At 55.9% G+C, this 57671-nt stretch carries 59 protein-coding genes (1 of these 59 running past the window's edge); 31 read left to right on the top strand and 28 right to left on the bottom strand.

The genetic code is table 11. The annotated features are described in order from the left end of the window. Positions 1 to 146 carry the 3' end of a biotin transporter BioY gene (locus VGK23_04215; GenBank protein HEY3419737.1) on the top strand. The gene continues 445 nt to the left of window position 1, outside the view, so 146 of the gene's 591 nt are visible here — the last part of the coding sequence; its start codon lies off the left edge, out of view; its stop codon occupies positions 144 to 146. 29 nt (positions 147 to 175) lie between these two features. Continuing rightward, positions 176 to 379, top strand: coding sequence for a DUF2116 family Zn-ribbon domain-containing protein (locus VGK23_04210; protein HEY3419736.1), 204 nt, complete (start codon positions 176 to 178; stop codon positions 377 to 379). A gap of 1 nt (position 380) precedes the next feature. On the opposite strand, the gene folP is transcribed toward VGK23_04210, so the two are convergent. From folP to larA, 3 genes are read right to left on the bottom strand one after another with little or no spacing between them, the layout of a single operon-like run. Further along, positions 381 to 1553, bottom strand: a complete 1173-nt coding sequence (folP, locus tag VGK23_04205; protein HEY3419735.1) for a dihydropteroate synthase — start codon at positions 1551 to 1553, stop codon at positions 381 to 383. Position 1554: 1 nt separating this feature from the next. Then, positions 1555 to 2664 (bottom strand): (Fe-S)-binding protein, encoded by a 1110-nt coding sequence (locus VGK23_04200; GenBank protein ID HEY3419734.1) that lies wholly within the window; start codon positions 2662 to 2664, stop codon positions 1555 to 1557. After that, on the bottom strand, positions 2661 to 3908 hold the full coding sequence (gene larA / locus VGK23_04195; GenBank protein HEY3419733.1) for a nickel-dependent lactate racemase: 1248 nt from the start codon (positions 3906 to 3908) through the stop codon (positions 2661 to 2663). The genes VGK23_04200 and larA overlap by 4 nt, the downstream gene beginning before the upstream one ends. Before the next feature lie 102 nt (positions 3909 to 4010). Between larA and thiL the strand changes: the two genes are divergently transcribed. The 3 genes from thiL to VGK23_04180 are packed head-to-tail and all read left to right on the top strand — an operon-like array spanning position 4011 to position 6663. Next, positions 4011 to 4973 (top strand): thiamine-phosphate kinase, encoded by a 963-nt coding sequence (gene thiL / locus VGK23_04190; protein HEY3419732.1) that lies wholly within the window; start codon positions 4011 to 4013, stop codon positions 4971 to 4973. Positions 4974 to 4978: 5 nt separating this feature from the next. Beyond that, positions 4979 to 5977, top strand: coding sequence for an AmmeMemoRadiSam system radical SAM enzyme (gene amrS / locus VGK23_04185; GenBank protein HEY3419731.1), 999 nt, complete (start codon positions 4979 to 4981; stop codon positions 5975 to 5977). A gap of 29 nt (positions 5978 to 6006) precedes the next feature. Further along, positions 6007 to 6663, top strand: a complete 657-nt coding sequence (locus VGK23_04180; GenBank protein HEY3419730.1) for a hypothetical protein — start codon at positions 6007 to 6009, stop codon at positions 6661 to 6663. Here VGK23_04180 and VGK23_04175 read toward each other — a convergent pair. Further along, entirely contained in the window at positions 6638 to 7525 is an 888-nt protein-coding gene (locus VGK23_04175) for an A24 family peptidase C-terminal domain-containing protein (protein HEY3419729.1), read from the bottom strand. The two genes, VGK23_04180 and VGK23_04175, sit on opposite strands and share 26 nt — an antisense overlap. A 144-nt stretch (positions 7526 to 7669) precedes the next feature. Here VGK23_04175 and VGK23_04170 point away from each other — a divergent pair, with 144 nt between their 5' ends. The 12 genes from VGK23_04170 (at position 7670) to VGK23_04115 (ending at position 19221) form a co-directional block, all read left to right on the top strand. After that, positions 7670 to 9238 carry a mechanosensitive ion channel family protein gene (locus tag VGK23_04170; protein ID HEY3419728.1) on the top strand — a complete coding sequence of 523 codons (1569 nt, stop codon included), beginning with the start codon at positions 7670 to 7672 and terminating at the stop codon, positions 9236 to 9238. Between the two features lie 93 nt (positions 9239 to 9331). Then, complete coding sequence (locus tag VGK23_04165; GenBank protein ID HEY3419727.1) at positions 9332 to 9835, top strand: nitroreductase family protein; 504 nt, start codon at positions 9332 to 9334, stop codon at positions 9833 to 9835. Positions 9836 to 10004: 169 nt separating this feature from the next. Beyond that, complete coding sequence (locus tag VGK23_04160) at positions 10005 to 11012, top strand: endonuclease V (protein ID HEY3419726.1); 1008 nt, start codon at positions 10005 to 10007, stop codon at positions 11010 to 11012. After that, entirely contained in the window at positions 11012 to 11902 is an 891-nt protein-coding gene (locus tag VGK23_04155) for a 2-dehydropantoate 2-reductase (protein ID HEY3419725.1), read from the top strand. The genes VGK23_04160 and VGK23_04155 overlap by 1 nt, the downstream gene beginning before the upstream one ends. A gap of 49 nt (positions 11903 to 11951) precedes the next feature. Further along, positions 11952 to 12407 (top strand): DUF5788 family protein, encoded by a 456-nt coding sequence (locus tag VGK23_04150; GenBank protein ID HEY3419724.1) that lies wholly within the window; start codon positions 11952 to 11954, stop codon positions 12405 to 12407. 94 nt (positions 12408 to 12501) lie between these two features. Then, positions 12502 to 12951, top strand: a complete 450-nt coding sequence (locus tag VGK23_04145) for an Lrp/AsnC family transcriptional regulator (protein HEY3419723.1) — start codon at positions 12502 to 12504, stop codon at positions 12949 to 12951. 2 nt (positions 12952 to 12953) lie between these two features. Further along, entirely contained in the window at positions 12954 to 13826 is an 873-nt protein-coding gene (gene dapA, locus VGK23_04140; protein HEY3419722.1) for a 4-hydroxy-tetrahydrodipicolinate synthase, read from the top strand. 4 nt (positions 13827 to 13830) lie between these two features. Continuing rightward, a complete protein-coding gene (dapB, locus tag VGK23_04135) occupies positions 13831 to 14616 on the top strand; it encodes a 4-hydroxy-tetrahydrodipicolinate reductase (GenBank protein ID HEY3419721.1) in 786 nt (261 codons plus the stop codon). Next, positions 14613 to 15965, top strand: a complete 1353-nt coding sequence (locus VGK23_04130; GenBank protein ID HEY3419720.1) for an aspartate kinase — start codon at positions 14613 to 14615, stop codon at positions 15963 to 15965. Before dapB ends, VGK23_04130 begins: the two co-directional genes overlap by 4 nt. Before the next feature lie 5 nt (positions 15966 to 15970). Continuing rightward, a complete protein-coding gene (gene lysA / locus VGK23_04125; protein HEY3419719.1) occupies positions 15971 to 17230 on the top strand; it encodes a diaminopimelate decarboxylase in 1260 nt (419 codons plus the stop codon). After that, entirely contained in the window at positions 17227 to 18054 is an 828-nt protein-coding gene (gene dapF, locus VGK23_04120; protein HEY3419718.1) for a diaminopimelate epimerase, read from the top strand. The genes lysA and dapF overlap by 4 nt, the downstream gene beginning before the upstream one ends. 9 nt (positions 18055 to 18063) lie before the next feature. Beyond that, entirely contained in the window at positions 18064 to 19221 is a 1158-nt protein-coding gene (locus tag VGK23_04115) for an aminotransferase class I/II-fold pyridoxal phosphate-dependent enzyme (GenBank protein HEY3419717.1), read from the top strand. A 143-nt stretch (positions 19222 to 19364) separates the two neighbouring features. Here the strand turns inward: VGK23_04115 and VGK23_04110 are convergent, their stop codons facing one another. Next, entirely contained in the window at positions 19365 to 20609 is a 1245-nt protein-coding gene (locus tag VGK23_04110; GenBank protein ID HEY3419716.1) for a phosphoglycerate kinase, read from the bottom strand. 366 nt (positions 20610 to 20975) lie between these two features. Between VGK23_04110 and VGK23_04105 the strand changes: the two genes are divergently transcribed. Beyond that, positions 20976 to 22016, top strand: a complete 1041-nt coding sequence (locus VGK23_04105) for a PAS domain-containing sensor histidine kinase (GenBank protein HEY3419715.1) — start codon at positions 20976 to 20978, stop codon at positions 22014 to 22016. 11 nt (positions 22017 to 22027) lie between these two features. Here the strand turns inward: VGK23_04105 and VGK23_04100 are convergent, their stop codons facing one another. The 6 genes from VGK23_04100 to VGK23_04075 form a co-directional block, all read right to left on the bottom strand. Continuing rightward, positions 22028 to 23044 (bottom strand): type II glyceraldehyde-3-phosphate dehydrogenase, encoded by a 1017-nt coding sequence (locus tag VGK23_04100; GenBank protein ID HEY3419714.1) that lies wholly within the window; start codon positions 23042 to 23044, stop codon positions 22028 to 22030. Positions 23045 to 23100: 56 nt separating this feature from the next. Further along, positions 23101 to 23325 carry a hypothetical protein gene (locus VGK23_04095; protein ID HEY3419713.1) on the bottom strand — a complete coding sequence of 75 codons (225 nt, stop codon included), beginning with the start codon at positions 23323 to 23325 and terminating at the stop codon, positions 23101 to 23103. Between the two features lie 301 nt (positions 23326 to 23626). Continuing rightward, entirely contained in the window at positions 23627 to 23890 is a 264-nt protein-coding gene (locus tag VGK23_04090) for a DUF5654 family protein (protein HEY3419712.1), read from the bottom strand. A 167-nt stretch (positions 23891 to 24057) separates the two neighbouring features. Continuing rightward, on the bottom strand, positions 24058 to 25536 hold the full coding sequence (locus VGK23_04085; protein ID HEY3419711.1) for an acyl-CoA reductase: 1479 nt from the start codon (positions 25534 to 25536) through the stop codon (positions 24058 to 24060). Between the two features lie 166 nt (positions 25537 to 25702). Next, on the bottom strand, positions 25703 to 26977 hold the full coding sequence (locus VGK23_04080) for a hypothetical protein (GenBank protein HEY3419710.1): 1275 nt from the start codon (positions 26975 to 26977) through the stop codon (positions 25703 to 25705). Next, entirely contained in the window at positions 26961 to 27554 is a 594-nt protein-coding gene (locus VGK23_04075) for a GrpB family protein (protein HEY3419709.1), read from the bottom strand. Before VGK23_04075 ends, VGK23_04080 begins: the two co-directional genes overlap by 17 nt. A 269-nt stretch (positions 27555 to 27823) precedes the next feature. On the opposite strand from VGK23_04075, the gene ilvB (VGK23_04070) reads away from it, so the two are divergent. From ilvB (VGK23_04070) to VGK23_04050, 5 genes are all read left to right on the top strand, one after another. Then, positions 27824 to 29554 (top strand): biosynthetic-type acetolactate synthase large subunit, encoded by a 1731-nt coding sequence (gene ilvB / locus VGK23_04070; GenBank protein HEY3419708.1) that lies wholly within the window; start codon positions 27824 to 27826, stop codon positions 29552 to 29554. 226 nt (positions 29555 to 29780) lie between these two features. Further along, positions 29781 to 31508: a biosynthetic-type acetolactate synthase large subunit gene (gene ilvB / locus VGK23_04065; protein ID HEY3419707.1), complete on the top strand. Its 1728-nt coding sequence runs from the start codon at positions 29781 to 29783 to the stop codon at positions 31506 to 31508. Between the two features lie 74 nt (positions 31509 to 31582). After that, positions 31583 to 32725 (top strand): ketol-acid reductoisomerase, encoded by a 1143-nt coding sequence (gene ilvC, locus VGK23_04060; protein HEY3419706.1) that lies wholly within the window; start codon positions 31583 to 31585, stop codon positions 32723 to 32725. Between the two features lie 130 nt (positions 32726 to 32855). Then, the gene (locus tag VGK23_04055) at positions 32856 to 33011 is read left to right on the top strand and encodes a hypothetical protein (protein HEY3419705.1); all 156 of its coding nucleotides are present in this window, start codon (positions 32856 to 32858) and stop codon (positions 33009 to 33011) included. A 9-nt stretch (positions 33012 to 33020) separates the two neighbouring features. Continuing rightward, the gene (locus VGK23_04050; protein HEY3419704.1) at positions 33021 to 33389 is read left to right on the top strand and encodes a cyclophilin-like fold protein; all 369 of its coding nucleotides are present in this window, start codon (positions 33021 to 33023) and stop codon (positions 33387 to 33389) included. A gap of 142 nt (positions 33390 to 33531) precedes the next feature. On the opposite strand, the gene VGK23_04045 is transcribed toward VGK23_04050, so the two are convergent. From VGK23_04045 to nadX, 8 genes are all read right to left on the bottom strand, one after another. Beyond that, on the bottom strand, positions 33532 to 34260 hold the full coding sequence (locus tag VGK23_04045) for an ABC transporter ATP-binding protein (GenBank protein ID HEY3419703.1): 729 nt from the start codon (positions 34258 to 34260) through the stop codon (positions 33532 to 33534). After that, a complete protein-coding gene (locus VGK23_04040) occupies positions 34253 to 35650 on the bottom strand; it encodes an FtsX-like permease family protein (protein ID HEY3419702.1) in 1398 nt (465 codons plus the stop codon). The genes VGK23_04045 and VGK23_04040 overlap by 8 nt, the downstream gene beginning before the upstream one ends. 74 nt (positions 35651 to 35724) lie before the next feature. Beyond that, positions 35725 to 36957 carry a M48 family metalloprotease gene (locus tag VGK23_04035; GenBank protein ID HEY3419701.1) on the bottom strand — a complete coding sequence of 411 codons (1233 nt, stop codon included), beginning with the start codon at positions 36955 to 36957 and terminating at the stop codon, positions 35725 to 35727. Between the two features lie 62 nt (positions 36958 to 37019). Then, a complete protein-coding gene (locus tag VGK23_04030) occupies positions 37020 to 37421 on the bottom strand; it encodes a BlaI/MecI/CopY family transcriptional regulator (protein HEY3419700.1) in 402 nt (133 codons plus the stop codon). Between the two features lie 60 nt (positions 37422 to 37481). Further along, positions 37482 to 38843 carry a TldD/PmbA family protein gene (locus VGK23_04025; protein ID HEY3419699.1) on the bottom strand — a complete coding sequence of 454 codons (1362 nt, stop codon included), beginning with the start codon at positions 38841 to 38843 and terminating at the stop codon, positions 37482 to 37484. After that, positions 38844 to 40220 carry a TldD/PmbA family protein gene (locus VGK23_04020; protein ID HEY3419698.1) on the bottom strand — a complete coding sequence of 459 codons (1377 nt, stop codon included), beginning with the start codon at positions 40218 to 40220 and terminating at the stop codon, positions 38844 to 38846. Beyond that, entirely contained in the window at positions 40221 to 41309 is a 1089-nt protein-coding gene (locus VGK23_04015; protein ID HEY3419697.1) for an aminopeptidase P family protein, read from the bottom strand. It lies immediately after the preceding gene. A gap of 58 nt (positions 41310 to 41367) precedes the next feature. Continuing rightward, the gene (gene nadX, locus VGK23_04010) at positions 41368 to 42186 is read right to left on the bottom strand and encodes an aspartate dehydrogenase (GenBank protein HEY3419696.1); all 819 of its coding nucleotides are present in this window, start codon (positions 42184 to 42186) and stop codon (positions 41368 to 41370) included. A 182-nt stretch (positions 42187 to 42368) separates the two neighbouring features. Here nadX and VGK23_04005 point away from each other — a divergent pair, with 182 nt between their 5' ends. Together VGK23_04005 and mvaD are read left to right on the top strand one after the other, a co-directional pair. Next, on the top strand, positions 42369 to 42773 hold the full coding sequence (locus tag VGK23_04005; protein HEY3419695.1) for an archease: 405 nt from the start codon (positions 42369 to 42371) through the stop codon (positions 42771 to 42773). 1 nt (position 42774) lies between these two features. After that, positions 42775 to 43743 carry a diphosphomevalonate decarboxylase gene (mvaD, locus tag VGK23_04000; GenBank protein ID HEY3419694.1) on the top strand — a complete coding sequence of 323 codons (969 nt, stop codon included), beginning with the start codon at positions 42775 to 42777 and terminating at the stop codon, positions 43741 to 43743. Here the strand turns inward: mvaD and VGK23_03995 are convergent, their stop codons facing one another. Then, positions 43744 to 44259 (bottom strand): GNAT family N-acetyltransferase, encoded by a 516-nt coding sequence (locus tag VGK23_03995; protein ID HEY3419693.1) that lies wholly within the window; start codon positions 44257 to 44259, stop codon positions 43744 to 43746. A 66-nt stretch (positions 44260 to 44325) separates the two neighbouring features. Here VGK23_03995 and VGK23_03990 point away from each other — a divergent pair, with 66 nt between their 5' ends. The 5 genes from VGK23_03990 (at position 44326) to VGK23_03970 (ending at position 49362) form a co-directional block, all read left to right on the top strand. After that, positions 44326 to 45291, top strand: a complete 966-nt coding sequence (locus VGK23_03990; protein HEY3419692.1) for a PfkB family carbohydrate kinase — start codon at positions 44326 to 44328, stop codon at positions 45289 to 45291. 74 nt (positions 45292 to 45365) lie between these two features. Continuing rightward, a complete protein-coding gene (locus VGK23_03985) occupies positions 45366 to 46487 on the top strand; it encodes a hypothetical protein (GenBank protein ID HEY3419691.1) in 1122 nt (373 codons plus the stop codon). 144 nt (positions 46488 to 46631) lie between these two features. Beyond that, positions 46632 to 48638 carry a hydantoinase/oxoprolinase family protein gene (locus tag VGK23_03980; GenBank protein ID HEY3419690.1) on the top strand — a complete coding sequence of 669 codons (2007 nt, stop codon included), beginning with the start codon at positions 46632 to 46634 and terminating at the stop codon, positions 48636 to 48638. Further along, a complete protein-coding gene (locus tag VGK23_03975) occupies positions 48635 to 48982 on the top strand; it encodes a putative zinc-binding protein (protein HEY3419689.1) in 348 nt (115 codons plus the stop codon). The genes VGK23_03980 and VGK23_03975 overlap by 4 nt, the downstream gene beginning before the upstream one ends. Then, positions 48979 to 49362 carry a putative zinc-binding protein gene (locus VGK23_03970; GenBank protein HEY3419688.1) on the top strand — a complete coding sequence of 128 codons (384 nt, stop codon included), beginning with the start codon at positions 48979 to 48981 and terminating at the stop codon, positions 49360 to 49362. The genes VGK23_03975 and VGK23_03970 overlap by 4 nt, the downstream gene beginning before the upstream one ends. 49 nt (positions 49363 to 49411) lie before the next feature. On the opposite strand, the gene VGK23_03965 is transcribed toward VGK23_03970, so the two are convergent. The 8 genes from VGK23_03965 to VGK23_03930 form a co-directional block, all read right to left on the bottom strand. Then, entirely contained in the window at positions 49412 to 50809 is a 1398-nt protein-coding gene (locus tag VGK23_03965) for a hypothetical protein (GenBank protein HEY3419687.1), read from the bottom strand. 326 nt (positions 50810 to 51135) lie between these two features. After that, the gene (locus tag VGK23_03960; GenBank protein HEY3419686.1) at positions 51136 to 51309 is read right to left on the bottom strand and encodes a hypothetical protein; all 174 of its coding nucleotides are present in this window, start codon (positions 51307 to 51309) and stop codon (positions 51136 to 51138) included. 135 nt (positions 51310 to 51444) lie between these two features. Continuing rightward, complete coding sequence (locus tag VGK23_03955) at positions 51445 to 52728, bottom strand: PQQ-binding-like beta-propeller repeat protein (GenBank protein ID HEY3419685.1); 1284 nt, start codon at positions 52726 to 52728, stop codon at positions 51445 to 51447. A gap of 293 nt (positions 52729 to 53021) precedes the next feature. After that, on the bottom strand, positions 53022 to 53336 hold the full coding sequence (locus VGK23_03950; protein ID HEY3419684.1) for a hypothetical protein: 315 nt from the start codon (positions 53334 to 53336) through the stop codon (positions 53022 to 53024). A 5-nt stretch (positions 53337 to 53341) separates the two neighbouring features. Continuing rightward, the gene (locus VGK23_03945; GenBank protein ID HEY3419683.1) at positions 53342 to 53803 is read right to left on the bottom strand and encodes a hypothetical protein; all 462 of its coding nucleotides are present in this window, start codon (positions 53801 to 53803) and stop codon (positions 53342 to 53344) included. Positions 53804 to 53814: 11 nt separating this feature from the next. Beyond that, a complete protein-coding gene (locus VGK23_03940) occupies positions 53815 to 54483 on the bottom strand; it encodes a molybdopterin-guanine dinucleotide biosynthesis protein MobB (protein HEY3419682.1) in 669 nt (222 codons plus the stop codon). Positions 54484 to 54590: 107 nt separating this feature from the next. Next, complete coding sequence (locus VGK23_03935; GenBank protein ID HEY3419681.1) at positions 54591 to 55703, bottom strand: uroporphyrinogen decarboxylase family protein; 1113 nt, start codon at positions 55701 to 55703, stop codon at positions 54591 to 54593. A 1-nt stretch (position 55704) separates the two neighbouring features. Next, positions 55705 to 56343: a corrinoid protein gene (locus VGK23_03930; GenBank protein HEY3419680.1), complete on the bottom strand. Its 639-nt coding sequence runs from the start codon at positions 56341 to 56343 to the stop codon at positions 55705 to 55707. A 338-nt stretch (positions 56344 to 56681) separates the two neighbouring features. On the opposite strand from VGK23_03930, the gene VGK23_03925 reads away from it, so the two are divergent. Further along, on the top strand, positions 56682 to 57671 hold a 990-nt coding region (locus VGK23_03925; GenBank protein ID HEY3419679.1), incomplete at its 3' end, for an FAD-dependent oxidoreductase.

Here is a 57671-nt window from a genome sequence, read left to right as displayed (position 1 = left end):
TAGGGTCGCTCCAGATCGGCCTGATCATGCATACGGACCTGCTGACCGCTTTCGCTTTGGGATTCCTCCCGTTCGTGGTCATTGACGCATTGAAGGTAGTGGTGGCTTCGTCCGTCGCCTCGGTGCTCATTCCCAGCAAACATTAAGTCCCCGGTGAGCATGGGAGACACCGAACATGACCGACATCCTGCCCGACCATACCCACTGCATCATGTGCGATGAGCCCATTCCAGTGGGCGAGGAGTTCTGTTCCGACAAGTGCCGGGACGATTACCGTTCCAAGGTCAAGAAGGAGGCCCGGCGGATGAACTATTTCTACATCGCGGCCATCGTTATCGTGGTGCTGATATCGCTCACGGTCTACGTGCTCGGTGGATGAACTAACCTTTGTAGTTAGGCAGCCGGATGGCGTCGGCCATCCTTGCTGCCTTCACCGTTTCCGCGACATCGTGCGCCCGTATGATGTTGGCTCCGTTCATGATCGCAGCGGTGGCGGAGATCAGTGAGCCTGTGAGGCGTTCATCGGGGTTTCCTCCCACGATCTTGCCTATGAATCCCTTTCGTGACACGCCTAACAATATGGGACGGCCATAGCTGCGGAACTCGCGCAGCCGGCGGATGATGTCCAGGTTGCCTTTCACATCCTTGCCGAAACCGATACCGGGATCTATCGCAAGGCGGGAAGGGTCGACTCCCATTCCCGCCGCCTCTTCAACCTTGGAGGCCAGGATTGTCCCTATGTCGCCAACGACATCATCATAGACAGTATTCGATTGCATGTCACCCGGCTCGCCCCGCATGTGCATTACGATGGCCGCCGCTCCGGTATCTTTAAGGACAGAGATCATGGCGGTTCCGCGGAGACCTGAGACGTCGTTGACTATATCCGCTCCCAGTTCGACCGCCCTACGGGCAACCTCGGCATGCCTGGTGTCGATGGAGATCGGTATGCCAACGGAAGGGGCCAGTCCCTTGATAACAGGAAGGACCCTTGCCAGCTCCTCTTCGGCACTGACAGGCGCCGCTCCAGGCCTGGTCGACTCGCCTCCGATGTCGATGATGTCCGCACCTTGGTCCACCATCCCCAACCCGTGTTCGATCGCCTGATCCGCGGAGCGATGCTTTCCGCCGTCCGAGAAGGAATCGGGAGTGGTGTTCAGAATGCCCATGACCAGGGTCCGATCGAAGCGAAGCTCTCTCCTTCGTAACCTCAGGGGTTGCACATAATCTGAATGGAAGTTGCGGAACGCCTCAGCCAGGGGTCTGCCCAAAGTCCCAAGGTCGCCCTCGTTGACCGATACCTGGTCGAAGAACGACGGCTTGCAGGACACCATTACCCGCGGTACCTTTGCCTTTCGGCAGAGGAAGGCATCCTCTCCGGCTGACCTGACCAATCCCACCAGCCTCTCGGCGTCGTCAATGCGGAGGTCATCCCGGAACACGATGGTGCGGCCGAAGAGCCGTTTCCGATCGATATATTCTTCCGGAATCCCATTCCTTCGCCACTCCGAAACCGCCTCGTCATAGGTCGCATATGTACGGACTCTAGCCATCTTATTCCTCCATCAACGAGTCGACTAGTTCCACCAGGTCGATAATCTCTACCTTTGACCCGCTCGTCTGCTTTCCTACGTTGAGGTTGTTCACACAGAACGGGCACGTGGTGACCAGCAGGTCGGCGAACTGCGCTTCGTCCACCCGCTTGGCGGCGATCTTCGACGAAAGATCTGGATAAGCTGAACGCACCCCTCCGCCGCCACCGCAGCAACGTGCGGTCGAGCGGTTCCTCGGCATCTCCCTCAGTTCTGTCCCCGGTATCTTGCGTAGCACCTCCCGGGGCGCCTCATAGACACCGCTGTGCCTCCCGAGATGGCATGGGTCGTGATAGGTTATCACCGCCTTGTAGGGGCGCAGCTTGAGGTCACGCTCGGCCAGATGTTCTGAGATATGTTTCACCTTGAAGGGCACCTTTACGTGCTTTGGATACTCCTCCTTGAACATGCGGTAACAGCCGGCACAGGAAAGGACCACCTCGTCCACTCCCAGGTCGGACATGGCTCGAACGTTCTTTTCCATGATGGTCTCGACTGTTTCGTCGTCGACACCAACGCGCTGGAGGACGCTTCCGCAACAGATCTCGTCGATCACGGTGAAATCCTCGCCGATCTTATCCAGTATCGATAGTGTCGCCGCCGATGTGCTCTTGTTGCGGTAAGCGGCGGTGCATCCGACGAAATATCCCAGCTCTGAGCTCTTCGGCTCCCTACCCAAGGTCTTCGGCACGCTGGCCTTCTCCCCGAAGGGGTTGCCATGCTTGAGCACATTGTCCACCACGGCGCGGTGCTTGGGCATCATCTTCCCGGCCGCGACCAGGTCCTTTCTGGCCCGCTCCACCACGTCCACCACCTCGATGTTGGATGGACACCGCCTCTCGCAGTCCTTGCAGGTGGTGCACTGGTACAGATTCTCGATCACCGATTCGTCCGCCGGGATGTCCTTCTGCAGCAGACCGTAGGAAAGGATCATCCGGCCGCGGGCCACGCTTGGGTCCCATCCGATCCCTTCGAAGACCGGGCAGACCGATTTACAGAACCCACAGTAGGTGCAGGTCATCATCGTCTTCTTGGCTTCCTTCAGATTCTCGGCCTCGATGAAATCGCTCATTGCTGCACCAGCCTCGGTACCAAGACGCTTCCGTCCAGGATGACCATCACCTTTGATTCCGGACCGTTCTCTATTGCCTGGTCCACTGCCGATTGGACTTCTTTGAAGGGCATCATGTTGATCCTTCTGATCAACGCCGGGTCCAGGTCGGTTACCGCGGATATCTTGGCCCAGGTCATGATCTCGGCCACCTTGGCCGCCTTATGGTAACCAAGCTTGTATTCCTGGGTCAGATTCTTCAGTATTTGGAACGGGTCGGTGGAAAGTGACAGTTGGTTGCAGAACACCTCGTCACCTACCCCTTTGCGGCACTTAGATACGAGGATCAGTGTTCCGCCCTCCTTGAGCGCCCACTTCCCGTTGTCCAGCGCTTTCTGGGATTGGTACAGGTCGATATCCATGGGATATTGGGCGACGCTCACCACCACGTCCGCCTTCTCCCCGATCTCGACGGAAAAGACATCGTTGGCCCACTTGACAGCCTGGTCAAAGGACAGGTTCAGGTCCCCGGCCGCCACCCGATACACGTGCTGGTGCCGGTCCAACACCGCCTGTATGGAGAAGATCTTCTTCCCTTTGACCATCTGCAGAGCGTCCATCATGTCCTCGTGGACCGGGTTGCCGGCCAGCGCGATGGCCTGGGCTTCGGAACCCATGGCCAATTTGTGGTTCTGCTCTATGGTTCTGTAGGAAGCTACGCCAGGCAGGAACGATTTGCGTCCGCCGGTATAGCCGGCGAAGTAGTGCGGTTCCACGCTGGTGATGATGACCAGTCGGTCGGCGTTCACGGCGATCTCATTGACCGACATCTCGGTCCCGTTCTTGGAATGACCCAACAGGACCATCGGATCCTTACGTGAATCGTGTGAATGGATCTGGTCCTTCAACGAATCGTACAGTTCCCCGAATATCATGCGGTACTCGTCCTCGGTCGGTTCCCGGTGGATGCCTGTGGCGATCAGGAATCGGACGCCCTTGAGGTCGATCCTCTTCGATAATGCCCGGAGCACCGACGCGGTGGGGGTCGGACGCGTCCCATCGTTGACGATGAAGACGATATCTTTGCCCCCTCTCAGGAAATCCTCTATCCGATCCGATGAGATCGGGTTCTGGAGAGCCCGGTCCAGTTCCCACTGTTCATCCGAGTGGGGGAGCTCGTTGGGCCTCAAGGTCCCAAGGTAATTGGCTTCCGGAATGGTCAGGGATTGATGGCCTTCCTTGCCATATGGTACTTCGATTCTCATGTGCGCTGGCCTCTAATGACCCTCGGGTTCTAAAAGATTGGCACATTTACCGTCAGAAGAGCGTGGCAATCATTTTATCCACCCTCCTACCGTGACATAGCGATGAGCCGATTGATGGATATGGGAGAGAAAGCCGCCGTCGATGACCTGATCAAATTGGCCGGCAATTGCGGCGTGATCGGTCCGGGGGATGATGCTGCGGCGATCGATCTGGGAGACCGCTATCTGGTGATCACGACGGACATGATCGCCAAGCACACCCATGTACCGGACATCATGACCCCCAGGCAGGTAGGATGGACAGTGGCTGCGGTCAACTATAGCGACATAGCGGCCATGGGTGCCATTCCCCTCTGCTTCGTGGTCTCCATGGGATTCCCGAAGGAGACCGACATCTCCTATGTCAAGGATGTGGCAAGGGGCATCAAGGAATGCTCAGAGATGGTGGCCTCCGACTATGTCGGAGGAGATACCAAGGAATGCTATGAGATGGCCTTGGCCGGGACGGCAGTGGGAACGGTGCGCAAGGACGGCATACTTCTTCGTAGTGGAGCGAAGGCCGGAGACCTGCTTGCAATGACCGGCACCGCCGGACTGGCGGGTGCCGGTTTCGAGGACCTCACGCTGGAAAACAAACATCCCAGGGCGAGGAAGGCCCTTCTGGAGCCGATCCCCAGGGTAAAGGAGGCAGCCTTGCTCTCCGCCTCAGGCTTCGTCACGTCCTGCATGGACACATCTGACGGTCTGGCCTCTTCCATCCATGAGCTTACTAAGGCCAGCGGGGTCAATTTCATGCTAAACTGGGATTCCCTGCCCATCCCCAACGATGTCTATGAGATCTCCGAGCTCAAGCTGATGCCGGTGGAGGATATGGTGCTTTACTCCGGTGGCGACTACCAGCTGCTGTTCACGGTGGAACGTGACCGGGTCGAGGAACTGCACCAGATGCTGAATAAGGATTTCACCGTGGTCGGTGAGGTCAGAAAGGACGGGCCCAACGTCGTCAAGAGGAGCGGACAGCTGCTTCCCCTGGAGAAGAAGGGGTTCGAACATTTCAAGGGGTGAAAAGTATGAAGGCGAGGTTCTGGGACACTGCCGAAGGCAAGGTGGCCTGCCATCTATGCCCGCATGAATGCCGCATAGCGGACGGCAAGACCGGCATCTGCGGAGTGAGGAAGAACATGGAAGGCGAGCTGATCGCCTTGAGCTATGGCCGCGCGTCCTCGATGGCGGTCGATCCGGTCGAGAAGAAGCCACTGTTCCATTTCCACCCAGGGAAACAGGTCCTGTCGTTCGGGAGCGTGGGCTGCAACCTTGGGTGCCTCCATTGCCAGAACTTCACCATATCGCAGGCCAAGATCGCTGATGTGCATCTCCGCGACCTTACGCCGGACGATGTTCCGGAACTATGCCATAAATCCACCTGTGAAGGCGTGGCCTGGACCTACAACGAGCCAACCATGTGGCACGAATTCGTCTACGACGCTTCGAAGGCCTGCAGGGCGAACGGACAGTTCACAGTTTTCGTGACCAACGGTTTCGTAAACGAAGAGCCGGTCAGGAAACTGGCCGAGGTCATCGACGCCGCCAACATCGACGTGAAGGGATTCCGGGACGAGTTCTATCGCAAGATATGCAAGGCCCGTCTTCAGCCGGTCCTGGACACGGTGGAGCTGGCTCATGATCTGGGGATCCATGTCGAGCTCACATACCTGATCATCACCGGAAGGAACGACTCCATGGAGGAGATCAGGGACTTCTGCCGCTGGGCGGCCGGGATCGATGCCAGTATGCCGGTCCATTTCTCCCGTTTCCATCCCGACTATCTGATGAACGATGTTCCCGCCACCCCCATCAAGACCATGGATATGGCCCGCGCTGAAGCGGTGGAGGCAGGCCTGAGGTTCATCTATCTGGGTAACATGGCGGCGGCCGACGGGGAGAACACCGTTTGCCCGAAATGCGGTTCTCTTGCGGTCAGACGCCTGGGGTTCTACACTGAGATCGTGGCAATGGACAAGAACGGAAATTGCGGAAAATGCGGCGAACCGCTGAACATGATTATGTAATGGAAGCGCTTCGAATCGTATGATGCCCGATGGACCTCGACAGACTTCTGCACCTGTTGCGAATCAACTATGACGTAAAGGACTGGTGGCCTTCGGAATCCCCGTTCGAAGTAATGGTCGGGGCGATCCTGACCCAACAGACCACCTGGGAGAGCGTGGCAAAGGTTCTGGACCGGCTCCGGGAGGAAGGCCTCTTGGAAATAGATCGCATGGCCTCGGTCGAGACCCCGGTCTTAGAATCCATCGTCAGACCGGCCGGTTTCTACCGGCAGAAGGCCAGAAGGATCAAGGCCCTGGCCTCTTACCTGGTGGAGAGGTATGGATCGGACCCAATGCGGTTGCTATGCGGACCGACTGATTCAGTGAGAAGAGAACTCCTTTCATTGGAAGGGATAGGAAAGGAAACAGCCGATTCCATAATGGTGTTCGGGGCGGGGAGGGGGAAGTTCGTAGCCGCGGCATACTCTCGCAGGATACTGAAAAGAATAGGGGTTCTTGGTTCCGATGACTACGATGATGTGCAATCGTTCGTAGAGAGGACGCTGACAGGGGGCCCAAACGAGTACCGTGACCTCTATGCCCTGATGGTCCAGCATTCCAAGGAGGTGTGCCGTTCGGTCCCGTTATGCGCCGAATGCCCTATGGCACTGGAGTGCGTGTTCATCTTGCTACCAGAAAGAAGATGATGTTTCCGACGATGGTGGAGAACAACAGCGACACCGTGATGGGGATCAGGAACGGGATCTTGGGGGTCACCCATATCCGGGTCATTCCTGCCGCCTCCAGCTGGTTGATCTGATCCTCTACCGCTTCGTCGGGCCTGACGAAAAAGGATATCTTAAGCTCCCCGTCCTTGATGTACTCCATGGGCCAGACGAATTTCTCCCTGGCCTGGGGAAGGTCCATCATGTAACCGAAGAACATGGTCGGGAACCGCAGGTCACGTCTGTACAGGTTGAGGAAGAACATGACCACCGGGACCGTCAGGGTCAGGACCGCGGCATTGAAAAGCACCAGTATGGCGAACGGCATGATGTATTGGGTGGCGTCCATGGTGACGTGGATCAGGGGGAAGGGACCAATGATCGGATAACGGGGGACCAGCATCGCGATGGCGATCAAGGCCTTCGCGTCCGCCCCTCCCTTGATGACATTGAACTGGTACAGGAAGAAGAAGAGCACGAACATTATGGGGATGACCAACAATTGCCACATGTAGCCATCGCTCCAGAAGACCGAGAGCAGATAGGCGATTATGGCAAAGCTTCCCAGATAGAGGGCTATCGGCAGCGGATTGATGCCGTCCTCGAACATGCCCCGTCGTTCTATGAGCATATCGAAGAAGAACCACGCCATGGGTAACAGGAAAAGCAGGTAGGTAAGGTCCACATTGTCCTGGATGATCTGTACCGCCAACAATGCCAGACCGGCCAATCCCATCGCGACCCAATGAAGGTCCGAGACCTCCCTCTTTCTCCAATCGGAGATCGAGGCGATGCAGGCGATGGCCAAGGCCACGCCGAGCCTGACAAGGGGAAGCCAATCCATGCGTCCTGCTCAAAGAATTTTCGATTATATACCTTTGTTGTCCTGATATCGCCTGGTATAATTCAAGCAACTGGAGTCAGTCTGAAGTTTTTAATATTGTCAAACGATGCCTCTATGTTCCATTTGGTAAGGGATGCCGGGATCATGAGGAAATCTGAGGGAAACAGCAAAAGAATGGTCTGGCTTATGGCCGTGCCTTTCATCATGCTGCTGGTGCTTGCGTCGGTCGCGCCGACCGTGCAGGCCAGCGGAGTAAGCGTTTTCAATGTCGACGAGAAGAACTACAACCGCAGCATCGACGCAGCAGACCATGCCACTTTCGAGTGGCTCGTCTACAATAACGACAGTTCCCCCTTCTTGCTCAAGGTTAACGTAACCGGCCTTAACACCGATGATATCACTCCGACGTTCGAGCAGAACTTCACTGCCATCAACCCGGGGGAAGCGCCGACTGTGAAATTGACCCTTATCCCCAACCCGGACCTGGTCACCACCGATATGACCTTTCATGTAGTGTTCGCGTTCACGCAGATGAACGATCCGAGCCAGAACATCACCATCACGAAGCAGGTGTCGCTGCACATCGATTCCACCTATGGAGCCAAGGCCGGCCAGAACAAGATATTCGGTGTGTGGCAGAACAATCTGCCTTCCCCATTCGAATCCAACTACGGGGCCTTTGTGGTAACATTGCTGGGATGGATAGCCATCGCCCTGGTGGTCATGTTCGTGGTGGACCCGCTCATACACTTCGCCACCCGCAAGACCGAGACCGATCTGGACGATATATTGCTTAGGATCCTGAGATACCCGGTATTCGTCTTTATCGTTACTTACGGAATAGTCATCAACTCACTGGAGATCCTCAACCTCCCGAGAAACTACGTGAAGATGATAGAGACGGCCTATGGCCTCATAATCATCCTCCTGGTCGCGTACGTGGCCTATAAGATATTTGACGAGGTCGTTCTATACTATGCCAAGGAATTCTCCAAGAAGACAGACACCGAGATAGACGACGTCATAGTCCCGGTGATGGAGAAGCTAGGGCAGGTCCTGATACCGGTCCTCGCGCTCATCGCCATCTTCAACATGTTCGGCTATGATGTGACGGTCCTGCTGGCAGGGGTAGGATTCCTCGGTATAGTCATCGGTTTCGCGGCCCAGTCCACTTTGGCCAACTTCTTCGCTGGGCTGCAGATGCTGGTCGACCGTCCGTTCAAGATCGGGGATCTGCTGGAGATCGAGGGCGGTGACATCTGCGAGGTCACCCGGATAGGGATGAGATCGACCGTTCTCTACAACACCTTCACCCATGAAGAGGTCATCATACCCAATGACCAGATAGCCAACAACAAGATCGTCAACATGGTAGAGCCGGACCGCAAACTGATCGTCACGGTAAAGGTCGGTGTGGGCTATGGATCGGACGTGGAGCAGGTAAAGAGGATCCTGCTCGAGGAAGCAGCGAAGCACCCGAACGTCCTTAACACCGAAGGCCACAAGACCGTGGTCCGCTTCAGCGATTTCGAGGCTTCAGACCTGTTGTTCAAGATATTCCTCTGGGTGGACGATGTCAAGAACCAGTTCAAGGTCGGCTCGGACTATCGCGAGGCGATCCTGAGGGAGTTCAACAAGGCCGGGATAGAGATCCCGTTCCCGCAGTCCGTGGTCTGGCTCCACGAGGCGAACGAGGCGGCCAAGAAAGAGTGATCTTGGGGTTCTGGAACCTCACTCCATTCCCGGTTCCAGCCGGAAATGGCTTAAGTTGGAAGCTACGATTGCGAGTATACCGAGAGTGTTATCATGGGCGCTATGGAGACGATCGAGAACAGAAGGAGCATCAGAAAGTACCAAGCGAAAGAGATACCCCAGGACGTTCTGCTCCGGGTCCTTGAAGCGGCACGGCTGGCCCCTTCCGGAGCGAACCGGCAGCCGTTCCAGCTCATTGTGGTCACCGACCCGGAGAAAAAGAAGGGATTGGTCCCATTGTGCAAGAACCAGCAGTTCGTTGGGGAAGCCTCAGTCTTCATAGCCGGTGTCGATGATCCACAGCAGAAATGGAACAGGGTGGACCTATCCATCGCAATGGACCATATTACATTGGCCGCATTGGAGCATGGACTAGGGACCTGCTGGGTGGGGGCATTCGACCCGGAAAAGCTGGCAGCCTATCTGGAAGTGCCTAAGGACAAGGTGATAACGGTTTGTCTGGCCCTAGGATATCCCAATGAATCTCCCGAGGCTCGATCCCGCAAGGCGATGGACGATCTTGTTTTCTGGGACTCGTACGGAAACAAGGCAGAGTGATCCCTTTTCGAGTTCCCGCAAAAGTTGCTGCGGGAGAGCCGCTCCGACCGTTCATGGTGTGGGAATGGTCATCACGTCCGAATTCATGCGATATATTAGATTCATCTTACAATGTGCTCTCCGGAAGCCCATCCAAATCCCTAATACCGGGACCGTCCATTGCATTATCATGGCGGAGATCACTTCTGGGCCGAGCGTTTCTGTCGCATTCGATCTTGAGGACCATGATATGGCCCAACTGGTCTATCAGGCCACCACCCAGATCCCCAGAGGGATGGTCTCGACCTATGGAGCAATTGCCCGGGCGCTGGGGGACATCAGAGCGGCAAGGGCGGTCGGCATGATCCTCTCCGGGAACCCGACCCCCATCGTAGTGCCCTGCCACCGGATCGTCTACAACGATGGGAAGGTGGGCTGGTATGCAGGCAAAGGATGCGGAAGGGAAAGGAAGGAGTCCTTGCTGCGTGAAGAAGGGATCGATATCAATGAGGGTCAAGTGGTCGATCTCAAAGATCGCCTTTTTCTGGATTTTGACATCGAACCTCTGCTGACCAAGATGCGGCTGAGGCAGGAGGAACTGAGCCCGAAGGTGGTGAGGGAGGATGACTTCGCCGAGCCTAACGCCTTCGCAGGATTGGATGTTGCTTATCGAGGCAACGATGGGTATGCGGTCAAGGTCATCCAAGACGCTTCGACCGGGGAGATAGTGGGCAGCGGCCTGGAAAAGGCAAAGGTCCTGTTCCCGTACGTACCGACCTACCTTACCTACCGGGAGCTGCCCATCCTTTCGCGTTTGATCGACAGGACCATGCAAGGAATGATCCATTTCATCGACGGACAGGGAATGCTGCATCCGCGGAGGTTTGGGATCGCTTGTCATCTCGGTGTCTGTATGGACGTTCCCACGGTTGGAGTGGCCAAGAGCCTCCTCGTGGGGAAGGTCGAGGAGAACGGTTCAGAAGAGTCGCCCATACTGCTCGAGGGAGAGGTCCTGGGAATCAGGCTGACCTTGCCGCACCGACATCCCCTTTACATCTCGGTGGGTCATCGGGTCTCCCTCGAGACCGCGGTGGATTTGGTCCGCAAGGCTACAAAGGACCGGGCCAGGGATCCGTTGGGTATCGCGGACCGGCTATCGAAGGAACAGCGCAGGACCTCAATGGCGATGGAGGGATGATGCAGATCACCATATTCGGGGCGGGGGCGCTCGGAAGCGTGCTCGGAGGGATGATGGCTGAAAGCCACACTGTGACCATGGTCTGCCGCGATGACCATGCCCGGGAGATCAATGCGGACGGCCTATGGTTGGATGGATTGGTGGAGAAGAAGGCGTTCCCTAAGGCAGAGGTGCGAGTCGACGGACTGCCGGTCCAGGACCTGATCATTGTCACGGTGAAGGCCTACGATACCAGAATCGCTTTGCGTGCGATCGCCGGCCTTATGGGTCCAGACACATCCCTTCTCATCATCCAGAACGGACTGACCATATTGAGGGATGTGAAGGAACTGCGGCCTGGAGCATCGGTAGGAATAGCCAGCCTGGGTGCCGATTATATAGGACCGGGACATGTCAGGCTGACCGGCCTGGGGGAGATCGCCATAGGGAATCCAGAAGATCCCGATGACCCGGTCTCAGAGGCGATGGAGTCGTTACGCTGCACCGGAATTCCGTACCGCCGATCCGCCGACATCCGACCGGACGTCTGGAAAAAAGGAGTCATCAGCTCCTGCATCAATCCCATCACCGCCCTCACCAGGAAGCGGAACGCCATCCTCGTGGACGACACGGAGATCAATCACCTGGCAAGGATCTGTTTTAAGGAGTCTTTCAACACCGGAGTGACCGCTGGCCAGCTTGGGCCCGAGGATATGACGTTCTCGGATGTGGAAAAGGTAGTGCGGGCAACGGCCGGGAACCGTTCCAGCATGCTCCAGGATGTGGAAAGAGGCAAGAGGACAGAGATCGATCACATCAACGGGGAGATCGTCCGAGAAGGAGCCCTGACCGGCCTCGATCTTCAGGTCAACACGATGCTGGTCCGTCTGGTGTCTGCACTCTCACCTTAGAGACTGTCCGAATGGTTATTAACCCGGAAAGATGCAATACGTCATTGATATGGCCAAAGGCGATGGAGATGGGAACGGTTCAGAACATCTTACTGAAAGCGAAAGGAGGGCCATCATCTCCCGGATCCATTCACTGCTCTTCTGGGTGGGCAAACTGGTCCCCCAACATGAGATCGTCGAGGGTAGACAGATCGACCTGAGGGATGTGATCTTTCAATTCATATCCAAGGAGAAACCAACGCCCGAGGATATCCAAGGCGCCAAGGACCTGGCGGACCTACTTGAGAAGAAGGCGCGAGATCTGGAGAAACAGTTGAGCGACCATGAAGTGACCAAAGCAAATGCATATCGACTGCTGGACGAGATTTGCGGCCTTCTGAGGGGAGTGGACGAGCTCAGGAATTCTCATGGAGACCTAGCGGTGTATCAGAAGACCGCTCTGATGGCGAAGGTCAGGGACGAAAGGAGATGGCTGCAATTCGTGGAACAGCTCAAGTTGAAATAGTATCGACCAATACGCGGGAATCCATGACTTTCGGAAGAATTAAAATAGTATCCTAACTTTTATGTGAGATGCAATACGAAATCAATTAAGATTGTTGCGACAAATCGAAGAAGGGATGCGTTTGATCGATCATCTCGACGACAAGATCATAGAGATATTGAAAAAGGATTCCAGGAGGCCCTTCGTGGAGATAGCCACGGAGCTCAACGTATCAGAGGGAACGATACGCAGCCGGGTGAAAAAGCTCTTCGAAGAAGGGGTTATCCAGAGCTTCACCATCAAAACGAGCAGCAAGAATGTCAAGGCCCTGATCGAGGTGAAGATCGATGTGAACGTTAACACGTCGGAAGTCGCAGGAAACATTGCGAAGTTCGAAGGAGTGTCCGAGGTATTCGAGGTCACGGGAGAGGAGGACATCGTAGCGATAATCGATGTGACCTCGTCGCCCCAGCTTAACGAGATCATCGAAAGGATACGCCGCTTCGACAACGTACAATCAACAAGGACCAGACTGATCCTGAAAGAACACTTTGGAGGCGAGTGAAAATGTTGAAAGGAACTGCAACGGCGATCATCACACCGTTCAAGGACAATGGAGAGGTCGACGAGGAAGGCCTGCGCGAACTGGTGAGACTGCAGGAAGAAGGAGGCGTGGACGCCATCGTTCCCTGCGGAACGACCGGCGAATCGGCCACCCTGACGCACAAGGAGCATGTCAAGGTGATCGAGATAGTGGTCGACCAGGTGAAGAGGGCCAAGGTCATCGCGGGAGCGGGGAGCAACGCCACCCATGAAGCGATACATCTCACGAAGGCGGCCAAAGACCTCGGTGTCGATGCCGTGCTGTCGATATCGCCTTACTACAACAAGCCCACCCAGAGAGGCATATTCATGCACTATGAGGCCGTGGCGAAGGCGGTGGACATCCCGATCATCGTATACAATGTTCCAGGCCGTACCGGTTCGAACATAGCCCCAACGACAGTGAAGAAGCTGGCGGACATACCGGGCATCGTGGGCATCAAGGAGGCCTCTGGTAACCTGAACCAGATCATGCAGATATTGGCGGAGGTCCCGAAATCTTTCGACGTGATATCCGGAGATGATTCCCTTACGTTCCCGATGATGGCCATGGGGGCGAAGGGAGTGATATCGGTAGCGTCCAACGTGGCACCGAAGCTCGTATCCGATATGACCCACCATGTAATGGCCGGAGAATACTCCAAGGCCAGGGACATCCATTTCAAGCTGCTGCCCCTGTTCACCAACCTGTTCATCGACAGCAATCCGATCCCGGTCAAGACCGCGGTACGCATGATGAAGAGGCCGTCAGGCATATTCCGCTTGCCGCTGTGCGAGATGGACCAAAATAACCAGGAGGTCCTGCGCAAGACGCTGACCGACCTTGGACTGCTATGAGGTGATGGACACGATTCGTGTGTGCGTGGCCGGAGCCACCGGTAAACTCGGGTCCATGGTATGCTCTTTGGTCCAGGCCCGTTCGGACATGCGCCTGGTCGGGGCGATAGTGTCCGCCAGCGGCGGCCACGTTGGCAAAGAGATCGCCCCCGGGGTCAAGGCTGTCGGGCCAGAAGGCCTCGAGGCCGCCCTCCGGGAGACCGATGTGTTTGTCGACGTCACAAATCCAGCGGTGGCCCCGGGGAACCTGGCCATTGCGTCGGCCATGGGAGTGAACTGCGTGGTCGGCACCACCGGTATCGGTGAGGGAACATTGAACGATCTCTCGGAGAGGGTGAGCCGGTCAGGCACTTCGGCAGTGGTATCACCCAACTTCTCTGTCGGTGTCAATGTGTTCTGGAAGGCCTGTGATGTTCTGGCCAGATCACTGGAGGGCTATGAGGTGGAGATCATCGAGGTGCACCATGACAAGAAGAAGGATGCTCCATCTGGAACGGCCATGAAGGCAGCGGAGATCATCTCCAAGGCCACCGACGTCGACAAGTTCGTCTATGGTAGACAAGGCGTCGTCGGGGCCAGAGGCCGGGAGATCGGCATACACGCGGTACGTGCCGGTGATGTCGTGGGAGAGCATACCGTGATCTTTGCGGGCAACCGGGAAAGGATCGAGCTTACCCACCGGGCCCATTCCCGGGAAGCGTTCGCTGAGGGATGCATCACCGCCATCGGATGGGTCGTATCCAAGAAGGACGGAAGGATCCACACCATGGCGGAGGTGCTAGGATTATGATCAAGGTCATGAAGTTCGGAGGCACCAGCGTTGGTTCCGGGGAGGCCATGGAGCGTACCTCCGACATAATCAAGAGAGAACCAGCGAAGAAGGCAGTGGTCGTTTCAGCCATGTCAGGGGTCACCAATTCCCTTATCGCTGCCATGAAGGACATGGAATCGGAGCCGCGCGGCATGGTGGAAAAGCTGAGAGAAAAGCACATGCAGGCCGCCACCGGCAGGATGGACGAGAACAACATGGCTGCATTCCAGCTCAGGCTGGACGATCGGCTGGAGAAACTGCACGACCTCTTGGAGTTCTACCACAAGAACGAGGACCGGATCATGATCCAGGATGCGGTCCAGTCGTGGGGAGAAAGGCTGTCCTCCTTGACACTTACGTACATCCTCCGCTCCAAGGACGTGGAGGCTGTCCCGATCCTGTCTGAGGAGGCGGGCATCGTGGCAACTGGCATGCCGGGAAACGGCACGGCTGACCTGATGGCGACCTCCAAGAACCTGATGGCGACGATCGCGCCGATGATCAACGAGGGGTGGGTCCCGATCATCACCGGCTTCTACGGCTGCGAACGGTTGGGCCGGCCGCTCACGTTCGGCCGTGGCGGCTCGGACTATTCCGGATCGGTCGTGGCGAACGGCCTCGATGCCGATGTCCTGGAGATATGGACGGACGTGACCGGTTTCATGAGCGCGGATCCGCGCATCGTTCCCGAGGCCAAGACCATACATGATATGGATTATGGTGAAGCGGCCGAACTGGCGTACTTCGGTGCCAAGGTCTTACATCCCCGCACCATCGAGCCAGCAAAGCGCAAGAACATTCCCGTTTGGGTCAAGAACACCTTCAAGCCGGACGCCTATGGCACCAAGATATTCAGCATGAAGACCGCCGGGACGACGCTATTAAGGAGCGTAGCGATGAAGACCGATCTGGTAGTGGTCAAGTTCTATTCATCGGAGATCGCCTACCAGCCGAGCCTGTTGACCAGGTTACTGGAAACGGTCAATGCCAACGGCGTATCCACCTATGCGGTATCAACATCACTATCCACATTGGCGGTAGCATTGCCCTCCTCCTCGATCGCCGAGGTCATGGAGCGGGTCGGTTCCCTCAAAGAGGACATTGAGTCGGTGACCGTCAAGGAGGACATGGCGCTCATATGCGCCGTAGGCGACAGACTGCTGGAGAACGTCGGTTCCGCTGCGAAGGTGTTCGCCGCGGTGGCGGCAGTGGGAGCGAACGTGGAGATGATCTCGGAGGGGGCGTCGGACGTGGCGCTCAACTTCGTCGTTCCCAGCTCCAGGGCCATAGATGTGATAAGAAAACTTCACGAGATGTACATAGGGTGATTTGGATGAGAGATTTCAAGAGTGACAAGGGTCAGATGATCATTGGCGGAGTGAAGGCGACCGATATCGCCGCAAAATACGGTACTCCGGTCTATGTTACCGACGAGGATGCTCTTAGAGGCAATTTCCAGCGCATCGACAAGGCATTCCAGAAGAACATGCCCACGCGGATCCACTATGCATGCAAGGCGAACACCAACCTATCCCTGCTGCGCATCCTGCAGCAGGAAGGGTCTTGCATCGACGCCGTGTCCGTGTATGAGGCCAGATTGTGCCTGCAGGCCGGGTTCGCCCCGGACCGGATCCTCTACACCGGGGTAATGGTCTCGGACAAGGAGATGCAGCAAGTGGTCGACCTGGGCATCCCCATCAATGTGGACTCGATAAACCAGCTGAGACGGCTGGCGGTAATGGACAATAAACATCCCATATCGTTCCGGGTCAATCCCGGGGTGGGAGCAGGGCATCACCAGCATGTGGTGACCGGGGCCAAGACCACGAAGTTCGGCGTTCCTAAGGAACAGATCCTCGACACATATCAGGAAGCGCTTTCCCTGGGATTCGAGCCGTTCGGCATCCACGCCCACATCGGGGCGGGCGTGCAGGAGACCGGGCCCTTCCTCCAGGTCACCCAGGTACTGGTCGACATCGCCAACAGCATCCGGGAGAATCTGGGGCTGACCCTGGAGACGATCGATATCGGAGGGGGGATCGGCATTCCCTACCATCTGGAGGACAACCACATGGACGTTGACGCTCTGTCCTCCGAAGTGACCGGCTACATCAGGAAGAACTGCTATGTGAGGAAACTGGCCATCGAACCGGGGCGCTACCTGGTGGCCGACACCACGGTCCTGCTGACCACGGTGGGGGACATCAAGGAGCATCCGGAGAAGACCTTTGCCGGAGTGGACGCCGGGTTCAACACGCTGATACGGCCCGCCTTCTACGGCTCCTTCCACCATGTGGCAGTGGCCAACAAGTTCGGGGCCAGGGCGACGTTCAACTACGACATCGTCGGACCGATCTGCGAAACCGGGGACTTCATCGCCCGGGACAGGATGCTGCCCCAGATCGAGCTCGGGGACCTCATCGCGGTATACGACGCGGGGGCGTACGGATTCACGATGGCCTCGAACTATAACTCTAGACCGCTTCCGGCGGAGGTACTGGTCAAGGATGGCCAGATGAACCGGATCCGGGAGGCTCAAACGCTGGACGACCTTACCGCCCACCAGAAAGTACCGGGAAGGCTGATGGTGTGAAGTTCTGGAAGTATCACGGGATCGGCAACGATTTCGTTATCTTGGACAATTTCGACGGCAGCGCCAACAAGGACCCGGCATGGGTGAGGTCGGTGTGCGACCGCCGCTTCGGTATAGGGGCGGACGGCATACTATACGTGGAACGCTCAGCCCGGGCCGATGCCACAATGAGCATCCTGAACTCAGACGGTTCCGTGGCGGAGATGTGCGGAAATGGCATCCGATGTATGGCAAAGCACCTTTACGACTTCGGCATGGTCAAGAAGAAGCACATGACCATTGATACACTGGCCGGGATCAAGACCATCGAATGTACGGTGACCGGGGACCATGTCACCGATGTCAAGGTGGGCATGGGAGCCGCCGAGCTGGAGTGCTCCAAGGTCCCGATGAGGTGTCCTGGCAAGTTCATCGATTCTGTGCTGGAGATCGGCGGCAGGAAGATCCGGGGGACCGCGGTCTCCATGGGAAACCCCCATTTCATCACGTTCCAGGAGTTCACTGACGAAGAGCAGGAGAGGCTCGCCCCCCTAATCCAGTCAGATGACTCGTTCCCCAAGAGAACGAACGTAGAATTCGTTAAATCATCGAATGGAATATTGACGGTCAAAGTGCTCGAAAGAGGCGCTGGCTGGACCATGGCCTGCGGGACCGGCGCGTGCGCGACGGCGGTCGCCGCCGCCCTCCAGGGACTAGTCCCGTACGAGAGTGAGATCGAGGTCAGATTGCCCGGAGGCAGCCTGTGGATCGCGGTATCAAAGGATCTTGGTTCCGTGACCATGAGAGGCCCGGCGGCCAGAGTGTTCCAGGGCGAAACGGAGTAGGTGTGGGAAATGGCGTTCGAACAAGCTACCAGATTGAAGAAGTTACCACCATATCTTTTCGCGGAGATCGAGGAAAAGGTAAGGGTCAAGAAGAACGAGGGACTGGACATCATCGATTTCGGCATCGGGGACCCCGACCTGCCGACCCCGGCCCCGATCATCGAGGAGATCAAGAAGCAGCTGGACGACCCGGAGAACCATCGCTATCCGTCCAGCAGCGGCGAGGCTGACGCGCGCCAGGCGGTGGCGGATTGGTACGAGAGGCGCTTCGGGGTCAATGTGGACCCGCAGGGACAGGTGGCCATACTCATCGGTTCCAAGGAGGGACTGGCGAACATATGCCGGGCCTTTGTCAATCCAGGCGAGAAGGTGCTATGCCCAGATGTGGCATATCCAGTCTATTCGGCGGGAGCGGCGACCCTATGTGACGCGGTTCCGGTGAGGTTCCCGCTCCGGGCGGAGAACAAATTCCTCCCCAACCTGGACCATCTGCCGTCCGATGCAAGGATGCTGTACCTGAACTATCCGAATAACCCGACCGGAGCTACCTGCGGGAGGGATTTCCTCCGGAAGGCGGCCATGTGGGCATTGGAGACGGACACCATCTTCTGCTACGATAACGCATATTCGGAAATGACCTTCGATGGCTATGAGGCCCCCAGTGTACTGGAATGCTGCAAGAGCAACGAGGCCATCGAGTTCGGTTCGCTGTCCAAGACGTTCAACATGACCGGTTACCGTATCGGCTATGCGGTCGGCGACGCGAACCTGATCGCCGGACTGAAGAAGACCAAGTCCCAGATCGACTCCGGAGCGCCCAAGTTCATCCAAAAGGCCATGGTCATGGCCCTGAACATGTATGCGACCAAGGAGAAACCGGAGTGCGTCAAGAAGAACATAGAGATCTACCAGCACCGCCGGGACGTACTGGTCGGCGGCCTGCGGAAGCTCGGTTTCAAGGTCGATCCGCCCCTGGGGACATTCTACCTCTGGCTTAAGATAGATGGCAGCTCCATGAAGTTCGCCGAGAAAATGCTCAGCGTCGGGGTGGTCGTCACTCCGGGGGTCGGCTTCGGGGAAGGTGGCGAAGGATACATTCGCATGGCAACGACCCAGCCGGCGGAGCGTATCGAAGAGGCGTTGGAAAGGATGCGGAAGGTCCTCTGAGATCGCATGGGGATTCCCCCCACCAAAACCAGCTGGTCCATCACGATGTGGACCAGCCTGCAATTTTTCTTGAAATATTGATGTTTGGAACGAGATGGCTCGAGCCGAAATGACCCGGAACACAGATCAGGGGTTTGACCGCCTTACTTGGCCTTGCATTTTGCCAGTTCGCGCTCGTACGCAACTTTGAGCGCCTCAACCACTGGCATCGGTTTGCCGAGAAGATATGTCTCCAGCGCCCCTCCCCCGGTGCTCACATAGGAGAATCGGTCAAATAGCCCGAACTTCTCCGCGGCGCTCACGGTGTGCCCGCCTCCGATCACGGTGAAGGCATGCCCAGAAACGGCTGCGTTCATCAGTTCCTTGGTCGCGATGGAGAACTCCTCGCGCTCAAAGACACCGGCCGGACCGGACATGAACACGGTGCCAGCGCCTTGGACGACCTTGGAGAACTTAGCCGTCGAATGGGAACCGATATCCATTATCGGGTATTCGGAAGGCAGATCCCCGACCTTTACCTCGAGCCTCTTTCCCTTGGCATCCACAGCGACATCGTGAGGGAGCAGGATCTTGCTCCCTTTCTCGTGCAAGAGTTTCCTCGCCGCGTCCAGGTTCTCGGGGGTGAACTCCTTCATCAGTATCTCCTCGCTTGCCGGCCCGAGGTCGACACCTCTTGCCTTCAGGAGAGCATTGGCCGAGAGGCCCACCAATATAACCCAGTCAGCGATCTTCATGTTAAGGACCCGGTCGATGACCTTGATCGAATCGGTGAACTTCGAACCGCCCAGGACGAACACGCACGGCCTCTTCGGCTGGTCAAAGACCTCACCCAGCGCAGTGAGTTCCTTCTCCAGCAACCTTCCGGCCGCGGAGGGCAGGATGGCCTGGAAGCCGATAAGGGAGCAGTGGGCCCGATGTGCCGCCCCAAAGGCGTCGGAAACATAATAATCGGCCAGCGGCGCCAGGTTCTGCACCAGGTCGGACCTGGAATGTTCTTCCATGGTCATCTTTTCCTGCTCACATTCCATGGACCGAACGTTCTTAAGAACGATGGCACTGCCCGATCGCATCGATCGGATCGCCTTCTTGGCCTCTTCACCATACAGATCGTCCACATAGGGTACTTCGAAACCAAGGTGCTCGCTCAGAGCCCTGGCATGCTGGTCCAATGGGCAATAGTCCCAATCCCCCATACGGCCCTGATGGGCGATGATCACGACTTTAGCACCGTTCTCCAAGAGCTCCCTGATCGTGGGCAACACTTGAACGATACGGTTGTCGTCCTCCAGGGACAGGTCCTGCTTGTTCAACGGACAATTGATGTCCACCCTGAGTATGACAGTCTTGTCCTTGAAATTGAAATCGTCGAGAGTGTTGAATTCTTTCATCGGAAATACCCCGAACAGGAGATGCGGACACACATGTGGCCAACTCCCACGCCGATTCTTGAAGAGCAATCACCTTGTCCTAGATTATTCTTTCGAGGTGCCTCGGATGTTATTGTCACCAATAGATATATCGACCTCGATGCATGAACGAGAAGGAGGCGGAACGATAGAGGCTGATCGATGGTAAGGCTCTCCGATCATGACCGCCTCATCGATGGGCTGATTCTGAGCGCCGATCGGCCCTCCCCGATGAACATGAGATCGTCCAATTGGTATGCCTGGACACTGTGTCATATCAATGACGGAAATTGATTCGAATTGTATTTAAAACGGGAAGCCATCAATTTATTGATAGGGGAACGCAACTTGGGCACCAAGAACGACTTCTGCAGAGATGATAATTATTTCCCGGCACTGGTAGATGATTCTCCGAACATCATCACCATCATCGATCCGAAAATGAACATCCTGTTCGCCAACACCACGGTGAAAAAGATACTCAGTATGGACCCCGGTTCGTTGGTGGGTAAGAAGATCCTGGATTTCATCCATATCGACGACGTTCCAATTCTCGTCGAGGCATCGACAAGGGTACTGGAAGGCGGGACTGCCAAGTCAACGGTCCTCAGGGTCATCCATTCGGATGGGAGCTGGAGATGGATAGAATGTCATGGCATCTTGGTCATCGATTCTCAGGGTCAAAGGCGATTGGTCGTTCATGCCTTGGACATCACCGACCACCAGGAGGCGGAATTCGCCTTAGAGCTGGCGAACAAGAAGCTCAACATCCTGGGCTCGGCCACAAGGCATGACGTATTGAACTCCTTGACCGGCCTGTTCGGATATCTGGAACTTGCCCAGTCCAAGACCCACGATGAGATACTTCTCAGATATATACAGAAGGCCAGGGCAGCGAGCGAGGTGATCAAGAAGCAGATGGAGTTCACCAAGCTCTATCAGGAGATCGGCTCGAAACGGCCAGTCTGGATCAATGTCGAGCACACCATCCGGGGGATGCTGGGTTCGCTCTCAAGGAGCGACGTGAGCATCAGTATCGAGGTGGAAGGCGTCGAGGTCTACGCCGACCCAATGATCGAGCGGGTGTTCTACAATTTGCTGGAAAACTCGTTGAGGCATGGGGAGAAGGTTAGGACGGTCACGGTCAGCGATCAGTCAGTCTCCGGGAACATGAAACTGATCTTCCAGGATGATGGTAAAGGAGTTATCACAGAAGAGAAGGAGGTCATCTTCAAGCGCGGCTACGGTAAGAACACCGGGTACGGACTGTACATGACCGTCGAAGTGCTCGGGATAACCGGACTGACCATTGTTGAGAATGGCATACCAGGCAGAGGCGCTCGTTTCGAAATAACCGTACCGGCCGGCAAGTTCCGCCGGCCAGGTTGAAATAAGATCCCTTACTTGCCAATGCCAATGGCCTTATCGGTCATGTGGATAGAACGCATCGGGTCGTTCTCGACCTTCATCATTGCCCGGATGCAATCCACGTTCTCCGGAACGACATCGCTTTCCTGATGGACCGCCTGATAGTAGTAAAGTGTGTTGTCCACCACCTTTATGCCATCCTTCCAGACAACGATCTCGTTGAAATCACCGCGGGTGCGACCTAGATCCCTGGCCAACTCCATCACCTGACCGGTGGACTTGATACCTTCCCTTCCCGAGACCAACTTGACCCGGGGAGCCGAGTTCCAGACCTCCAGAACCTCGGATTCCTTGACCTTCTTCTTGAGCTCGGCGGCGATGCAGTGGACATGCATCAGTGTGGTAGGAGTGACCACCGCCATGGTCGTGATCTTGATCCAGGGCATTATCGTTTGAACATCTGGCCCATGATGCGTCGGCAGTTTGAGCGATGGCTCGATGGAATTTAGCATGGACCCTTTCTTATCCCCCGGGTCGGCACCCCTGCGTATGAGGGAGGCGGTCACCCGGTCAATGCCGAACGCCCTATCCAGCGGGAACAGGGTTCGGACCAGACCAGTGGTGTTACAGGAAACGACCCGGGCGAACCTGGCCCCCCAGGCCTCGTGGTAGTTAGCCAACGCATTGAAGGAGATGCCAGCCAATCCGTGCTCCTCTCCCCCTTGGAAGATCGCCTTGATCCCTGCCGCCTCATATTTCTTCTTGTAGGCCTCACCGATCCCGCCCGGTGTGGTGTCGACGATGATGTCCACCTTCCCGATGAGGTCATCCAAGGTCCCGTTGACCTTGTAGCCTTCCTTCTCAAAGTTGGCAACATCGTCCGGGCCGGCGGCATATAGCGGATGGCCTTCCCTGACGGCAATGTCAGCCTCAAAGCTAGGCCTGGTCTTGGTGACCCCCACGATCTCCATGTCATTCTGCTTGGAGACTGCCGAGGCTACCCTCTTGCCGATCGTACCGTATCCGTTGACACCGACCTTTACTTTCATTCGGTCCACCTATGTCCCTGCATCCCAGTCATCTTTTATCACCCTTGCGGTGAGACTCACTTAATCGTCTCGAAGGTCTTCAGGCCGACCTTGAGCAAGGGTATGAACAAAGCGATGAACACTAGGTATGCAAAGAAGACCAAGAAGTTGTCCTCCCCCTGGGCCAGGGTGGCCCCGCCCGCGATCACGCCTATGAAACCAAGGACCATGATGTTGTTGCCGACATAGCGCTGGGCCGTCTCCAGATCCGCGATCTTATCCTTCTTGAACTTGATCAGCATTTCCGAGCCCCTGCGGGTGGCGGCTCCGACAAAAATAAGGATTCCTCCAATGATTAGGCTCACTATTGAAAGGTAAATCACAATCACACCACCTCTGCTCAAGCAGAAGAGGGATTTTTGGTTTGCGGTGAACGGGGCGGCAGAACAGTGCTAAGCATATGGTAGATAGTTGGATTTCTGAACTGCAGGATGAAGAGAATGGCTATGATGGAGAAGGGATTGATCCTGAAGAAAACCAAGCAGGCAATTGGTATCATCGAAAATGCCATGAAAATAAGGAAAGGATTTCAGTATACCGTTTTCACTTTTTCTCAGGCGCGACCTTTGACTTGAGCTTTGCTATTGCCCTGCCAATCAATACTACAGCCAAAACTGCCAGTATCGTGACGATCACTGCGTAGACAAATTCACCCATCAACTTGTCACCAGGTTTGGCAAATGCCTGCGCCACTGCATCCGCTATGGCCGTGTTCCAAGCCAATGCCGCTATTAGTCCGAACGCGGCGGTCATCAAAGCTGCGATCGTATCCATCACCTGAATTCTAAATGCCACATTCTCTGCCATTATATTCCCCCTGTGCACAATATATCGGTTCTCGAGTGAATATATACTTTTCGAAATATGGATGAGATATTGGCTACTCCGAAACCACATTATGCCGATTAGTATTCACCAGGACCTGTTTGGGAGAGATAGAAAGATGAGACTGAATTTCACTCAATAATTCGGGCTTAGGCTTGGAAGACATCATTGATCTGACCGCTAGGAAAGATGTCTTTTTTCCTTACGTAGGACGTATACGTGAAGAGTGTAGGCAAGGCGGTGCCATCGTATGGCTCTATTGAGGATCGCATTGCCATTCCCCGCAATGGAACAGTTCGGAACACACCTTTCAGCGCCAATTCACGCAGGGCTTGTTCCATCTTGCTTTCGGCGAGAGCGATGCCCACCGTCTGAACCCTGTCAATCCCTTCGAACGCCTTTGATTTCGGAAGCACATCCAAGAGCTCTATCCCTGTTTCAAGCGAGTCGACGGCGATGATCTCGATGAACCTCTTTCTTCCATGGAAATTCATGGTCGGGAATCTCAGGACCATTTCGTCCAGAATGCTTCTTTGATCAGAGATAACTATGGTCCAAGGATTGGCCAGTGAAGATGAATGAAGTATCCTGGAACCCGTTATGTGCAGGTACCTACGGGCACCGTGAAGGGAATAATCATCAACTACGTCCTCTTTCATCGGCATTGTCGAGCCGATCCCTTCCATGTTTGCCGCCACTCCTTTGGCGAACTCGAACGCCCGGTCGACCTCGCCGGTGAAAACGACTATGGTCGGTGACGAACACAATTGCTGGTCATACAGAGCGATGTTCAATGCCAGGCTTTCGGCGTTATGGTTGGACGCGGATTCGGTGTCGATGAGTATGGCGCCGGTCATCGGTCCGTTCACAAAGAAACGCGGATGATTCGGATTCTCCGTGACCAGTCTCTTTATTGAAGCCCTGGCAGTTCCCCCTCCCCAGAAGTTGATCACACCAAATTTTGCCTGGCCCAGGGCATATTTCAGCACCGGGCTGTCGTGAGGATAGTAGCTGATGGCCAAGGCCTCCCTCATGGCGTCTCTGGCAATACCAGCGGGTAATCGATCCAGAGTACGGAATATTTCTACAACTCCCGCGCAGTTAGAGAAGGACGGTTTTAGAAAGGTGGCGTTCCCCGACAGAAGGGATATCATTGTAGGGACAACGGTCGGGATGATCGAGTTGCCGGAGCTCACGATCATAGAAGGTCCGGCCGGCAGATGCCATATGGACTCGTTGCAGTTGATCTCGGTGAACCCGTCGAGGCTAGAGGGTGCCCCGACCAGCGAGGCGCTGAAACACCTCGCCATGTTCTCCGAAGAAAGGAACGAGGGAATGAAGGCTAGCTCGCCCTCGATCAGCCTTTCTGAGTAGCCAGTGGAATCGGAAAGGTCGACCATCAGTTCCTGGAGGTCTCCCTGGTCGATGCGCTCTGTCAGCTTATCCCCCAAACGGCCCGCCAACTGAATGCGGTCCAGGACCGGTATGGACAGTAGCCTTTCCTGGATCGAACGGGAACGTGCCAAGAATTGGTCCAAGCCGCCCCTATTGATCACTTTGACCGAGACCCCGCCGCCGTTTTCCGTGCTGGTGTCAAGCTCTTGTCCTGAATACGGTTCTATCGCCATCTAGATACCCCGATGGGACGTTCCAGGATTACAAGCGATTGACCAAACCGCTCACTCGGTCTCTGCCCTTATGATGCACTTGTCAGGAACCGTTCCGGCGTATGATTTATGTATCAACGGATAAAAATATCGGAGGAAAGAGAACAGGGACCGATGGGCCCATTCCTCAGACCATCACATTGCGCTCGATGTGCTCCTCCAACTCTCCTCCACAAGCCCTCGTGGAACCGACAGCCTTAGAGGCCCCCATCCTGCGGACGAACACGTACTCCCTCCCATAATATCGGTCCGACCGGTGGGCGGTAACGATATCGCCAGGATATACACACTCCATCCATGACGTGACGAATGGGTTGAAGATGCCCAGCAGACCTTCTTTCCCATCCTCCTCTATCACCTCAAAGGTGCGGGGATCCATCAGGAATACCTGAGAAAGCGGATGCGGCACCTTGTCCATGACGCCAAAGCGATCCATCATGATCGTAGCGGTCTCTGTCATCCCCAGCCCATCCACAAATGGGGTCTCGCGGACGTTGCCCTGCGCGTCCTTGGACACGAAAAAACCCTTGGACGCCCTGATGATCTCATTGAGTTCAGGCAGATCGGTGAAATCCTTCATTCCCCCACCAGTCGTGACGAACCCTCCCTTCCCTAGATCAATGGGCGGTGCACCGATCTTGATCTTGCTGAGGAATCTTACGGCACTCTTTTGGGAACTGAATCTTTGGCTTAGGAGATGGAGCCCTATCGGGGCCGTAAAGAACATCTTGGGGGATTGGTCGCTCTTGAAGAATCGGGCCATCTTGTTCCGGTTTGGGACCATTTTGTTCCACACAGTTCCGGTACCCTCTCCATCCATATCCATTCCCCAGACGATCTCCATTCCCTTTCTTTCCAGTGCAGACTCCACGATCACGACAAATGTCAGTTTTCCGCTGAGCTGTTCCGGTCCCATGAACATGCCGATGCCCTGACCATGCTTGAACTGGTTGTCGGTCACATATCCGAGTACAGCCGTGTTTCCGAGGACCATCATTGCCAGGTCCAGCGGACTGCGGTATACCTTGACCGGCTCCCTCTTGGACGTCCCGCTGGAGCTGAGGAAGCGACCTCCCGGCTCATGATCCTCGATGAGCAGATCACGATGTCCATCCCCTCTCAGGACATCAGAAGGAACCGCCAATCTTGCCAGGTCTTGGATGCCCGCCTTTTGCGGAACGATACCGATATCGTCCATCATCCTTCTGTACAGGGAGCTCCTTCGTCGGAAGAAGTCCAGCGATGAACGAACGCATTCTAACCTCATTTTCTCCAGTTTCTCTGGGGCCATGGAGAACAATGAAGTGTCGTTCATCAGTTCCCACATCCTGGAGACGTGTGGGTCGTTGAGCATCGTGCTCGTTGATGCAGCGGCAAAGATGGACTCAACGTCGTAGGACATCTGATTCACACAGTGGGTGAGAAACGTTCTCCTGAGCATATTGCCCACTGACTTTAATAAATGCTATCTCTGTTGCCGTCCTCAACACCGAATCGATAAACTCAGTTTTCGAATTTGTGTATGCAGTACGGTCGAATCGGTATTTCTCCGCGCTAGCCCTCTTAAGCTCACCGTATTGAACGCATATGGAAGGGTGCGTGAGCAGATAGTCACGGAATATCAGATGTCTCGAATAGGTCCAAGAATGAATGTTCACAACGTGAAGATGATGGGTTCTGGTCGCTCCCTTCCTGAAGAAGAGCCTGTCCGGTTCGCCCGCATCCGGTTGGAAAATATAGCCTATCTTTTCCAGGCTGGATACTATCCTGCAATCCTTCATATCATCCACTCCCGCCATGATGTCTATGATCGGTTTGGCGCAGATCCCCGGGATGGCCGTGCTTCCGATGTGCACGACGGTTGGATGTATATCGGCCAGAGCTTCTTTTATCAGTGATGCCTCTAAAGCAAAGGAGACCGACCACAATGGATCGTGGTCAACCATCATGATCGCGTCCGAACAACCTGTCTGAGACAACGATCGCAATAATCCCAGGGAGGTATTAATCCGTTACTTAACTTAGATAACAGACTCGTCCGACTGGAAAGGGCAGATATCCATCGGAGATCCGTGGCGAATATCAAGAAATCTTAATATATCTACCAAGACCTGTCACTTTCTGTGTCGAGCACCACATGCCAAAACGCCGTCCTGCTTTTGCGTGTAGATGCAGTGTTGCTCGTATTGTGAATGAGGCCCCTTTCTCAAGGGTGTCTTCAATGAATTTGTAACAAGAGGGTTAGTCCATGAAAGGCTCCAAAGCGGTGTTGACGTTGCTGGAAAAGCAAGGGGTGGACGTGATGTTCGGATATCCGGGCGCTCAGACCATCCCTATCTACGATGACCTGATCGACTCTAGCATGCACCACGTCCTGGTACGCCACGAGCAAGGAGCCGCCCATATGGCGGATGGTTATGCCAGGGCAACCGGTAAACCGGGCGTCTGCATGGCCACATCGGGACCGGGAGCGACCAATCTGGTCACAGGAGTGGCTACCGCCTATGCGGATTCGTCGCCCATGATCGTGATCACCGGTCAGGTTCCCACCGGCATGATCGGCAATAACGCGTTCCAGGAGGCGGACGTCTTCTCGCTGATGATGCCGATCAGCAAACACAACTTCCGGGTCTTGGACGCGGGTCAGATCCCCGAGGCGATCAAACGCGGTTTCAGCATCGCGATGAACGGAAGGATGGGGCCGGTCCACATCGATATCCCATCGGATGTCATGAGAGAGAACGTCACCGAATCGGCGCTGGACGAATCCTTCTCCGTTCCCGAGCCGTTTGAGGACCTGTTCGGAGTCCTGGAAGCCGTCAAACTGCTCAGATCGGCAGAGCGGCCGATGCTGCTGGTCGGCGGCGGGGCCATGTGGGCCAATGCCAGCCAGGAGGTCATGAAACTGGCGGAGATGCTCATGGCGCCGGTCGCCACCACGATGATGGGCAAGGGCATCATCCCGGAGATGCATCCATTATGCATGGGCATGATCGGCATGCATGGACGGGAGACTGCTAGGAGGGCTTTCCTCGAATGTGATGTCATGTTTGCCATCGGTGCAAGATTCTCCGATCGCTCCTCTGGGCTCTCCTCAGATCTCCCAGAAACGGTCAAGATCATCCACTTGGACATAGACCCCATGGAAGCGGGTAAGAACCACCGTACCAAGGTCAGACTGGTCGGCGATGCCAAGAAAGGGCTGCAGCAGATCATCAAGGGATTGGGCCGGGCCAAGGGAGAGAGCGCCTGGTCGCTTCGGATGGAGCATCTGCGGGAACAATGCGAATGCGACCTGAACATGGGCGAGACGCCGATCAGACCGCAGAAGGTCATGTATGAACTGGCAAGAGCCCTGGACGAAAAGGCGTATGTCGCCACCGAGGTCGGACAGAACCAGATGTGGGCGGCCCATTTCCTTAAGATCAAGCATCCCCACCACTTCATCAGTTCCGGCGGCTTTGGGACCATGGGTTTCGGACTGCCAGCTTCTCTAGGAATCAAGTATGCCTTCCGGGAGAACCAGGTGGTCAACATCGCCGGCGACGGGAGCCTGCAGATGAACTTCCATGAACTGGCGACCGCCATGAACGAGGACCTCCCGGTCATGATCTGCCTGATGAACAACGGATGGCTAGGCATGGTCAAGCAGTGGCAGAAGCTGCTTAACGACAGGCGATATTCCGGAACGGACATGGGCCTGAACCCGGACTTTGTGGCACTGGCCAAGGCGTACGGTGCGGACGGCATACGGGTGGAGCGGCCTTCCGAACTCGAGGAGGCGTTCCGCCGGGGGCTGGACTCTGAAGTGCCGATCATCATCGACATACTAACGGACCCGGAAGAGGATGTCCTGCCGATGCAGCCAGGCGGGATGGGATGCCGTGATGTCATCAAGGGCAGCAGATGCAACTGGTCCAAGGAATGCGGGTATCAGCCGTCGAAACAGATCGAGGCGCCCAAGGTGTTTCCGTCATGAAGAAGAACCACCTGGACAAGGCATTAGTGACGGTTCGGGGAGCCTCGATTTCATTTCAAGAAATGTTATATATGTTTCCTTCTATCATGATAAACTGTGTCAGGCATCACGTGCGAGACTGGCGTCTTGATTTTGCGTGTAAGCGTAGTGATGACTGTCATTTAAACCGAGGCATCCTTTTTCCAAGGATGTCCTCGATGATTGCTGGATTATGGGAGATTAGTTTATGAAAGGCTCCAAAGCGGTCTTGACATTGCTCGAAAGGCAGGGCGTGGACGTGATGTTCGGTTATCCTGGAGGGCAGGCGTTGCCCATCTATGATGACCTGATCGATTCTAGCATACACCACGTCTTGGTACGCCACGAGCAGTGCGCCGCGCACATGGCCGATGGGTACGCCCGAGCCACGCTGAAACCAGGGGTCTGCCTGGCAACGTCAGGACCAGGTGCCACCAACCTGGTCACAGGAGTGGCTACAGCGTACGCTGATTCCGCTCCGATGATAGTGCTCACCGGTCAGGTTCCCACCGGCATGATCGGCAATAACGCGTTCCAGGAGGCGGACGTCTTCTCGCTGATGATGCCCATCACCAAGCATAACTTCCGTCTACTGGACGTGAAACAGATCCCGGAGGCCATCAAGCGCGGCTGGGGCATCGCACTGAACGGCCGCATGGGACCTGTCCATATCGATCTGCCTTCAGACGTCATGAAGGCTCAGATCACCGAGGCGGCGATGGAGGAGGAATTCCCTGTCCCGGCCCCGTTCGAGGACCTCTCAGGCATACTGGAAGCGGTCAAGCTGCTGAAGGATGCGGAGCGGCCGATGCTACTGGTCGGCGGCGGGGCCATGTGGGCCAATGCCAGCCAGGAGGTCATGAAACTGGCGGAGATGCTCATGGCGCCGGTCTCCACCACGATGATGGGCAAGGGCATCATACCGGAGATGCACCCCCTGAGCATGGGCATGATCGGGATGCACGGACGGGAGATAGCACGTAGGGCGTTCCTGGAGTGCGACGTGATGGTCGCCATAGGCACCAGGTTCTCGGACCGTTCGTCCGGTCTGCCGTCTGAACTGCCAGAATCGGTCAAGATCATTCATCTGGACATCGACCCCATGGAGGCGGGCAAGAACAGTCACACCAAGGTCAGACTGGTCGGCGATGCCAAGAAGGGGCTTCAACAGATGATCAAAGGACTGGGACGTGCCAGGGGAGATAACGCCTGGTCAATCCGCATGAAGCAACTACATGAACAGTGTGAGTGCAACAATGACATCAGCGAGATGCCGATAAAGCCGCAGAAGGTCATGTACGAGCTGGGAAAGGCCCTCAATGAGCACGCCTATGTCACCACCGAGGTCGGTCAGAATCAGATGTGGGCGGCTCATCTGCTGAAGATCAAGCATGCGCATCACTTCATCACCAGCGGAGGATTCGGGACCATGGGATTCGGCTTCCCAGCATCCCTCGGGGTCAAGTATGCGCACCGGGAGAACCAGGTGGTCAACATCGCCGGCGACGGGAGCATCCAGATGAATTTCCATGAGTTCGCCACCGCGATGAACGAGGACCTGCCGGTCATGATCTGCCTTTTGAACAATGGATGGCTGGGCATGGTCAAGCAGTGGCAGAAGCTGTTCAACGACAAGCGTTATTCCGGAACGGACCTCCATATCAACCCCGACTTCGTTGCGCTGGCCAAGGCCTTTGGGGCGGGCGGGATCAAGGTTGAACGTCCGTCCGAGATCCGAGAGGCTTTCGTTACCGGTCTTAAATCGGACGTCCCGATCCTGATCGATATCCATGTGGACCCGGAGGAGGATGTGCTGCCGATGCAGCCAGGTGGAAAGCCGTCGAAGGACGTCATCATGGGCCGGTGCAGATGGGGGAAGGAATGCCAGCCTCAGACCCCGACGAAGATAGAATCTCCGGGTGTTTTCCCGGCCTGAAAACGGCTCAAACATTGTTTATATCTGACTGGATATCTTGAATAAAAATAGAAAAATGCGATAGGTGAAATAAAATGGCAAAGATCTACCATGACGCTGACGCGGACCTCAAGGTCCTGAAGGGAAAGAAGGTGGCTGTGATCGGATTCGGTAGCCAGGGGAAGGCCCAATCCATGTGCATGCGCGACTCTGGCCTTGACGTTACCGTCGGCCTGAGAAAGGGCGGCAAGTCCTGGGATGACGCCAAGAAGAACGGCATGAAGGTCGCGCCGGTCGCTGACGCGGTCAAGGGCGCGGACGTCATCATGATCCTCATCCCGGACGAGGTCCAAGGACAGGTCTGGAAGGAAGATATACTGCCGAACCTTAAAGAAGGGGCGGCCATCGATTTCGCGCATGGTTTCGCCATCACCTTCGGCGTCATCAAGCCGCCGAAGAACGTGGACGTCATCATGATGGCCCCGAAGTCACCAGGGCCGATGGAAAGGCAGGTCTACCTTGAGGGGTTCGGCGTTCCGGCATTGATCGCCGTGGAGCAGGACTTCACCGGTAACGCCAAGAACATCGCGCTGTGCCTGGCCAAGGGATTGGGCGCAACCAAGGCAGGGGTCATAGAGACCACCTTCAAGGAAGAGGCGACGTCCGACCTGTTCGGGGAGCAGGCGGTCCTGTGCGGCGGAGTAACTGCGCTGATCGAGGCGGGCTTCAATACCCTGGTCAAGAAAGGATACCAGCCGGAGATCGCTTATTTCGAGTGCCTGCACGAGCTTAAGCTCATCGTCGACCTGATCCAGAAGGGCGGCATGATGCACATGTGGACCAGCGTGTCCAACACCGCCGAGTATGGCGGACTGTCCACCCGTGACAAGGTCATCAACGCGGAGTCCAAGAAGGCCATGGAAGGGCTTCTCGACAACATACTCGCTGGCAAGTTCGCCAAGGAATGGATGAAGGACGCCAATGGCGGCATGAAGAAGCTTCAGTCCATGGAGAAGAAAGAGGCCGAGAGCAAGATCGAGGTAGTAGGCAAGGAGATCCGTGCCCTATTCGAGATCAAGGGAGCGCCTAAGGCTAAGAAAGCTCCGGCCAAGAAAAAGGCCGCCCCGAAGAAGGCGCCGGCCAAGAAGGGTGCCGCAAAGGCTGCCGCCCCGGCAAAGAAGGCGGTGGCCAAGAAGGCCACCCCGAAGAAGGCGCCGGCCAAGAAAAAGGCCAAGTGATCGGTCCTAAAACCTAAACTTCTTCATTTTCAATTTTCTGTAATGCTCGAGTGACCGAAATCATAACTAGCTTCCAGTACCTATCAGCTACAATAACGGTGATCTTTTGCCAGGCGAGAATATCTCCATCATGTGCCCTTTCTGTCAACACACTCTGACCTTGGGGTCTCAGGACCTGCCTCTGTGGACGATCTCCATGTCCTCGCTTAAGAGGACATGCCCAAGGTGCAAAAGACCCTTGACCATCGATATCGAATACACGGTGAAGGTCGTCAAGATCAAGTGAGGTGTTCGGTTGACGAAGATAGTGATGCGCACCAGGTACGACGAGTTCGTGATCGAGCTGAACGATTCCACCACCGCCGACGGACTTTATCTGGCCCTGCCCTTGGAAAGAGAGATCAATGTCTGGGGCGGAGAGATCTACTTCGAGATACCGGTCCATGACAAGCTTGAGCGGGGAAAGAAGATCATGGAGGTGGGAGAGGTCGCCTATTGGCCAGAAGGAAATGCCTTTTGCATATTCTTCGGTCGCACACCGGCAAGCGCTGGAGAAGCTCCGGAGGCCTACAGTCCAGTAACGCCGTTGGGAAAGGTGATCTCCAATCTGGAAAAGCTGGAGGAACTGGCCGACAGAACGACCATTACTCTGGACACCCAGTAATTGGGGAAGTGGACCCTGCCGACCGATCGGAACTCGAGGAAAGCATAGACCCAAAAATAACGATCGGCGGGTCGGACCGAGACTGGAAGAGGGTAGGTTGTCGGAGAGACGACTAGAACGGTTCCAGCCTCGTAAAGTGTTCTTATTCTTCATTCTCGTCTTCTAGGAACTCCTGGTCCTTTTCTGTCAGCAGCCTCCCGTTGCGCATCCGGATCACCTTCCCGATGTCGTTCGCCACTTTGTCATCATGTGTAACGATGATGACGGTCATGCCCTGTTCCCGCCTCAGGCGGTTGAACAGCTTCACTATCTCCTTCTTGGATTTCGAGTCCAGGTTCCCTGTCGGCTCGTCCGCAAGAAGGATCGACGGCCCATTGGCCAGCGCTCTGGCTATGGCCACCCGTTGTTGCTCGCCGGCGCTTAGTTTGGTGGGCCGGTGCCCGACCCGTTCCGCCAGACCGACGATGCCGAGCAGTTCCAGCGCCCTCTCCTTCCTTTGGCTCCGGGTCAGGTCGCCCAATTCCATTGGCAGTTCGACATTCTCCTCGGCGGTGAGGTATGGCATCAGATTGAAGCTCTGGAAAACGAATCCGATCTTCTTCTGGCGTACCTCGTGCAATTTGCTCTCGTGGATCTTAGTCAGGTCCACTCCGTCAATGGTTATGCTCCCTGAGGTGGGCCAGTCCAGCAGACCTATCATGGTCAGCAGGGTGGTCTTGCCCGAACCGGATGGTCCCTTTATGGCAATGGATTCCCCGTGCCTGACCTCGAAGCTGGCATTCCTCAGCGCCAACACCTTATGGGATTTCAGATCGTATTCCTTGGAGAGCCCGACCGCCTTTATGGCCAGATCCTGTACTGCATCACTCATTGCGAAGCGCCTCCACCGGTTTGATCCTCGAGGCCTTCCAGGCCGGGTAGAGACTGCCGACAGCCCCCATGGCAAGGACGGCCACGAAGGCGATCAGGACCATGCTGAGCTCGGGGCTGGCGGTCACCGTCGCTGCAACCGTCTGGACGGCCTGTGCACCGTTTGTGCTTGCATTGGACGTTGCCGCCGGCATCAAGAGACTGGACAGTATAGGATATGCCATGATGCCCACTATCGAACCGATGATGCAGCCGAGGAACGTCACGGATAAGCCTTCGAGCATGAACTGGCTTACTATGCTCCTGTTACTGAAACCGAGGGTTTTCATGACCCCGATCTCTCTTACCCTTTCCCGGACCGAGAACACCATGATCAACAATATGATGGCGCTGGTGGCGACCAAGGCAAGAACGGTCTCTTGGTTGGCCGTCGCTTGGGTCAGGGCGAGGGTGGCGTTCTGGCTGGCCAGGGATGTGGTCATCCTGGTCTGTGAGGCGCTCAGCTGCGCCACGCGCTCAGTGGATGTGGTCACTGTAGAGCTGGAAAGCAATGTCTCAATCTCCAGCGCGATCGTCTCGGCCGACGCCGTGGAATTGGCATAGACATAAAGATTGGTGTATGTGCCTGACATTGAATACATAGCCTGGGCCAGGTCCACGTAGACGATGCGGTCTGACATTGTCGACCCGCCAGGGACCGTTGAGGTAGAGCTCGTGGAAGTCGTGCTTGAACTGATGCCGACGATGGTAAATGTGACCCCTTCGATGGTCTTGGTGTCGCCGACACCCAATCCCCAGCTGGTGGCCAGCGACTGGCTGATCACCGCGACGCCGGTCTCATTGGCGTTGATGGCCCTCCCACTAACGATGGACGGGGTAAGCCCGCTGACGGTGACATCCGTAGGTATGCCCCACACACTGTAGACCGCGCTAAAGTTCATCTGGGTACGTGTCGGGCTGCTTCCCGGGGCGAAACTCCCCGGAGAGAAGCTGCTCATATCCGGCATCCCCTCGGTCTTCTCGAGGTAGCTGACAATGCTCACGACTCCGTCCAATGAGCTGATGTTGGATACGTCAGAGGCAGCGATCGTCTTCATGTTCGAGACCGAAGGAACAGTCGGGGCGGTCATGTTACGGTCACCGGGCACTCCTCTTCCAGCTTGACCATATGAGACCTCAACCACGAGTGACATGTTCGTGATCTCGTTGTTCATGGAATCGAGGGATGCTTGTATGCTGTCCCTTGCGCTCACCGCGGCAGCTTGATTGGCATTCAGGCCTGCCGGTATCGATATCATGATCGCCATTGCGATGGCGATCGCGATCAGCGCCACCCCGGTCCTCCATTTTCTTCTCCAAATGCTCTTGAAAGCTCGATTGGCCAAGCCCATGGGGCACCTTCCTATGGTCAGGACAATTGATACTGTGCTATTTATTAGTTACTAGTAACGATAGTAGCAACGAATTATCTTGAGAAGTTGCCAAACTGGGCCAGCGAGCGCTCGGCCTGGTTCCCCGGCCACCGTGGGGGAAGGAAGGTGAAATCTTTAGAAAGGCCTTCATGGAGCACCATGCTGGCATTGCCGGGGAATGCATGATCCATCACGTGACGCTCATCCGCGCCTAGTAAATTCATTCCCAACGACGATCCTTGGATCAATATGTCACGGGTATCCATAAAAACGGTCAGCAGGACCCCGGACAATGCGATCACACACAACAAAGTCATGCAAACCATCATACGACTGGCCTTGCGCTCCCGGTTCGGACGGCTGATGGATTCGAGCCTCTTTTCCTCGGCTGGGTGTGTGGCCAGCATGTTGCGCGGAAATAACGGAAGCAGCCCCACCAGCCTAAGGTTGCTCATCGATGCCATTCCCTCGATCAAGCTTGTGGTTTCGGCCGCCTTTCTCAATGCGCTCCGGAGCGCTTCACGGGACCTCTTGGTGGGGGTCGATCCGTCATCCGCCAAGTGCTCCCTTTCCCGGAGCGTAGCGGTATAGGAAAGATAGGCTATCGGATTGAAGAACGACATGGCTATGAGCCCGACCATCGCTGACCGAAATAGCGTATCCCGGTTCTTAAGATGCATCAATTCATGGTCTATCGCCACCGTCAGCTCCTCCTGGTCAAATGTCTCCAGCATGCCCAGGCTGAAGACCAGGACGGCCGACCGTCCGTGGCCGCCGACGAAGGCGTTCGGGCGAAGATCTTCCATGAGCCCGATGTGTGGCATCTCTATGCCGAACCGCTTGCAGCGCTTGGCTACCATGCCGATCGCTTTTGGGAAATCCTCCTCGGAGAGCGGTATGAATCCCCTCCTCGTTGCGAAGCGGTTTAGGATGAGGCACAGCACCAGCAATGATATGCCCAACGAGATACCGGACACGCATAGCGACCCGGTGACCGAGAGCACTGACTGTGTGACCGGAGGGAGGGGATGGGGTTGCATCAGGCTCATCGGATTCGGCGGGAATGGCATCGAGGGCAGGTTCCTCTCCACCAGTAGTATGTCCAATCGTGGTTGGTACAGCAAATAGACGAACATCGGGGAAAGCATCGGTAGTGCGAACAGATAGGACCTCAGTCGGTGGTCCCCGATCCTGGTGAATCGGACCGTCAAGTTGACCGCAATGTAAAGTGCCAGGCTCAGGACCAAGGAGTAATAGAAATATGGTTGGAAGAACTGCAGGGTCATCCAGTTCTGAACATCCGTGGCATTTCCCCCTGTCCATCCCGATGCATTCGATCCCTATCCCATCATTTCTTCGCCACTTCATCGGTGAAGCAACTGGCGACCATGCCTTTGCCGAACTTGTTCACCAGGCTGCCGATGATCTCTCGGACGGCGTGTGAGTTGAACTCGTCCTTGCTCATCCTTGGCCAATACTTGTAAAGCAGCCCGCCCTTTCCGCGCTCAATCGTTCGCTCGAGGTAGCCCTTCTCGTGCAGACGGTCCATGGTCGACATGACCGTGGTATAAGCGATCTTGCCCTTCTCGTTCAGGACCTTGTAGCAATCCCTTACGGTGATAGGGTAGCTTTCGAAGCTCCAGACCGCCTGCAGCACCCTTGCCTCCAAGGGCCCGAGGAACGATTCCAGGTCGGCTGCGTTCAGGTTGTATTGGGGGATTTCGTAGGGCTTATCTTCCATTGGGACCATTTGGTACTATAGCGGATAGTAGTAATAAAGGTTAGGCCGGAACGTGACGGCGTTCGAAGCTCATTTCGATCCGATGATCTCCATTCCTTCGAACGCCACGGATGGCAATATGCCGGAACGGATGACGGTGGTATCGTTCGCCACATCCCTCACATTCTTCAGCGCGTCGTACATGTTGCCAGCCACCAAGGCGTGGTTGACCGTCCCGGTGATAGCGCCCTTCTCGATCCTATAGGCACAGCGGATCTCCAACCCGAACGCTCCGGTGATCCCACTGGCATCGGCGGAGGCCAAGCGCCCTATCATCAATCCCTCGTCGATCCCGGCTATGACCTGCTCCAGGCTCTTCGTACCGGGCTTCACCACCAGGTTGACCGGGTCGATATCGATGCCGTTGCGGTACAAGTTCTGGGAATCCATTGGGGAGCGACGTATGCCATTGCCGGTGGGTTTGACGCCTCCCTTCTGCGCATTGTACGAATCGTACAGGAACGTCTTCAGCACGCCCCGGTCGATCAGGACCTTGCGGCTGGTGCGGACCCCTTCGTCATCGTATCCGCAGGACAGCATGCCCTTCGGATCGAAGGGGTCATCGACCATGGTGATGCCCGGGGACGCGACCTCCTTGCCAGCCATCTCCGCCCAGGCGGAGCGGTGCCGGTGAACGTTCTCCGCACTGATGGAATATGAGACGGTCGAGTGGAGGAGCTCCTGCAGCTCGATCGGCGGGATGATGACCGTCATCCTCTTCTCCCCTTCGAAGGGCACGGCCTTCATCGAGTCGATGGCGCCCTGGCCCAGCTGTTTGCCGAACTCGGCGGTGTCAAGACCGGACAGGTGGGGCGAGAAGAAGCTGCGCACCCCCTCCCCAGGATCCTTCCCTTCCGTCATGGAGGTGAAATGGGCATATATCATGGTATTGCGGTTCTCCGTCTCCACTCCGTTCGTGTTCACCAGCATCGACTGGATGGCCGCGACCCGGATCATTCCGCTGGGCACCTTTACCTTGCCGGCGTCCGAGGCGGAGGCCACGATTTTCTTGGCCAGGTCGGTGATGGTATCGGCATCCATCGCGGAAACGGCCTTGTCGTAAACGTTCGGCGATTCCGCCCCTTTGTCGGAAACAGGGAAGCTTTTGAATGCCGGGTCAGGCTGGGACATCCCGGCCAGCTTCACCGCTTTCACCGCACAGCTCTCCGAATCCCGTATGTTCGAGTAGGTGGACGAGGCCTGACCGACCTTCCTGGCCCGGATCACCCGAACTGACAGGCCCTGGTCCGCCTTCTCTTCGACGTTCTTGATGCAGTTGTCATCCACATAGACCGACAGCGTCCGGGAACGTACCGCGAACACCTCGGCATCGTTCACTCCTTCCGACAAAGCGGTCTTGATCGCCTTCTTCATGATCGGTTCGAGCTGCATTCAACCGCCTCCCAGGGTTATCTTGGAACGGCAATATGGCCCTCCCGAGGAGACCGGTACGAAGTCCTCAATGCCTTTGCCGCAGGTGCCGCCATCGAACAGCACCTCCTTTCCCACCGAATCGGTGGTCTTCAGTATCTCCAGGGCGTTGCCGGTGAGGGTGAAGGAGCGGAGCATGTCCGTCACTTTCCCGTTCTCGATCAGGAAACCGCGCAAGGCCTTGGCCTCGAAACCGCCGGCCACCGGGTCCTCCATGCCGCTGATCATGTGGTCGGTCAGCACCCCGTACTTCACGTCCTCCAGCATCTCTTCCAAGGTGGCGTCGCCCTTATCGAAGAAGGTGTTGGTCATCCTGACCCAGACCCGGTGCCCGAAATCCTGGGCACGGCCGTTACCGGTCGGTTCGACCCCCATCTCGGCCGCCGTCTCCAAGCTGTGCATGTATCCCTGGTAGACGCCATCCTTGATGATTGTGGTCCGGGATGAGGGAGTGCCCTCGTCATCGAAAGGAATGGATCCGTGGGCGCCGGCGATGGTGCCATCATCCACCATGGTGATCAGGGGACTGGCGACCTTCTTGCCGACCACGCTGCTTAGGAAGGACCTTTTCTTTACCACTTCGTCGGCCTCGGAAGCGTGCCCCATGACCTCATGCGCCAGCAATCCAGATATCATCGGGTCGCTGATGACCGTTTGAAGACCGGACGGAGCCTTCTTCGCCTTGAGCATCTTGACCGCCTCCTCGGCAGCGCGCCTGCCGAAATCCATGATGTCCACCTCCTTGACCATCTCGAATCCCTTGGTGCCATCGATAAGGTCGAAATAGTACTCGGTCCGGTCGCCCTCGTGAGCCACTGGCTGGGCGAACACACGGGCCCGGACCTCCTCCCATTGCAGGGAATCCCCGAACGAGGAGACCAGCAGGTTGCTCTTGACCTCTTCGCGGTAGACCGAGTTGACATTGACCACGCGATCGTCTATCTTCTGCGCCCGGTCCAGGTCCTTCATGACCGCGACCTTCTCCTCGATCGGGACCTTGGAGGGATGAAGCTTGACATTTGCATTGACCTTGGACCGGTTGGCCTTCCGGTCCGGGATCCTCTTGCCCTTGGCGGTGCCATGCTTGGCGTTCACGACCGAACGGTTGCCTGCATCTATGATCGACTCGTTGCCCAGGTCGACGGTCGAAGCATAGCCCCACGAACCATTGAACCGGGAGCGGAGGACCACTCCCTCGAGACGGCCATTATCGATCATCCGCACGCTTCCGTCGACCATGGCTATGAACGTCCGGTCAATGGCCTGGTGGCGGGCATCGCAGAACTCTGCGCCCTGGTCCTGCATGGAGCGGACCGCCTTGGCAAGTATGTCTTCCATTCAGATCACCATGAACTCTTTCTTGGCGGTGGTGAGGACCTCGCATCCGTTCTTGGTCACCCGTATGTCGTCCTCGATCCTGACACCGCCCTTCCCCGGAAGATAGATGCCAGGCTCGACCGTCATCACCATGTTCTCCTCCAATATGATCTCCGATGTGGGCGAGAACCTTCCGCCGTCATGTACCGACAGTCCTATCCCATGACCAAGCGAATGGATGAAGCGCCCCTTGTACCGCGTGGAATCGATAATGCGCCGAGCGACCGCATCGACATCCTTTGCCCGGGCACCGGCATGGACCGCGTCTATGGCCTCCAGCTGTGACTGCAATACGATATCGTAGATCTCCTTCTGCCAGTCCTCGGCCTTGCCGAAGACGAAAGTCCTGGTGACGTCGGAGCCATATTTGTTGTACAATGCGCCGTAGTCGAACAGGACGGTGTCCCCCTTCTTCAGCCTGCTGTCGTCCGGCTCATGGTGCGGCTCGGCACTGTTCGGGCCCCAGGAGGCATTGGTGGTGAACGACGTTGCCGAAGCGCCCAACTTCATCATGCGGTATCCGACCTCGGCCGCCGCCTCGAACTCTGGCATCCCTTCCTTGACGATGGAGGGCAGTTCCTCGCCGATCCGTGAGGCTATCTGGCAGGCTTTCCTTAGCCGCCCTATCTCGTCCTGGTCCTTTACCAGACGGGAGGCCGCGATGGCATATGAGACGTCAACGATCTCCGCCTTAGGGGCGGCATTCTTGATATCCATGTAGTTAGCGTAGGTCAATCCATTCCCGTTGATGCCTATCTTCTTGGCATGGCCGAACGAATCCTTCATCCGGTTCGACCTGTCTTCGGCCCCTTGGAACACCGAGACCTCAGCCTTGGAACGCCTGGCGCTGGTTTCCTCCAATTGACTGGAAATCATCCTGACCTTTCCATCTGGGTCGACCACGGTGACGCAGCCCTCGAAAAGCCCGGCCTCGGTGCCGGCGGCATAGGAGAACGCCATGTCCAGGTTCGGCTCGTCGCCGTTTATGAGCACGATGGCATCGATCTCTTCCTTTAGCTTGCTGAATATCCGCTTTCCCCTTTCTGTCATTGCGAAACCCTTCTTCCGATGATACCCGGTCAAGGACCAGGCAGGATCAATGTGACCCTCAGACCCCGATCCAGACATTTCCGGCGATGCGCTTTATCGCAGCAATTGCCGATAGCGCTGCGAGGTATGAAGTGGCAGGATTTGAGGGAAATGGCACGTTGTCGGTCTCGGCATCGATCTCCCCGAAAACGCCTTTGACGATCAGGCGGTGCGAGTTGCAGTCGCATGTAGGGTCGCAGATGAGCGTCACCATGGTCTTGTCCAGACCGAGCCCTAGCAGAGCTATGGTCGCTGAGACGTTGACGTTCTTGGGGAAATGGACCACCGCTTCGCGGGCCGGTCCATGGTAGATGACGGTCTTCTCGGTGAGAGTATCGACGTCGATGCCGATCTCCTTCAGATAGGGGACGTCCTTGAAACTTTTCGGACCTTTTGTACTGTGAAGTTCGACCGAATCGATGCGGTCGGCCGATGCCGAGTGCAGTCCATCGGTACCGCAGACCGCTCCAGATGGAACGTATAGGCGCCCTCCCTTTCTCTTGGCCAGTCCAAAGCATTTCTCCCGGAACCCGTCGTCGGCGAACGCTCCGACGCTCATCACCAGCACATCGTTCCCATGCCCTAGGATAAGCGGAACATAGTGTTTGACCGCGTCCTGACTGGCCGCCTCGACCACCAGGTTGACGTTCTTCAGATGGGCCCGGACGCTCTCATCGGTGGATGAAATGAACTTAGCCTTGCTGAAGCCCTTGACACACTTCATGGCGCGTTCCTCGTTCTTGTCCGTGATGTAGAACGAGTCCACTTCTGGCATGTCGTCGATCGCCTTTGCCAATGCCGCGCCTATGGCTCCGCTTCCGATGATGAGGAGACGCATGGTCTCCACCATTGTATCGCGGGCATATAACGGTGACGCATCAACTTGCGTCGGAACGAGAGGGCCAGAGGACCTTTGGACCTGAGAGGGTCGACAATTTCATAGTCACAGCTGGGTGGAAATGATGTGCCGAGGATGTCGCCTGGCAAGCTATATTATCGGTGGAATGCCTACGAGCGCCGATGAGATACGAACAGCTGGAGCACACCGCCGATGTCATGATCAAGGCATACGGCAGGACATTGGAGGAGTGTTACGGCAATGCGGCCTATGCCCTGTTCAACACCATGGTCGATGCCACAACGATCGATCCGACGCAGGAGATCGACATAGTCCAGGAAGGGCATGACTATGAATCCCTTCTTTACAACTTCCTCTCGGAGTTCTTGTACGTGCACGATGTGACCCGACTGGTCCTGTGCGAGTTCGATGTTACCATTGACGGTTTCAAAATCAAGTGCAAGGCCAGGGGCGAGAGGCTCGACCTGGAGAAGCACCAGCCGAAGACCGAGATCAAGGCGATCACATACCATATGCTGAAGGTGGACCTGGATGAACCTTCCGTGACGGTGATATTCGATATATGAGGTGAGTTACACGAAGGCATCGGCGACGGCGTATCCGATCCAGGGACTGATAAAATACCATGGACTCAAGGATGAACAGCTCCGCATACCCTATCACGATTCGATCTCCGTTTGCACAGCGCCATTGATGAGCCACACCACGATCGAGTTCGGATACGATGAGGATACCTGTGCCTACGACGGCAAAATGGCCTCCCCTCGTGAATCGCAGAGGATCCTGGATGTGGTCAACCCGATGCGGGAGCTGGCGGGAGAGAGGACCGGGTTCAGGATGGTCTCCCAGAACAATTTCAGGTCGAACATCGGTCTGGGAGCGAGCGCATCCGGGTTCGCCGCCTTGGCCCTTGCGGCATCTTCGGCGCTCGGTCTCGGGCTCAGCCTGGAGAGCGTCTCACGTTTCGCACGTCGGGGTGCCGGTTCGGCATCCAGGGCGGTGACCGGTGGGTTCTCGATCTGGTATGCCGGAACGAACGACCAGGGCAGCTATTCTGCCCGGATCGCTTCTTCGAAGGACTTGGACATGGGCATCGTAGCGGCGCTGGTGCCGGCCTACAAATCCACTGAGGACGCGCACCGTTCGGTGGTGACCTCGCCATTCTTCAAGGCCCGACTGGAGTATGTCAAGGACGCCATCCCTCAGATGAAGGAGGCCATACGTTCGAGGAACTTCGAGCAGATAGGGAAGCTGGCGGAGCTGGATACGCTCCTACTGCACGGCATCACCATGACCGGGGTGGACGAACTGTTCCTCTGGAGGCCGGATACGGTAAGCATCATACTGGAGGTGAAGAAGATGCGGTCGGAGGGTCTGCAGTGCTACTTCTCCATCGACACCGGCGCCACCGTCTACGTCAATTCCAGATTGGAGGACACAAACGAAGTGGCCAAGAGGATCGCCGGGCTCGGCATAGAAGTGATGAAATGCCATGTCGGAGATGAGGCCCGGATAGTGAACGATCATCTATTCTAATCACAGCATCAGCTGCATGAAGGTCACGTCCAGCCTGCGATTGAACTTCAGTTCGACCTCCCTCAGGTGGCCGACCTCCTGAAAGCCGAAACACTCATGCAGCCGTATGCTGGCCAACTGCTCCGATGAGATGACCCCCATTAGGCTATGGAAACCGGATTCCCGTGCTTTCTTTATCAATGCCTCCAGGAGCATTTTGCCGATCCCCTTGTGGAGCATGTCGTGCTTAACGTAAATGGAATCCTCAGCGGTGGGCCAATAGGCATGACGCCGATGATACCTGGAAAGCGAACCCCACCCAACCACCTGTCCTTCCCATTCGGCCACAATGACCACGTACTTTCCGGTATGCTCGGAGAACCACTGTTCCCTGCCCTCCCTCGGCTCCGGCTCGGTCTGGGCCGTACATGTCGAGTTCAGCACGTAGTAATTGTAAATGTCGTTGATCGCCTCGATATCCGATCCTTTGGCATCGCGAATGTGCACGTTCATCCTTATCACGAATGTCAACCGCATCAATGAATATTTGTTTCGCTCCTCAGTACATACATTAATTGGCCATTGCAACGTTCGGGTGGACGGATGAAGGACATCGTCGGAGTGGGTTCACTCAACCAGGACCTGATTTACGAGGTCGAGGGGCTCGAGATAGCGGGCAGGTCCTTCATACCGGGCGGCGAGGTCATCGGGACCGCCGAACAGTTCCGGTCCGTTCTCGAAGAAGTGGAAAGGGAAGGGCACCTGTTGCAGAAGAGCGGGGGCGGTTCGGCCGCCAACGCTGTCTACTCGATGTCCCGGATGGGATTCTGCGCCGGCTTCATCGGCACCGTCGGCAACGACAGTGAAGGGGATTTCCTGATCGACTCCATGGGCAAGGTCGATTGCTCCCATGTGAAGAGGGCGGAAGCCACCGGCGCCTGCATATCGCTGGTCGCAGAAACGGACCGATCACTGATACTGCTGCCCAACGCCAATGACAGCCTTACCGTCACCAAGGACGACATGGACTTTGCGAATGACTCCTCCATCGTCCACCTCTCATCGTTCGTGGGCGATCCGGCCCTAAAGGAACAGATCGAGTTGGTGCGATCGCTCAATAGTGACGTGCTCATCTCCTTCGACCCGGGCGAGGTGTATGCCAAGAAAGGTCTGGACGCGATCCATCCGATCATCGAGCGTTCCAACATCATTTTCCTGAACGAAAGGGAACTGCGATCGCTCACCGGACAGAACGGAGTGGCGGGGGCCGGGGACCTGATGCGGATGGGGCCGAAGACGGTGGTACTAAAGATGGGCTCGGCGGGTTCGACCTTGTTCTCGGGTGGCGGCAACCATTTTATCCCTGCCAAGAGAGTAAAGGTGATGGACAAGACCGGCGCGGGCGACGTATACGCCTCGGGCTTCCTCGCGGGAGTGCTCCGCGGATGGGGCTTGGAGGATTGCGCCGAGTTCGCCACCAAAGCCGCGGCAGCGAGCATCGCCGCGGCGGGACGGGATGGATATCCCGACAGAATGATGCTTGAAAAGTTCGAAAGGGGAGAGCTATGATACGGAGCGTGACCACGAACGGCCGCGTCCGGAAGGTGCGGATCATCGCCGCCTTCATCCTCGAGGTGTAAGACATGGAATTTGATGGACTGGAAGAGATGATGCCCTTCGACGGGAAGATATTCGTCACCGACTGCGAGGGCCCGATCACCAAGAACGATATCGCCCGAGAGATGTGCTTCGAGTTCATCGAGAACGGGGAGAAGCTCTACACCATCCTCTCCCAGTATGATGACATACTGGCAAACATATTCAAAAAGGACGGTTACAAATCCGGGGACAAGATAAGGCTCCTTTTGCCCTTCCTTAAGGCATATGGCGCCACTGACACCAAACTGGTGGAATACTCACGCAACCATCTCCAGCTCATCGCCGGGGCGGACAAGACCATGAGGTTCGTACAGGAGATCATGTCCCCCTTCATGGTGTCCTCATCATACGAACACTATGTCAGCGCGGTCTGCGACCAGATAGGGTTCCCGTTCGAGAACGCCTTCTGCACCAAGTTCTCTTTGGACACGGTGCGTATGGACACCTGGGAATCGGAATCGCTCCATAGGATGGCACAGGATATCGTCAAGATGCCGATCCTGGAGGTCGCGCGCACGGCGCGGAGCGTACGGGACCTGCCGCAGGACACCAGGCGGACGGTGCAGAAAATGGACCAGATGTTCTGGAACGAAATGACCGACATGCAGAGCTATCAGCTCATGATGGACACTCAGACCATCGGGGATGAGGAGAAGGCATCATCGGTCGTCGAGGTATGCAAGAAGATGGGCGTTCCGCTGGAGGACTGCATGTATGTGGGCGACAGCGGCACCGACGCCAGGGCATTGCATCTCGTGAGGAAGGGCGGCGGTCTGGCGATCTCCTTCAATGGGAGCAAACAGGCGGTCAGGGAATCGGACATAGCTGTGATGTCCACGAACACTATCGTCACCTCGATGCTGGCGGAGGCCTTCTACCGCACCGGCCGCGACGCGGTCCTGGACCTGGTGGACAACTGGAGCGTGGAGGGATTGCGCACCTCCGGTCTAGTGCATGAATACCTGCAGAGGGAGCTGATCCGAGTCTATCCGGGCGAGCTTCCGCGGGTGAGGAGGGTGTCTCCATCCGACCTCAACGAGATAGCCGAACAGAGCTCAAGGTTCAGGAAGGGGCTTCGGGGCGACGCGGTCGGTAACCTTGGATGAACGGGTTGACCGCACAAGGATCTGATGGCTAGTCTGTGGATGTATGGACCATCCAGATGAATAAATCGAACCCTTTAAAAACCGTGACCGCCGTACCGACCTATCTTCTGATCTGTTCTAACGATTCATGAGACGGGTGAAATGATGAACTTAGGCCTGGGAATAGACACTGGCGGCACGTACACTGATTCTGCGATCATCGACCTGAACACGGGAAAGGTCGTGGTCAAGGCAAAAGCGCTCACCACCAGGAACGACCTTTCCATCGGGATCTCCAACTCCATCGCCAAGCTGGATGTGGAATACAAGGACATCCGGCTGGTCTCGGTGTCTTCGACATTGGCCACCAACTCGGTCGTCGAAGGTAAGGGATGCCGGGTGGCCCTCATCGTGGCCGGGAACGAGTATTCCAGATCGATACCCGTCGACGATGTGCTGGAGATGGCCGGAGGTCATACGCTCAACGGAGAGGCGAAGGCATCGCTGGACATGGCCAAGGTGGAAGCGTTCGTCCGCAGCGTATTGGGCAAGGTGGACGGCTTCGCGGTCTCTTCATACCTCAGTGTCAGGAACCCAGAGCATGAGATCGCCATCAAGGATCTGATCGGCCGGATGACCGACCACCCTGTGGTATGCGGCAACGAGCTGTCATCCAAACTGGGCTTCCATGAAAGGACCATCACGGCGGTCCTGAACGCCAAGCTGATCCCGATCATAGCAGAGCTTGTGGCATCGGTCAAAAAGGTCCTGGCGGACAAACAGATCGATGCCCCGCTGATGATCGTCAAGGGAGACGGTTCCCTGATGGGGGAGGACATGGCGAAGGAGAAGCCGGTAGAGACCGTCCTGTCCGGTCCGGCAGCTTCGCTCATTGGGGCTAAGTTCCTCACCCGGGAGAACAATGCGGTGGTCATCGACGTCGGCGGGACCACCACCGACATCGGGATATTGAGGGATGGCCGGCCCCGTCTCGATCCAGAAGGTGCCATGATCGGTGGCTGGAGGACCAGGGTCAAAGCGGCGGATATCTCCACCTCAGGGATCGGAGGAGATAGCCGGATAGTGGTGGCCAACGGCAAGATCGTTCTTACACCGTTAAGAGTGGTGCCGCTATGCATAGCCTCGTCGATCTATCCCTCCATCAAGCAGAAGCTGAAGGCAATGGTCACGGAGAAGGTCCGCCCTCAGGCCGGGCACGTGGCTGTGGAAAACGTCATCCAAGTGACGGAGTTCTTCGTCTTTTCCAAGGATGTCCCGAACATCTCCCTGTCCAATGAGGAGGGCCTGTTCGTGGAGAAGGTCAAGGAGGAGCCGAGGGGAATCTATGAGGTCGGCGCCATGACCAACGTGCATCCCTTCTCGTTCAACGTACGAAAACTGGAGGAGCTCGGCATGATCCAGAGGATAGGTCTGACCCCTACGGATGTGCTTCATGCGGACGGATCGTACATCGAGTACGATGCCGAGGCCTCCGCGATCGGTGTGGCCATCCAGGCGTCCAACATGGAGATGGAGCTGCACCAGTTCTGCTCGGAGGTCAAGAGAGCAGTGATCAACAAGATCTCCAATGAGCTGCTGCGCAAGCTGGTCTACGAGGAGACTGGCAAGGTGCCGCGCTGCGATGTGTGCAACGATCTGTTCAACAAGTTCATCACCCATGAGTCCGGGAAGGACTACTCGGTCAGGCTGACCCTGCACAAGCCGATCATCGGCATAGGCGCACCGGTGGGAGCTTACCTGCCGGCCGTAGCGGACAACTTCGGGACCAGGCTCCTATTGCTAGAGCACTCTGAGGTCGGCAACGCGGTAGGTGCCATAACCGGTTCCATCCTGGAATCGGTGGAAGTGCTCATCCGGCCGAAGCCGGGGGTCTCGGCCATGGATAACCCGCCATGCTCCCTGCACTCATCGGCGGAGAAGAAGGATTTTCCTTCGGTGACCGATGCTTCTGCCTATGCCGTGGAATGGGCCACCGGGATCGCCCGGACCAGGGCCCTGGAGGCCGGTGCGGACGAGGTGGAGATAGTGGTGGACAAGGACGAGAGGATCGGCCACCTGGGTAAAAGCTGGGGAGGAGGGATCCTGCTGGAATCGCGTATCGTGGTGTCGGCGGTGGGAAAGCCCAGGCTGTTCTTCGAGGCGAAGAGATGAGCGAGACGGTCGACATCGTCATCTGCTCCGGATACAGCCCCGGCGCACGGGTGCTCAGGGCGGCGGTCCGGGACATCTCCAAAAGGAGGCCCATCAGGGTGGTGACGGTCGCGCCAGCCCTGGCCCAGCTGCCCAAAGCGGTCGAGGACATGAACGGCCTCAGGGACCGGAAGGTCATAGTGGTGGACGGTTGCGAAGGACTATGCGGCCTGCAGGTCCTGATGCAGTTCGGTGTCATGCCCAAGGGCAAGATGATGATGGGGCCGTTCTTCCAGGTCAATGAGGAAGGGATCGTCAGGACCGCCAAGCAGATCGAGACGCTGATGGATGAGGTGCTGCAATGAGGAAGGGCGTGGTCGTGTGCGGCGCCAATGGCGAGAGAGGGGTCTTCATGGAGAAGGCCATGGAAAGGTTCTCCAAATGGAACCTGGCAAATGGAAAATCGCTTCAGTTCTCGGTGTGCACTGTCGGTCTCAGCCCGATCATGATGTCGATGAGCGGAGTGGAAATTGACAAGCTCACCGCAGTGAACGGATGCCGCAACAAATGCTGCGACCGCATCATGGAAAGGAACGGGATGAAGATCGCCACCTCGGTCATCCTGGACGACTGCACAGAAAAGAATCTTGGTCCGTGCGAGTATGCCTCGGTTTTCGATTTCCCTGAACCGAGCGACGAAGAATTAGAACGATTTGTCGAGGCGATCAAGAAAGCGATCGGCTAATCCCTCGAACGTCCCGGAATGATCGGATCCCTGATGGAATGGCGGGCCCTCAGGGTGTCCCTCTCTCTTTTGCGGACCAGCGATCCAATATCCATATCCCTGCCGTGAGAACGACCAGCAGGTCAAGCGCCACCAGCCCGACCATGTATATCATGTTGGTGGACATGGAAGGCTTGTGGATGGCGGTGAACCCATCGTTGGCATACACTATTATCGTGCCATCTGAACTGAGGTGAAGCGACCTGATGGTCCCGCTGTCCAGGTCGAACTGCCAATCGGTTGAACCGGTTGCCCCTATCTGCCTTATCCCGATCCCGTCGTACAGAAGAAGGCCGCCCCCATATGGACCGAACACGGCCCATCCTGACGAGTCAGCGATGTGCGCTTCCCCATCCGGTCCGACCGCCCAGACCTTGTCGTTGCCGCTGAGGAAGACGGTGTCGCCGCTGACGATGATCCCGCCGGTGAACGTGCCGGAGAAATCCGTCCTATAAAGGAGACTGCTATTGCTGGTGTTATAAGCGCACAACGTGGTGAAATGATGCAGACCCCCAGAGGAATCGATCTCGACAGAATGGTGCTCGAGATAATACACGATCGACCCTTCGCCTTGGACTGGGGCGTTCAGATCGCTGTAGGATGATGACCACACTATCTCAAGATGTTCGGATATGCCAAGGACGCTGCCGGTCATATCGCTGAAATTGTATGAGCTGAAGGTGAGGGTCCCGTTGACTGCGATATCAAAAGAATTGCGCAGATCGGCCCTGAACCCTGGGATCTCCAATCGGCCATCGACAGTGCCGTTCGGTGATATCCGGATAAGCTCCTCACCAACGATCTCCTCCCCATTTCCGAGCTGGGGATGACCGGAGTTCAATGATGAGGCATTTGTGATGACATGAGCAATCAATACCGTGCCATCGGAGTAGATGACCGGTAAACCGATGGCCCCGTTGTCCGCCGTAAAGGCCCATCTATCGAAACCTGACCCGTCGACGCAAAGGACCGAACGGCCCGAGGGACCGAACAGATATACGTTCCCATCGAGACCTGGCAATCCGTAGGTTGAACTGACGGGATTGATGGGCGTCTCATTTACCCAGGGGTCAGGTCGGGTCCATTCGACCGATCCATTGCGATCCAAGCAGGTGAACGTGATACCGCCCTCGTTCTCGGCAAAACAGATGTGCCCATCCCGCGCCATGAGCATATGGATCTCAGAGTAAGTATGAATCCATTCGACCGATCCGTCAGGACCGATGCACCGGATCTCCTTATCGTTCTGATCGTTGATTATCGCCGAATCGTTGATCCATTGGACACCGTCGGTCGTTGTTCCCAGACCGGTCTGCTTCCACAGCACATCCATGCCGCCGGTCGTTCTCTCCTTCTGCAGGAGCATAGCAAAGCCAATGCTAGAAAGGACCACGAAAATCCCCACCATCAATGCAACAGCCCACAACCTCTCTTTATGTCTGATCTTCTCCATATTCTTCCCAATAAAGGAGGAACGAGGCCGTTATTTATTCTGAGGACATCTTAATATCGCGGCTGATAACCATTAAGAAAACCTACCATCATGATCAGGGCAAGGTTGATACCTTGAGCCGATAACGGATCATTCTTCTGTCTATCACAAAATTATCGCCAAGGCATATCCTGACATGATGGTAAAGAAGACAAAATGCAGTTGGTGTGAATACTGCGAGCGGATCGTTAAAGATCATCCATTCAAATATTAGGTTGGTTTGAGTCAATTATGCGAATGGATCAGCCGTGACCGTAGCTCATTTCCTGCAGAAATCCCCATAATCCCAGTAGTAGCCATAAGAAGAAACCTGTGATGACCGCAGCGAAAACAAGATACAAAATGCCTCTTCCATGATCCCTTGCTTCTTCCTCATCCAGCTCTTCTCCCGAAAATGTCTCCTCATCCTCAATCATGTTAAGGTCATCGGCCGGTCCGATAGAATCGCGGGCGCAAAGGGATTCGTTCACGGGATTGATTTGATGAGTTACCAACATTATTTAGTTTTCTAGGTGTGCTCGGAACGGAAATGCTTACCTGAATAGGGAATCTCAGGGTCCATGCCTTTCCTCGGGCAGCCTGTGGTCCATAAGCCACAATCCGCAGGTTAGTATAACGAGAATGTCGATTGATATTAGGGCGACGATGTAGACCATGGTGGTTGAGACCTGCGGTTTATGAACGGCCGATATTCCGACATCCGTTATCAGATAAATCGTGCTATCCGTTCCGACGTGGACGGATTTGATGGTGCCTTCTTCAAGATCGTATTGCCATTCAGGTGAGCCTTGGTCATCGATCAGTTTGATCGATGAGCTACCATACAATAATAACCCGTTGCCGTAGGTATCGAATGCCTGCCATCCAGCAGCGCCGAGCGCAAAATTTGCCTGTCCCTCCTGATCCACTGCCCAGAATGAACCGGCCCTATCCTCTACGTAGACCGTCCCAGAGTTGACATCTACCCAGTAAAAGGATATTCCCTGAAAATCTGTCTTGAACAAGAGCGTTCCATCGCTGGCATTGTAGGCGCCAAGGGTTGCGATGCTGTATGTATTTCCATTATCCCCGACCACGCCAGTATTGTTGATCTTGTATGTCACCGACCCGATGGTTTTGCCTCGATCCTCCATATTTGAGGTTTTCAAGGACCAGTTGTGCTGAAGGTCTTCTGTCATGCCCATGTAGTGATAGGTCGTGAAGTTCATGACGTCTTCGAAATAGGCAACGATGGTCCCATTGCTTTCCTGTTCATAAAGCCTGAAGGCATTGAATGCGTTCGAGGGAAGGCTCAGCCTTCCGAGAATATTCCCGTCCGATGACACTGAGATCAATTCTTGCTTGACGATAATGATTCCTGGCGGGGTGACATTCAGGTCATAGATATCCTGTCTGAGGATTGCGGTTCCGTCACTGCAAATGCCCCAAACGATTAGGCCCGAATCACTGGTTTGAATCCATCTCTCGTTGCCTTTCTCGTCGAGACACGTCACGGTGCATGTTGAATGATTGGTGTCCATTTGCATAAAACCGGCCTGCAAATAGTAATTTCCATCTTCCCCTCGGAATACGTTGCTTTGGGCCGAGACCGCTTTGCTCCATGCTACGGTTCCATTCACCCCCAAACATACCAGGATCTGGGTATCATTTCTATGATCAATGAAGCAAAAGTAGCTATTATCACGGGCAAACATGCTCAGAGGATCGGAATAGAAATAGCTCCATCTTGAATTGCCATCCTTGCCGATCGATTTCAATTGATGCGCTCTCTCATCCTGAACGATCAGAGTGTCGTTCAATTGGCATATGAACGACCCGTCGCTATTGAGATCCATCCTCCACTTAAGATCCATCCCGCCGGTTGATGATTGTTTGCCATTAAGGATAGAACCAGCCAATATGGATACGATCATGACAATGGCAAGTAGCGAGGCAACAGCCCAGAACTTGCGCCTTCGATTCATCCTCCCCAAGCGAATCCCTTTTAATGGAAGTACCATGGCGTATACTTAACCATAGAGTAGGATTTTCCGAAAATATCATTACCGCCAATGTCAGATAAATGAAAAGCCTAACACGACCTGCTCAGGCCAGATGTTCGAATTGGGAACTGATGTGCGATGGTGTCCTACCTTGACTTCTTCCATCCATTCTCGTCATAATAATCGGTGACGACCTTGTTCATATGGGTGGCGACCGCCCTCTCCTTGTATGGATTGGCGATGTGCGGCATCTCCTTCAGGTAGAACTCGGTGTCGCATTTGGCGCATCGGACCTTGGGACAGTTGCGCAGTGCCTCGGCACACCCCCTGCAGGCAAAGGTCCTGGCATAGGTCAGGGAGAACTCGAACCCACACTTGGGACACTTCACCTTGCGGATCGAGTCCATGGTGTTGTTGGAAAAGCCCTTCTGCCGCATCGCCTCGTAGTATCTTTCTGTCATTGAGTTCACCCCTTCACGTGATGATGAGCGATCGACTTCTCGACCTCGTAATAATCCTTGATGACTTCGAACTTGACCCCTTCCTCGGCCATCACCTTCTCGATCATCTCCATAGATGAGTGACGGACGTCCGGGTCCCATAGCCCATGCACGATGACGTGGATCGTCAGATCGGCGTCTGATACCGGTCCGGTGAGCCCGTTGCTCAGCTGGGTCCCGATCGAGAAATCCACCAGGCTGGCACCGAGCGTTCCGCCACTCGTAGGTTCGAGGAATGCCTTTACATGCCCGATGAGGTCCGCCCCGTCCCTCATGCACTCCTCGGTGATCTGTACCAATAGATGGTCCAGGAACTTCCCGGCCTGCTCGGGGTCGATCGGGTCCTTCATATGCACCTTCATATGGATCGAGAATTTGCCCAGCTCGTCGGCCGCCCGGTGCATCTCCAGATGTAGCTCTTCGTCCATGGGTTCACCGCTCACTTCGTCCCGTAGGACTTGCGCAGTATCTCCTTCTCGCTCGCCTCATCATAACGCGGGGATATCCTGGTCTCCATGATCGTAGCGATCTCTTTTACGCCCTGCAGCGTCCTTCCGGAACCGTATAGGATCTCAGCAGTGGGGTTGATGCTCTTCACCAGGTCCACCGCCTTCTTGATCTTCTCCGGCGTGGAGGCATCGACCTTGTTGATGAGAACGACATCAGCCTCGCGTATCTGGGTCTCGACCAGTCTGCGGACCGACTCCATTAGCACATCGATCCTGACCGAATCGACCAGAGTAAGGACCGGCGTATGCTCGATCTTGCCTTCCATCTCTTCTTCGGAGTATTCGGCGGCCCGTTTAAGGCCCCATGGTATGGCCACACCAGACGGCTCGACGATGATGATGTCCGGTTTGAAGGTGTTATACAAAGTCGCGACTGTCGTGGCGAAACTGCCGGCTATCTGGCAGCATATGCATCCGCCGGATATCTCCTTGGCCTTCAACCCGTACGACTCGATGAACTTCGCGTCCACGTTGATATCGCCGACATCGTTCACGATGATGGCGATCCGGTGGCCTCGAGAGACCAGCTCCTTTGCCACTTCGATAAGGAATGTGGTCTTGCCGCTGCCTAGGAAACCTGCGATCTGTGCAATCTTCATTGGCTCACCGATGGCTGTGCTGTCCTAATACGGCTGTCATCTGAAATACGTTTCTGAATTTCTAAATCCCGCAAAAGAAAGAATGGAAATGGAAAGAGTTTGCAGCTTCAGGCGTTTTCCTTGGCGCAGGTGACCTGGCCATACTGCTTCACGGTGTCAACGCACATCTTGATGTTCTCAAGCTTGGTGGTGACAGTGGGCGGAACCTCGCAACCGGAAGATATTACATATCTTGAGTGCAGACCCCTCTCGCACAGGGCTGTCTTTACCTCCTGGATCAGGTTCATAGAGGTCTTCTGCATCTTTTCCGGCGTGCCTCTTACGAAAAGCTGAGGGTCAATATCCCCCGCCAGCAGCGTCCCGTCCGCGTATCCTTTGGCAATGGCCTCTTTGGGTGAGGGGCTTCCTGGGATCAGGGGATAGTACGCCATCGAAAATATCGCTGGCTTCATCTTCTTGACCTGGGTGTCCAGGTGCGGCAGGTCTGCGCAGTTGTGGATGCAGCTTGCGATGCCGAGCTCCGAGGTGTGCGCGTTCAGCTTGAGGGCGTACTTGTCATTGCCCTCGAACTCCTCATATTCCTTGTCTCCCAGGCAGGAGTAGCTTCCCCACAGATAGTCCCAGACCAGTCCGGCGCAACCGGTCTCCTTGAAGCCGTCGATCAGCCTCATGTCGAACTCGGTTAACTTGGTCAGCGCCTTGTGTATCGCGCTGCGGTGGTTGTACATGTCCATGAAGACCTTCTCGGCGCCGGTCGCTTGCGTTAATGCCAGAAGCGGGCCTTCAATGAATCCCGCGCATATCACCTGGCTCTTCAGCTCATCGGTGAATAGCTTGGTGCCTTCCAGGAGCACACCGCTGCGGCCCTTGTGAACATCCGGGACCTCGAACGTCTCATAGTCTTCCACGGTCTTGAACGCCGGTTCTGTGACGAACGGGGTGTTCTGGTCGTCCATCCTCACGGTGGCTCCCAGATCTCCAGCCATGACCGACAGGTCCATCAGGCCGATGGCCCAGTCGAAGTCGAAGTACTTCTGTCCCTGTATGAACCCGGCCGCATACTTCTTCGGGTCTGAGGCCCAGTCGCGGTAGGTCATCTTGCCGTCGCCGACGGTTCTGCGGCACACGCCCATTGCCAGCGGATATGACGACAGACGGTCGACCGGCTGGTCCTGAAGGGCGGCGACCGCCCGTTCGATGTGATTCATCGTGTCAGCCATCTTACAAAGCCCCCTTGATCTTGATCACTGCCTCCTGGGCGTTGACCGCATGTAGGTCGGCGCCGATGTCGTCAGCGAATTCCTGTGAGGTTGGGGCCCCGCCAATGATCGTCTTGACGTTCATCCTGATGCCCGCCTCTACCAGACCATCCATGACCGCCTTCATGCCGTCCATCGTGGGGGTCATGAGAGTGCTCATGGCGACGACCTGCGACTTGGTCTCCTTGGTCTTTTCCACGAACGTTTCTGGAGGGACATCGCGGCCCAGGTCGTGGACTTCGAAGCCAGCAGCGGTGCACATCGTCTTGACGATGTTCTTGCCGATATCGTGGACATCTCCCTCGACGACGCCGATTATGACTCCGATCCTCTTGTCTGCATCCTCCTTCGGTATGTGCGGCAAAAGGATGTCCAGAGCACCGTACATCGAATCCGCCGCAAGCAGAACTTGGGGCAGGTAGAATTCATGGGCAGCATACTTGTCGCCTACGATGTTCATTCCTTTGATGAGCCCGTGGTCGATCGCGTCCAGAGCCTTGACACCCGCCGCCATCGCATCCTTGGCATGCTGAATGGCCTCTTGCTTCTTCCCGGCCACTACGGCCTTTTCCAGTCCTGCTAGAATCTCTTCCTTGCGCATGATACTCCTCCCTAAGATCGTCGTTAAGCTAGAATTCGACGATTTCTGCACATCATTCCGGTGGAACAGTATTATAGATTGTTACGGATGGTCTATCCATCCATCGGGGTATGTTAAGACTGGCCAGATCCAAATGACCGTTCGAGACGATCCTAAGTTCATTTTTGATGGGGTCCATCCAACAAAGGTTCGCAACGCGACAAAACCGTAGATAGATATGATACATACCCACGATCCCTTCATCCTTCTCGGATCTCTATCAGCACATCATGCCATTGGCAAAAGAATTATACCGCCGGGGGGACAATTGAAACGGATAGGAGCAGTTGATCATTCCTATGTCGGACCTCATCCATACCCATGATATCGTGATAATCGGAGGCGGTCTGACCGGGCTAATGGCGGCCGTTTCATCCGCCGATCATGAAAAGGACGTCGCCGTCGTATCCAAAGTGCACCCGCTAAGGTCCCATTCTGTCGCCGCGCAGGGAGGGATCAACGCCGCCCTCGGTAATAACCTTTCAAAAGGGATGGACAGCTGGGAGACACATTCGCTGGACACCGTCAAAGGGGCGGATTATCTGGCTGACCAAGATGCCGTCTCTATCCTTTGTCAGAACGCGCCTCATGCGGTCCTGGAGATGGAGCACATGGGAACGGTGTTCTCCAGGAACGAGAAGGGGTTGATCGCCCAACGACCCTTCGGGGGAGCTGGCTTCCCTCGAACGTGCTACGCAGCAGACCGGACCGGGCATAACCTCCTCCATACACTGTACGAGCAATGCATGACCAGGAAGATCGCCTTCTACGATGAGATGTTCGTCACCAGTCTTGTCAGGACGAAAGGAAGATGCACCGGTTGCGTGGCGTTGAACATCGCCACTGGCGACATTGAGGGCTTCTCCTCGAGATCCTTACTACTAGCGACCGGCGGCTATGGGAGGATCTATGCACATTCCACGAACGCCCACATCAACACCGGGGACGGGGCGGCGATGGCCCTTCAGGCGGGATTGCCTCTTAAGGACATGGAGTTCGTCCAGTTCCATCCCACCACATTGTTCGGTACCAATATGCTGATAACCGAGGGGGCCAGAGGAGAAGGCGGCACTCTAAGGAATGCGGCCGGGGAGAGGTTCATGACCCGGTACGCAGAGCATTCCATGGAACTTGCCCCTAGGGACATCGTGGCCCGGGCGATACAAATGGAAATAGATCAAGGGCGGGGCCGGGTGGGTGGCTTCGTTGACCTGGACCTGACCCAACTGGGAGAGGAGAAGATCTCGTCCAGACTGCCTGGCATAAGACGCATTTCGATGGATTTCGCC

The organism is Methanomassiliicoccales archaeon, assembly GCA_036504055.1.
GTDB lineage: Archaea > Thermoplasmatota > Thermoplasmata > Methanomassiliicoccales > UBA472 > DASXVU01.
Note: the sequence above shows the minus strand (reverse complement) of the source record. Positions and strands in the feature narration are given on the sequence as shown.

What these genes read in the sequence shown, in the direction of transcription:
- VGK23_04095 (HEY3419713.1), bottom strand. Translation starts at nt 23,325, where the DNA reads ATGCTGATCAAGTTCAAGAAGGATAAGATCGCGGATCTGGAGACGGCC.
- VGK23_03950 (HEY3419684.1), bottom strand. Translation starts at nt 53,336, where the DNA reads ATGACAGAAAGATACTACGAGGCGATGCGGCAGAAGGGCTTTTCCAAC.
- larA (HEY3419733.1), bottom strand. Translation starts at nt 3,908, where the DNA reads ATGAGAATCGAAGTACCATATGGCAAGGAAGGCCATCAATCCCTGACC.
- VGK23_04030 (HEY3419700.1), bottom strand. Translation starts at nt 37,421, where the DNA reads ATGGTCCCAATGGAAGATAAGCCCTACGAAATCCCCCAATACAACCTG.
- VGK23_04055 (HEY3419705.1), top strand. Translation starts at nt 32,856, where the DNA reads ATGTGCCCTTTCTGTCAACACACTCTGACCTTGGGGTCTCAGGACCTG.
- dapA (HEY3419722.1), top strand. Translation starts at nt 12,954, where the DNA reads ATGTTGAAAGGAACTGCAACGGCGATCATCACACCGTTCAAGGACAAT.
- ilvB (HEY3419708.1), top strand. Translation starts at nt 27,824, where the DNA reads ATGAAAGGCTCCAAAGCGGTGTTGACGTTGCTGGAAAAGCAAGGGGTG.
- VGK23_04045 (HEY3419703.1), bottom strand. Translation starts at nt 34,260, where the DNA reads ATGAGTGATGCAGTACAGGATCTGGCCATAAAGGCGGTCGGGCTCTCC.
- VGK23_03935 (HEY3419681.1), bottom strand. Translation starts at nt 55,703, where the DNA reads ATGGCTGACACGATGAATCACATCGAACGGGCGGTCGCCGCCCTTCAG.
- amrS (HEY3419731.1), top strand. Translation starts at nt 4,979, where the DNA reads ATGAAGGCGAGGTTCTGGGACACTGCCGAAGGCAAGGTGGCCTGCCAT.
- VGK23_03945 (HEY3419683.1), bottom strand. Translation starts at nt 53,803, where the DNA reads ATGGACGAAGAGCTACATCTGGAGATGCACCGGGCGGCCGACGAGCTG.
- VGK23_03990 (HEY3419692.1), top strand. Translation starts at nt 44,326, where the DNA reads ATGAAGGACATCGTCGGAGTGGGTTCACTCAACCAGGACCTGATTTAC.
- ilvC (HEY3419706.1), top strand. Translation starts at nt 31,583, where the DNA reads ATGGCAAAGATCTACCATGACGCTGACGCGGACCTCAAGGTCCTGAAG.
- VGK23_04180 (HEY3419730.1), top strand. Translation starts at nt 6,007, where the DNA reads ATGGACCTCGACAGACTTCTGCACCTGTTGCGAATCAACTATGACGTA.
- nadX (HEY3419696.1), bottom strand. Translation starts at nt 42,186, where the DNA reads ATGCGTCTCCTCATCATCGGAAGCGGAGCCATAGGCGCGGCATTGGCA.
- VGK23_03970 (HEY3419688.1), top strand. Translation starts at nt 48,979, where the DNA reads ATGAGGAAGGGCGTGGTCGTGTGCGGCGCCAATGGCGAGAGAGGGGTC.
- VGK23_03965 (HEY3419687.1), bottom strand. Translation starts at nt 50,809, where the DNA reads ATGGTGGGGATTTTCGTGGTCCTTTCTAGCATTGGCTTTGCTATGCTC.
- VGK23_04175 (HEY3419729.1), bottom strand. Translation starts at nt 7,525, where the DNA reads ATGGATTGGCTTCCCCTTGTCAGGCTCGGCGTGGCCTTGGCCATCGCC.
- VGK23_04020 (HEY3419698.1), bottom strand. Translation starts at nt 40,220, where the DNA reads ATGGAAGACATACTTGCCAAGGCGGTCCGCTCCATGCAGGACCAGGGC.
- VGK23_04160 (HEY3419726.1), top strand. Translation starts at nt 10,005, where the DNA reads ATGGCGGAGATCACTTCTGGGCCGAGCGTTTCTGTCGCATTCGATCTT.
- VGK23_04025 (HEY3419699.1), bottom strand. Translation starts at nt 38,843, where the DNA reads ATGCAGCTCGAACCGATCATGAAGAAGGCGATCAAGACCGCTTTGTCG.
- VGK23_03975 (HEY3419689.1), top strand. Translation starts at nt 48,635, where the DNA reads ATGAGCGAGACGGTCGACATCGTCATCTGCTCCGGATACAGCCCCGGC.
- dapB (HEY3419721.1), top strand. Translation starts at nt 13,831, where the DNA reads ATGGACACGATTCGTGTGTGCGTGGCCGGAGCCACCGGTAAACTCGGG.
- VGK23_03995 (HEY3419693.1), bottom strand. Translation starts at nt 44,259, where the DNA reads ATGCGGTTGACATTCGTGATAAGGATGAACGTGCACATTCGCGATGCC.
- VGK23_04170 (HEY3419728.1), top strand. Translation starts at nt 7,670, where the DNA reads ATGAGGAAATCTGAGGGAAACAGCAAAAGAATGGTCTGGCTTATGGCC.
- VGK23_03940 (HEY3419682.1), bottom strand. Translation starts at nt 54,483, where the DNA reads ATGAAGATTGCACAGATCGCAGGTTTCCTAGGCAGCGGCAAGACCACA.
- VGK23_04040 (HEY3419702.1), bottom strand. Translation starts at nt 35,650, where the DNA reads ATGGGCTTGGCCAATCGAGCTTTCAAGAGCATTTGGAGAAGAAAATGG.
- VGK23_04155 (HEY3419725.1), top strand. Translation starts at nt 11,012, where the DNA reads ATGCAGATCACCATATTCGGGGCGGGGGCGCTCGGAAGCGTGCTCGGA.
- VGK23_04150 (HEY3419724.1), top strand. Translation starts at nt 11,952, where the DNA reads ATGGCCAAAGGCGATGGAGATGGGAACGGTTCAGAACATCTTACTGAA.
- VGK23_03930 (HEY3419680.1), bottom strand. Translation starts at nt 56,343, where the DNA reads ATGCGCAAGGAAGAGATTCTAGCAGGACTGGAAAAGGCCGTAGTGGCC.
- VGK23_04110 (HEY3419716.1), bottom strand. Translation starts at nt 20,609, where the DNA reads ATGAAAGAATTCAACACTCTCGACGATTTCAATTTCAAGGACAAGACT.
- VGK23_04200 (HEY3419734.1), bottom strand. Translation starts at nt 2,664, where the DNA reads ATGAGCGATTTCATCGAGGCCGAGAATCTGAAGGAAGCCAAGAAGACG.
- ilvB (HEY3419707.1), top strand. Translation starts at nt 29,781, where the DNA reads ATGAAAGGCTCCAAAGCGGTCTTGACATTGCTCGAAAGGCAGGGCGTG.
- VGK23_03980 (HEY3419690.1), top strand. Translation starts at nt 46,632, where the DNA reads ATGAACTTAGGCCTGGGAATAGACACTGGCGGCACGTACACTGATTCT.
- VGK23_04015 (HEY3419697.1), bottom strand. Translation starts at nt 41,309, where the DNA reads ATGACAGAAAGGGGAAAGCGGATATTCAGCAAGCTAAAGGAAGAGATC.
- VGK23_04090 (HEY3419712.1), bottom strand. Translation starts at nt 23,890, where the DNA reads ATGGCAGAGAATGTGGCATTTAGAATTCAGGTGATGGATACGATCGCA.
- VGK23_03955 (HEY3419685.1), bottom strand. Translation starts at nt 52,728, where the DNA reads ATGGATCTCAATAGCGACGGGTCGTTCATATGCCAATTGAACGACACT.
- folP (HEY3419735.1), bottom strand. Translation starts at nt 1,553, where the DNA reads ATGGCTAGAGTCCGTACATATGCGACCTATGACGAGGCGGTTTCGGAG.
- VGK23_04085 (HEY3419711.1), bottom strand. Translation starts at nt 25,536, where the DNA reads ATGGCGATAGAACCGTATTCAGGACAAGAGCTTGACACCAGCACGGAA.
- VGK23_04165 (HEY3419727.1), top strand. Translation starts at nt 9,332, where the DNA reads ATGGGCGCTATGGAGACGATCGAGAACAGAAGGAGCATCAGAAAGTAC.
- VGK23_04035 (HEY3419701.1), bottom strand. Translation starts at nt 36,957, where the DNA reads ATGACCCTGCAGTTCTTCCAACCATATTTCTATTACTCCTTGGTCCTG.
- thiL (HEY3419732.1), top strand. Translation starts at nt 4,011, where the DNA reads ATGAGCCGATTGATGGATATGGGAGAGAAAGCCGCCGTCGATGACCTG.
- VGK23_04005 (HEY3419695.1), top strand. Translation starts at nt 42,369, where the DNA reads ATGAGATACGAACAGCTGGAGCACACCGCCGATGTCATGATCAAGGCA.
- VGK23_04130 (HEY3419720.1), top strand. Translation starts at nt 14,613, where the DNA reads ATGATCAAGGTCATGAAGTTCGGAGGCACCAGCGTTGGTTCCGGGGAG.
- VGK23_04080 (HEY3419710.1), bottom strand. Translation starts at nt 26,977, where the DNA reads ATGTCCTACGACGTTGAGTCCATCTTTGCCGCTGCATCAACGAGCACG.
- lysA (HEY3419719.1), top strand. Translation starts at nt 15,971, where the DNA reads ATGAGAGATTTCAAGAGTGACAAGGGTCAGATGATCATTGGCGGAGTG.
- VGK23_04115 (HEY3419717.1), top strand. Translation starts at nt 18,064, where the DNA reads ATGGCGTTCGAACAAGCTACCAGATTGAAGAAGTTACCACCATATCTT.
- VGK23_04210 (HEY3419736.1), top strand. Translation starts at nt 176, where the DNA reads ATGACCGACATCCTGCCCGACCATACCCACTGCATCATGTGCGATGAG.
- VGK23_03985 (HEY3419691.1), top strand. Translation starts at nt 45,366, where the DNA reads ATGGAATTTGATGGACTGGAAGAGATGATGCCCTTCGACGGGAAGATA.
- VGK23_04100 (HEY3419714.1), bottom strand. Translation starts at nt 23,044, where the DNA reads ATGAAAGTAAAGGTCGGTGTCAACGGATACGGTACGATCGGCAAGAGG.
- VGK23_03960 (HEY3419686.1), bottom strand. Translation starts at nt 51,309, where the DNA reads ATGATTGAGGATGAGGAGACATTTTCGGGAGAAGAGCTGGATGAGGAA.